Here is a 56,050-nt window from a genome sequence, read left to right on the forward strand (position 1 = left end):
GCGCATCCGAAGCGAAACGCCTCACCATCGCCGCTTTCGCGCCAGAATCGAGCGTCACGGTTTAAGCGCCCGTAAATGGCGGGTCCGGCTCCCCGGGGCCGGTGACCACCACGGGTTGGCATCCCGGCGGCGAAAACCGCTCCGGGTGGGGGAAAGAGCGCGAGAATGCCTGTTACCATTCGTCTTCGCGGCCTTACGGCCCTGGCGGCTCCGCTCGTGGCCGTGCTGGGCCTTGGCCTCGGCGGCTGCGACTTCGATCCCACCGGGATCTTCGCCGAGAAGTACAAGCCCGAGGTCGTGCCGGACGTGCCGGCCGACAAGCTCTACAGCGAGGGCTTGGCGAAGATGGAGGACAGCGACTACGAAGGCGCCGTCAAGAAGTTCGACAGCCTCGACAAGACGTACCAGTACTCGGACTGGTCGCGGAAGGCGCTGTTGATGACGGCCTACGCGAATTACGAGGGCCAGAAGTACGACGACGCGATCAACGCCTCGAAACTGTACTTGCAGCGGCACCCGTCCAGCAAGGACGCGGCCTACGCGCAGTACCTGATCGCCATGTCGAACTACAAGCAGATCCCGGACGTGACCCGCGACCAGGACCGCTCGGAGAAGGCCCTCGTCGCCCTGCAGGAACTCGTCCAGCGCTATCCGACCTCGGAATACGCGGCGGACGCCAAGGCCAAGATCCAGATCACCCGCGACCAGCTCGCCGGCAAGGAGATGGATATCGGCCGCTACTACCTGGAGAAGCGCAACTTCCCGGCGGCGATCAACCGCTTCCGCGACGTGGTCTCCAAGTACCAGACCACCCGCCACGCCGAGGAAGCCCTGGAGCGCCTGACCGAGGCGTATTGGGCGCTGGGCATCCCGCAGGAGGCGCAGAACGCCGCCGCCGTGCTCGGCCACAACTTCCCGGACTCGCCCTGGTACAAGGACGCGCACGCACTCCTCGCCAGCAACGGCCTGGAGCCGCGCGAGGAGAAGTCCTCGTTCCTCTCGAAGGCCTTCCGGTCGATCACCGGGCGCACCGCCTCGGCCGAGTAAGCCGCAGCGCGCAAGCGACATCGCGAAAGCCCGGAGCCGCCGCTCCGGGCTTTCTGCGTTTTGGGCGGCAAGTGCGGGTGCCGCGAAGATTTGGGGTGAATCGCGTCGGCGTCCGGCTTATGTACGCACTCCGTTCCCGGAAGCGTGCTTCCGGTTCCCCTCGGCCCCTGGGATGCCCCGCCGCAGCATGCTCGCGCAGCTCGCGATCCGCGACATCGTACTGATCGATAAGCTCGCGTTGAATTTCCGCGAGGGGCTCAGCGTTCTCACGGGTGAGACCGGCGCGGGCAAGTCGATCCTGCTCGATGCCTTCGCCCTGGCGCTCGGGGGGCGCGGCGACGGGCGCCTCGTGCGCTCCGGCGAATCGCAGGGCGGCGTGACGGCGGTGTTCGACGTGCCCCTCGACCATCCGGCGAGGCGGATCGCCGCCGAGGCCGAGATCGACACCGAGGGCGACCTGATCCTGCGCCGGACCCAGATGGCGGACGGGCGCACCCGCGCCTTCGTCAACGATCAGGCGGTGGGCGTGCAGGTGCTGCGGGCCATCGGCGCCGCCCTGGTGGAGATCCACGGCCAGCACGACGACCGGGCCCTGGCGGACCCCGCCTCGCACCGAGCGATCCTCGACGCGTTCGGCGGGCTCCAGCCGCAGGTCGCCAAGGTCGGCGCCGCCGCCCGCGCCCTGCGCGCCGCCCGCGCCGCCTTCGCCGAGCACAAGGAGAAGGTCGAGACCGCCCGGCGCGAGGCCGACTTCCTGCGCCATGCCGTCGAGGAACTCGGCGACCTGAACCCGCTTCCGGGCGAGGAGGCGAGCCTCGCCGAGCGCCGCACGGTGATGCAGCAATCGGAGAAGATCGCCCGCGAGCTCAACGAGGCGCTGGACGCGACGGGCGGCTCGCATTCGGCCGTCCCGCATCTCTCGGCGGCGATGCGCAAGCTGGAGCGCCGGGCGGCGCTGCTGCCTGCCCTGGTCGAGCCCTGCGTGAACGCCCTCGACGCGGCCTTGGTCGCCCTCGACGAGGCGCGGGCCGCCCTGGAGAACGCGGTGGCGGAATCCGAATTCGACCCGCGCGAGTTGGAGCGCGTCGAGGAACGGCTCTTCGCGCTGCGCGCGGCGGCGCGGAAATACAACGTCGCCGCCGACGACCTCGCCGATCTCGCGGGCCGCTTCGCCTCGGACGTCGCCGCCATCGACGCGGGCGAGGCGGAACTCGCCACCCTCGAAGCCGCGCAGGACAAGGCGGAGGCCGCCTATGCCGCCGCCGCCGAGGCCCTGAGCGCCGGCCGCCGGAAGGCGGCGCGCAAGCTCGACGCGGCGGTGCAGGCCGAGCTGCCGCCCCTGAAGCTCGAACGCGCCCGGTTCATCACCGAGATCGCGACCGACCCCGCCTCCCGCGATGCGGCCGGCATCGACCGGGTGGAGTTCTGGGCACAGACCAACCCCGGGACCAAGCCCGGTCCGATGATGCGCGTCGCCTCGGGGGGCGAGCTGTCCCGCTTCATGCTGGCCCTGAAGGTGGTGCTGGCGGACAAGGGCTCAGCCCCGACTTTGATCTTCGACGAGATCGACACCGGCGTCGGCGGCGCGGTGGCCGACGCGATCGGCCTGCGCCTCTCGCGGCTCGCGGAGACGGTGCAGGTCATCGCCGTCACCCATGCGCCGCAGGTCGCCGCGCGGGCGGCCACGCACCTGCTGATCGCCAAGGCACCGGTGAAGGGGGCGGGGAGGGTGGCCACCCGCGTCTCGACGCTGCCCGTGGAAGATCGCCGCGAAGAAATCGCCCGCATGCTGGCCGGGGCAACGGTGACCGACGAAGCCCGTGCCGCAGCAGCCCGGTTGTTACTGGATGTCTGACATGTACAGGATCGTCGCAGGGTCCTGATTAAGCTTAACGATAGGTTGACGGTAACCCATGGTTAACCAAGTTGGGAGAGGGTAACCGTCACTCGTCCCGTATTCGAGGGCCGAGACGGTTTTCGGTATCGGAGAGGACCATGAGCCGGACTGTCGCCCAGGCAGGAAGACAAGCCGCATTCGAGAAGCCGGCCGGCGGTGTCGATACCGGACATCTCGGACAGAGCCTGCGCAGGATCTACGAAGGCAGCATCGACACGCAGCCGATCCCCGATTCGCAGATCGACCTGCTGCTGCGCCTGCGCCACAAGGAACGTGATCGCCGTCAGGCCGTCTGAGGCCGCCTCACCAGCGACGGGCGCCGGGTTGGCGCCCGTATTCCGCCGCCCTGATCCGGGTGAGCACCCGATCCAGGCTGAGGAGCAGATCCGCCTCCTCGCGCTCGGCATCCCCGGCCTCGGCCGCATCCTTCGCGACCCGCCGCCGCGTCTGGACCAGGGCCAGCGCCCGCTCCAATCCCTCGCGCTCCTCGTGAAGCTCGCGCCAGGCGGCGTCCGGATCGTCGTCCTCCTTCGCCGGCCCTGTCACCACGTCTCAGTCCTTCCGAAGCCCCGTCGCCCGCAGCCTCAGGCGGGCGCGTCGATGCGACATCAACGCAATGGGCCGCCATAGCGTGCCATGGGCTCCGACAGGGGCCGGGCGCGGTGTTTTTCCGGAATGTTTCCAAGCCGGAACGGATCGAAAAATCAGATTCTTACCGCAGCGCGAAAGTACGGACACGGCGGGGTTGTCATAGCCTTGTCATACGACCGTCGTACCGCCCCGAGCGCCGGCCGGACCCTTCCGTGCCCCTTGGATCTGCGCCGTATCGCCCCAGGCCCACGGGCGCAGTCAACCGAGACGGAGACACCCTTGAAACCCTTCGCTTACGCGCTCGCCCTCGGCCTCGCGACGGCCCAGCTCGCTTCCGCGGCCCTCGCCGCCGACATCACCGGTGCGGGAGCCACCTTCCCCTTCCCGGTCTATTCCAAGTGGGCGGAAGCCTACCGCAAGGAGACCGGCACGGGCCTGAACTATCAGTCGATCGGTTCCGGCGGCGGCATCAAGCAGATCCAGGCCAAGACCGTCGATTTCGGCGCCACCGACGCCCCCCTGAAGGGTGAGCAGCTCGCCAAGGACGGCCTCGTCCAGTTCCCGACCGTGATGGGCGGCGTCGTCACCGTGGTGAACATCCCCGGCGTCGAGGCCGGCAAGCTGAAGCTGACCGGCGAACTCATCGCCGACATCTACGCCGGCAAGATCGCCAAGTGGTCCGACCCGCGCATCGCCAAGCTGAACGAGGGCGTGAAGCTCCCCGACGCGAACGTGACCCCGGTCTACCGCTCGGACGCCTCGGGCACGACGAACATCTTCACGACCTACCTCTCGCAGGCCTCCGAGACCTGGAAGAAGGACTTCGGCGCCGCCACCACCATTTCCTGGCCCGTCGGCCAGGGCGGCAAGGGCAACGAGGGCGTGACCGCCACCGTGAAGCAGGTTCCGAACTCGATCGGCTACGTCGAGTCCGCCTACGCCAAGCAGAACAAGCTGGCCTACACGCTGATCCAGAACAAGGACGGCAAGTTCCCCGAGCCGACCGACAAGGCGTTCCAGGCGGCCGCCGCCAGCGCCGACTGGAAGGCCGCTCCGGGCTTCGGCATCTCGCTCACCAACCAGGCGGGCGCCGATTCCTGGCCGATCACCGCCGCGACCTTCATCCTCGTCTACAAGGAGCCGGCCGATCCGGCGAAGGCCGCCGACGTGCTCAAGTTCTTCGACTGGGCGTACAAGAACGGCGACAAGCTCGCCTCGGATCTCGACTACGTTCCGCTGCCGGACAACGTCGTCGGCCTGATCCACGACGAGTGGAAGACCATCAAGGGCAAGGACGGCAAGCCCGTCTTCGGCATGTGATCTCGGAACTTTAGTTCCCGCGCGGGGAGGGGGCTTCAGGCTCCCTCCCTCGCGTCGCGGTTGCCACCGCGTTAGAAGTCCATCCTCTCAGAGAATCGCGGATGCCCGCCTTGACGCAGTCCATCGCCCTCGCCGAGACGCGCTCCGCCCCGCGCAAGGGTCCGAGCCGTGGCCTCGATGCGGTGTTCCGCGCCTGCTCCTACGCCGCCGCCCTGCTCGTGCTGCTGGTGCTCGCCGGAATCCTCGGCTCGATCATCTACGGCGGCTACCCCGCCTTCCGCGAATTCGGCTTCGGCTTCCTCACCTCCAGCGCCTGGAACATCGGCACCGAGCAATACGGCGCCCTGGTCGCGGTGATCGGCACCGTCGCCTCGGCCCTGCTCGCCCTGCTGATCGGCGTGCCGGTCTCCCTCGGCATCGCGATCTTCCTCACGCAGCTCTGCCCCGGCTGGGCGCGCAAGCCCGTCGCCATGACGATCGAGCTGCTCGCCGCCGTGCCGAGCATCATCTACGGCATGTGGGGCCTGTTCATCTTCGCGCCCCTCTTCGCGCGGTTCGTACAGATCCCGGTCTCGAACGTCGTCGAGGGGATGCCTGTGGTCGGCACACTGCTCTACGCCCGGGTCCCTTCGGGGGTCGGCATCTTCACCGCCGGCATCATCCTGGCGATCATGATCGTGCCGTTCATCGCCTCCATCGCCCGCGACATGCTGGACCAGATCCCCACGGTCCTGCGCGAGAGCGCCTACGGCATCGGCTGCACCACCTGGGAGGTGGTGCGCCACGTCCTCGTGCCGCAGGCCGCCGTGTCGATCATCGGCGCGATCATGCTGGGCCTCGGCCGGGCGCTCGGCGAGACGATGGCGGTGACCTTCGTGGTCGGCAACGCCAACCGGCTCTCGGCCTCGATCTTCGATCCGTCCTCGACCATCGCCTCGCGGATCGCCAACGAGTTCAACGAGGCGGACGGGCTCCAGCTGAACGCCCTGATGGCGCTGGGCTGCATCCTGTTCGTCATCACCTTCATCGTGCTGATCGTCGCGCGTCTGCTGACGCGCCGCGTCCGGGCCGCCTGAGGAGCTCATCCCCATGGATGCCACGAACCCCCTCGTGACCAGCGCCCCCCCGCTCCGCGCCAGCCGCGTCCGCCCCGGCCGCCGGATCGCGGACCGGACGCTTCGGGTCTCCTGCCTGCTCGCGACCGTGGTCGGCGCGCTGGTCCTCGGCTCGATCCTGCTGATGCTCATCGTCGAGGGCATCCAGGGCTTCAGCCCCAACCTGTTCACGCAGCCGACCCCCGGCCCCGGCTCGGAAGGCGGCGGCATCGCCAACGCCATCCTCGGCAGCCTCGTGCTCACCACCATCGGCATCGTGGTGGCGACGCCAGTCGGCGTGATGGCGGGCACCTACCTCGCGGAATACGGGCGGGGCTCGAAGCTCGCGGACGTGATCCGCTTCCTGAACGACATCCTGCTCTCGGCACCGTCGATCCTGATCGGCCTGTTCGTCTACACCCTGATGGTGCGGCCGATGGGGACTTATTCCGGCTGGGCCGGCGGCGTGGCGCTGGCGATCATCGCCGTGCCGGTGATCGTGCGCACCACCGAGGACATGCTGCGCCTCGTGCCCGGCACCCTGCGCGAGGCGGGCGCGGCACTCGGCGCCCCGCCCTCCAAGGTCATCACCTCGGTGACGTGGCGCGCCGCCTCGGCGGGCATCGTGACGGGCATCATCCTGGCGCTCGCCCGCATCGCCGGCGAGACCGCGCCGCTGCTCTTCACCGCGCTCAACAACAATTCCTGGTTCTCACCCAACCTGATGGGCGGCGTCGCGAACCTTCCGGTGATGATCTACCAGTTCGCCCTCTCGCCCTATCCGAACTGGCAAGGCCTCGCCTGGGCCGGCGCCCTGCTCATCACCGGGACCATCCTGGCCCTGTCGATCATCGCCCGCCTGGTGATCAAGCCCCAGAACGCCCGCTGAGGGCGTGACGTTCGACCCCATCACGAGGACATGACGATGAACGCCGCCTCCGCGCTGCCGACCGGGGACCTCAGCCGTGGCAACGCCGCCGCCGACCGGGCCATCCGCATCGCCGTCAAGAACCTCAACTTCTATTACGGGTCGTTCCACGGCCTGAAGAACGTCAACCTCAACTTCCACGACCGGAAGGTCACGGCGCTGATCGGCCCCTCGGGCTGCGGGAAGTCGACCCTGCTGCGCTGCTTCAACCGCATCTACAGCCTCTACCCGGAGCAGCGCGCCGAGGGTGAGATCCTCCTCGACGGCAGCAACGTCCTCGATTCCAGCGTCGACCTGAACGAGCTGCGCTCGCGCATCGGCATGGTGTTCCAGAAGCCGACGCCCTTCCCGATGTCGATCTACGACAACGTCGCCTTCGGCCTGCGCCTCTACGAGAAGCTGCCCAATGCCGACCTCGACGTCCGTGTCGAGGAATCGCTGCGCAAGTCCGCCCTGTGGGACGAGGTGAAGGACAAGCTCAAGCAGCCCGGCACCGGCCTCTCCGGCGGCCAGCAGCAGCGCCTCTGCATCGCCCGCACCGTGGCGCAGAAGCCGGAGGTGATCCTGTTCGACGAGCCGACCTCGGCCCTCGACCCGATCTCCACGGGCCGCATCGAGGAGTTGATGGAGCAGCTGCGCGACGAGTTCACCATCGTGATCGTCACGCACAACATGCAGCAGGCCGCCCGCATCTCGCAGTACACGGCGTTCATGTATCTCGGCGAGCTGGTCGAATTCGGCCAGACCGACAAGATCTTCATGAACCCGAACGAGCGTAAGACGCAGGACTACATCACCGGCCGCTTCGGCTGAGCCACCGACCACCAACCGCAGAGGTCTCGCCATGCCCGGCCACATCGTCACGTCCTACGACACGGACCTGGAAGACCTGCGCCGCTCGATCTCGGAGATGGGCGGTGTCGCGGAGAAGATGACCGGCGAGGCGACCCTCGCGCTGGCCCGCCAGGACGAGAACCTCGCCCAGACCGTCATCCTCGCCGACAAGCGCCTCGATACGCTCCAGCGCGAGATCGAGGAGAAGGCCGTCCTGCTCATCGCCCGGCGCCAGCCGCTGGCGGTCGACCTGCGCGAGACCATCTCCGCGATCCGCGTCTCGGGCGATCTGGAGCGCATCGGCGACCTTGCCAAGAACGTCGCCAAGCGCGTCACGGCCATCGCCGACCAGGCGCCCGCGCAGAAGATCGTGCTCGGCGTGCGCCACATGAGCGACCTCGCGGAGGGGCAGCTCAAGGACGTACTCGACGCCTATGCCAGCCGCGACACCAAGGCGGCGCATGACGTGTGGGAGCGCGACGGCGAGATCGACGCCCTCTACAATTCGCTGTTCCGCGAACTCCTGACCTACATGATGGAAGATCCGCGCAACATCTCGTTCTGCACGCATCTGCTGTTCTGCGCGAAGAACGTCGAGCGGATCGGCGACCACACCACCAACATCGCCGAGACGATCCATTACCTCGCCACCGGCGAGATCTTCATGGGCGACCGGCCGAAAAACGACGCCTCGAACTACGCGACCGTCACCCCCGGCGCGTGAACCAACGCCGTCACCGCCCCGGCGGCGGTGACGGTTCGAGCGTAGCAGCGTTGCCCGACCCCTCGGTCGCCTCCGGCCGGGGGGATCGGGCGTGGAATGGACCATCGAGCATGCGTGTCCTGATCGTCGAGGACGAAGAGGCGCTCACCACCCTCCTGCGGTACAACCTTGAGGCGGAAGGCTTCAGCGTCGATGCCGCCGCGCGCGGCGACGACGCCGAACTGCTCCTCGCCGAGCGCACGCCGGACCTCGTCCTTCTGGATTGGATGCTGCCGGGCCTGTCCGGCATCGAACTGTGCCGCCGCATCCGCGCCCGCCGCGAGACCGAGCGCCTGCCGGTCATCATGCTGACCGCCCGGGGCGAGGAGGGGGACCGCGTGCGCGGCCTCGGCACAGGGGCGGACGATTACATCGTCAAGCCGTTCTCCGTGCCCGAACTCCTCGCCCGCGTCAGGGCGCTGCTGCGCCGGGCCAAGCCCGCCCATGTAGCCGACCGGCTGGCGGCGGGGGACATCGAGCTCGACCGCACCGGCCACCGGGTCCGGCGCGGGGGCCACGAATTGCATCTCGGGCCGACCGAGTTCCGCCTGCTGGAATTCCTGATGCTCAGCCCCGGCCGGGTCTTCTCCCGCGAGCAATTGCTCGACGGGGTCTGGGGGCACGACGTCTACATCGACGAGCGCACCGTGGACGTGCATGTCGGCCGCCTGCGCAAGGCGCTGAACGGCCCGCGCCAGACCGACCCCATCCGCACCGTGCGCGGCTCCGGCTACGCCTTCGACGAGACCTTCTCGCTGGAGCCGTAGGGCGTCAGCGCGCCTCGGCCGTGCGGTCGGGGATCGCGGCCAGCGCCTCGAGCACCGTGCCCTCGGTGAGGATCTGCGGCAGGATCGTGGGATCGCCACCGCCCGCGTAGAGCAGGTAGAGCGGCACGCCGCTGCGGCCGTGCCGTTCCAGCAGGCGGGTGATCTCGGGGTTCTGGTTGGTCCAGTCGCCCTTCAGGTAGGTCACGCCCTTCGCCCGCATCGCCGCCTGCACCGACGGCCGCGACAGCGAGGTGGTCTCGTTGACGGCGCAGGTGATGCACCACGCCGCCGTCAGGTTCACGAAGACCGGCCGGCGCGCGTCCCGCAGGGTGTCGAGCCGGGCTTGGCTATAGGGCTCGGTGCCCTCGGCGGCGGCCTGCGCCGCCGGCACCGCCCGCTGCTGGGAGAGCCCGAAGCCGAGCGTCACCACGGCGATGATCGCGAGGCCGGCGAGGCCCTGGAAGATCCGCTCCCCGAGGGCCGTCGTGCCCCGGCTGCGCTCCCAGGCCCAGGCGGCGAAGCCCACCAGCACCACGCCGATCAGGGCCGCGAACAGCCCCCGCGCATCGACCTGCTGCGCCAGCACCCAGATCAGCCACGCCGCCGTCGCGTAGACCGGGAAGGCCAGGGCCTGCTTCAGCGTCTCCATCCACGCGCCCGGGCGCGGCAGCACCCGCACGGCGCCGGGCCACAGGGTGAGGGCCAGGAAGGGCAGGGAGAGGCCGAGCCCCAGGGCGGCGAACACGGCGAGCGCCACGGCCGGCCCCTGCGTCAGGGCGAAACCCACCGCCGCGCCCATGAACGGCGCCGTGCAGGGGGTGGCGACAAGGGTCGCGAGCACGCCGGTGAAGAACGAGCCCGGCAGCCCCGCCCGCCGCGCCAGCCCGTCGCCGAGGCCGGTGAAGCGTCCGCCGAGGCTGAACACCCCCGACAGGCTCAAGCCCACCGCGACGAGGAGATAGGCGAGCCCCGCCACGACCGGCGGCGATTGCAACTGGAAGCCCCAGCCGAGGCTCGCCCCGCCGCCCTTCAGGGCGATCAGCAGGCCGGCGAGGGCGAGGAAGCTCGCGAGCACGCCGGCCGTGTAGGCGAGGCCGTGCAGGCGCACGCGGGTCCGGCTCTCGCCCGATTGGCGCACGAGGCCGAGCACCTTGATCGAGAGCACCGGGAAGACGCAGGGCATCAGGTTGAGGATCAGCCCCCCGAGCAGGGCGAGGCCGATGGCGGCGAGCAGGGTCGGCTGGTCCGCCGCCGGGACGGGCGGGGCGCCGGCCGCCGCCGGAGGGGCGACGGCGGCGGAGGGAACCTGCGCCGGCTCGTCGCCATAGGCGAAGGCGAGGCGGACAAGGCCGTTGCCGGTGTCCTCCTCCACCGTCAGCACGCCGGGCAGGGAGAGGGGGAAGGTCTTGTCGTCGCCCCGTGTCAGGCTGAGGTGCAGGCCCTGGTCGTCGACGCTGAGAGTTTGCTCGGCGGCGTTGTCGAAGGCGGTCTCGCCATAGGGGAAATAGGCGGCGGACTTGATCGAGTCGGCCCGCAGGCCGCTCGTGGCGAAGTCCAGGCGGATGCGGTCGCCCTCGCGGGACAGGCGCATCGGCCAGACGGGGGCGACGGGCAGGGCCGCCCGCGCGCGGGTGAACAGGGCGGCGTTGGCGGGGTCCGGCGTCGGCTTGCCCACGGGGAGGGTCAGGGCGAGGTCGGCCGCGCCCGGCACGCATTCGGTCTCGCAGACGAGATAGGTGAGCTTGCCCGCGATCCGCACCGGCTCGGCCGGGTCGAGGCTCGGCGGCGGCGTGACGGGGACGAGGAGCGTCACCTCGTCCTCGTAGCCGTAGTTCATGAGCGTCGCGATGGGGATGCGGTGCGGCGCCGGCCAGCGGATCGCCCCCGTGCCGAAGCCGGCGGGCAGCGTCCACGTCACCTCCGGCGGCAGGCCGGAATCGCCGGGGTTGCGCCAATAGACGTGCCAGCCACGCTTGAGCTTCATGTGCACGGCGAGGGTGAAGGGCGTTCCCCCCGCCACCGCCGAAGGCTCGGCCACGAGGCTCGCCCGCACGAGGTCCGCCGGCACGCGGAAACCCTGCGCCAAAGCGGGGCCGCAACAGAGGCAGGCGAGGATCAGGAGAAGGCGGGCGATCATGCGGGACTCTTCGCGCCGGGCGGCGGGAGGTTTCTCGGCCTCCGCACCGGCTTAATTGGGGCAGGGGCGGGCCTTACGCCCCGAGGGGTTCCGTCGCGGCCTCCAGCCAGCCCCGCGTCGGCGCATCGAGGAGCGGCGACAGCGCCTCCCGCACGCGGGCGTGGTAGGCGTCGATCCAGGCGCGCTCGCCGGGTTCCAGCAGGGACGCGTCGATGAGGCGCCTGTCGTAGGGCGCGAGGGTCAGGGTCTCGAAGCCGAGGACCGGCCGCTCGCCGCCCGGCACCTCGCGGGGCTCCACGAGGACGAGGTTCTCGATGCGGATGCCGTAGCGCCCGGCGGCGTAATAACCCGGCTCGTTCGAGAGGATCATACCGGGTTCGAGCGCCACGGTGCCGGTCTTGGCGATGCGCTGCGGCCCCTCATGCACCGAGAGGAAGGCGCCGACCCCGTGGCCGGTGCCGTGGTCGAAATCGAGCCCGGCCCGCCACAGGGGCAGGCGGGCGAAGCCATCGATCTGCGCGCCGTTCGTGCCCTTGGGAAACACGGCGCGGGAGATGGCGATGTGGCCCTGCAGCACCCGCGTGTAGCGGTCCCGCATCTCCGCCGTGGGCTCACCGATGGCGAGGGTGCGGGTGATGTCGGTGGTGCCGTCGGCATATTGCGCGCCGGAATCCACGAGGAACAATTCGCCCGGACGCACCGTCCGGTCGGTCTCCCGCGTCACCCGGTAATGGACGATGGCGCCATTGGCGCCGGAGCCGGAGATGGTCGGGAAGGAGACGTCGCGCAGGTCGCCCCCCTCGGCGCGGAAATTTTCCAGCGCCTCGACGGCGGTGATCTCGGTGAGGTCGCCCCGCGCCGCCGCGCCGTCGAGCCACGCCAGGAAGCGCACCACGCTCGCGCCGTCGCGGCGGTGGGCCTCGCGGGTGCCGGCAATCTCCGCCGCGTTCTTCACCGCCTTCATCGCGGTGATCGGGTCCTTCCCGACATCGACCGTGCCGCCGGCCGATTCCACGCGCTCCTTGAGGGCGACGGCGCCCGTGGCCCCGTCGAGGCGGACGCGGGCCCCGGACAGGGCGGCGATGCCCTCGTCGAGGTCGAGGCGCGCGCCGATCTCCGCGATGGGGTCGAGCGCCGCGCGCAACGCCGGGTCGATGTCGCCGGAGACGAGGTAGAGCCGCGCCCGGCCCTCGCGAGGCAGGATGGCGTAGCCGAGAGCGAGAGGCGTGTGGCCGACATCGCCGCCGCGCAGGTTGAACGCCCAGGCGAGGTTGTGCGGGTCCGAGATCACCAGGGCATCGCAGGAATCGGCGACGAGCGCCGCGCGCACCCGGGCGAGCTTGTCGGACGCCGCCTCACCCGCGAGGGATTCGGGCTGCGCCACCACCTGGCCGGAGGGGGGCTTCGGCCGCCCGGCCCAGCAGGAATCGACCGGGTTCTCCGGCAGCGCGCGCAGGGAGCCGCCGGCCTTGGCCACCGCCCGTTCGAGCCGCGCGATCCCGTCCGGCGTGTGCAGCCAGGGATCGTAGCCGAGCACCCTGTCGCGGCCGAGATGCTCGCCGATCCAGGCTTCCGCGCTGGTCTCGGCCAGGGGCACCACGCTCACCACGCCGGTATCGACCTGCGCGGGCGCCTGCAGGGTGTAGCGCCCGTCCACGACGAGGGCGGCGGCGTCGGTGAGGATCACGGCGGTGCCGGCCGAGCCGGTGAAGCCGGTGAGCCAGGCCAGCCGCTCCGCGTCGGCGGGGACGTATTCCGATTGGTGCTCGTCGGCGCGGGGCACCACGAACCCGTCGACGCCCGCCTCGCGCAGCGCGGCGCGCAGGGCCGCGATCCGCTCCGGCCCCTTGCGGTGGCCGGGATCGTCGAAGGTCTGGAAGCGGCGGCGGGACTCGGTCATGCGGGGAGCCTATCGCCCGCGAGGCTCGGCCCGCAACGGGTCACGGCGTCCGCACGGAGTGAGTCCGATGGCGCGGCGCGGCGCCGCCCCGGCGCAGGACGAGGTGGACCCACCCCTCGATCACGCCGCGCTTCGACAGCGCGAAGCCCTGGTGGCGATAGGCCGAGAGGACGCCCGGCACGTCGCGCTCGATCAGGCCCGACAGGACCAGCGTGCCCCCCGGCGCCACGACGCGGGCGAGGCTTGGGGCGAGCAGCCGCAGGGGCCGCGCGAGGATGTTGGCGAAGACGAGATCGAAATGCCGGTCCCGCGCCGCCATGCGGTGGCGGGTGCCGCCGGCATGGTAGAGCTTCAGCCAGGGGCCGAGGCCGTTGAGGCGGGCGTTCTCCCGCGCGGTGGTCACGGCCTCGCCGTCGAGGTCGCCGGCCACGACCGGGCGGCGCAACTCCTTGGCGGCGGCGAAGGCCAGGATGCCCGTGCCGGTGCCGACATCAAGGACATGGCGCGGCCGGCGGCGCTTGCGCTCGGCGACCAGCGCCCGCAGGCAGCCCAACGTCGTGCCGTGATGGCCGGTGCCGAAGGCCAGCGCCGCCTCGATCTCGATGGCGAGGTCGTTCGCCCGCCGCGCGTCCCGGTCGTGGGAGCCGTGGATCAGGAAGCGGCCGGCGCGCACCGGCTTCAGCCCTTCGAGGGCGGAGCGCACCCAATCCTGCTCCGCGATGGTACGGAATTCGGCCTCGTCGGCCTGCGCGCCGATCACCGGCCGGATCAGGCCGCGGACGAACGCCTCGTCGGGCTCGTCGGCGAAATAGGCTTCGAGGCGCCACGTCTTCCCGTCCTCGTCCTCGAAGGCGGCGACCGCCGTCTCGGTGGGGTCGAACATCTCGCCCAGGAGGTCGGTCATCGCCCGCGCCGACTTCTCGTCGGTGTCGAGGCGGAGGACGTGAGTCGGGCGGTGGGGCGGCAGGCCTTCGAGCATGATCGCCCTGTTAGCGCGCCCGCCCGTCGCGGCACAGGGGCTGGCGCGAAATCGTGCCGGTTCGGACACGCTCCCGCGATTCTTTCTCAACCATGCACAGGAATGCGGCATCGTGGCCGGCCGTTGACCACATGAGCCTGGAACCCGCGCAGGGCGACGACGTTTTTGCCGGCTTCGTCACGAAGTCGTTCAAGGGAAGCGTAAGAGTGAAGCGTTCGAGTCGTCCCCTCCCTGGCCAATCCGGCCCGTTCGGGCCGATCGTTCTGGCGCAGTCGGCCAAAGCCCGACGCGACGCCCGTTACGGCGCGCCTCTGCCGGATTCGCCCCTGCCGGGCCGCCTGCTCGTGGCCCTCAGCCGCCTCCACCGCGCCGAGGGCACCCCGTCCCTCGCCGCCGGGCAGACCTCCGACGAGGCCTGACCGCACATCACCCCTTGCCGGATTTCGCTCCGGTCATAAGATCATCGCGATAGCCGGCCGGATATAACGGTCCGGCCGGCGAGGGGTGTCTTCATGCCGATCACACGACGCATCTGGCTCGCGGCGGCGCTGGCGGCGCTGCCGCTGGTGTCGGGTTCGCCCGCACGGGCAGCGGAGCCGGTGGTGGTCTTCGCCGCCGCGAGCCTCAAGAACGCCCTCGACGACGCCACCGCCCTCTGGACGAAGGACACGGGCAAGACGGCGCGGATCTCGTATGCCGGCTCGAACGCGCTGGCCAAGCAGATCGAGGCCGGGGCGCCGGCCGACCTGTTCATCTCGGCCGACGAGGCCTGGATGGACTATGCCGACAAGGCTGGCGCGATCCGGCCCGGCAGCCGGTTCAACTTCCTGCGCAACGCCCTGGTGCTGATCGCCCCGGCGGGGGCCAATGCGGGGTCGGACCCGCAGATCGCCCTGGCGCCGGACCTCGGCACGACGCTGTCCAAGGCGCTAGCCGGCGGCAAGCTCGCCATGGCCAACACCGAGGCGGTGCCGGCGGGCAAGTACGGCAAGGCGGCCCTGGACAAGCTCGGCGGCTGGGATGCGGTGAAGGGGCAGGTGGCGCAGGCCGAGAACGTGCGGGCGGCTCTGCTCCTCGTCGCCCGGGGCGAGGCACCGCTCGGCATCGTCTACGCCACCGATGCCGCCGCCGACCGCAGCGTGCGGGTGGTGGCGACCTTCCCCTCCGACAGCCACCCGCCCATCGTCTACCCGGCGGCCCTGACGAAGGACTCGCGGAACCCGGATGCGGAGGCCCTGCTGGCCTTCCTGAAGAGCGCCCCGGCGCGGGCGGCCTTCGAGCGGCAGGGCTTCACGGTGATCGGTGCGCCCGGCAGCGGGCATTGAGGGAGATCGAGGGGGGCCTTCTATCCGATGGCCTCATCCTGATGGTCGGGCTGGGAAGCCTGAGCGGCCCCATTATCCCGGTCCGTCTTTGCGAGCGTCAGCGAAGCAATCCAGGGCAGCGGGACGTCTCGAGACGTTGGCGATTCCCTGGATTGCTTCGCTGCGCTCGCAATGACGGGGGTGGTCTTCGCCGTTCCGGCCAGAGTCCGAGTGCCGGCGCCAGCGGGCCTCGGGATGAGGAACAGGGTAGGAGAAGCGTGTCGTCGACGGCGGTGAGAAACATCCGATGAATCTCGGCCTAGGCCCCGAGGAGTGGCAGGCCGTCCTGCTCAGCCTTCAGGTGGCGACCTTGGCCACGCTCGTCTCCCTGCCCCTCGGGCTCGGGGTGGCGTGGCTGCTGGCGCGGCGGCGCTTTCCGGGGCGGGCGCTCCTTGACGGGCTCGTCCACCTGCCCCTGATCCTGCCGCCGGTCGTCACCGGCTACCTGCTCCTCCTCGCCTTCGGCCGGAAGGGCGTGTTCGGCGCGCCGCTCGCGGAGTTCGGCATCGTCTTCGCCTTCCGCTGGACCGGGGCGGCGCTCGCCTGCGCGGTGATGGGCTTCCCCCTGATGGTGCGGGCGATGCGCCTGTCCTTGGAGGCGGTCGATGCCCGGCTGGAGGACGCGGCCGGGACGCTCGGGGCTTCGCCCCTCATGGTGTTCCTCACCGTCACCCTACCGCTGAGCCTGCCCGGCTGCCTCGCCGGGGCGGTGCTCGCCTTCGCCAAGGCGATGGGCGAGTTCGGCGCGACCATCACCTTCGTCTCGAACATCCCCGGGCAGACGCAGACCCTGCCCTCGGCGATCTACACCCTCACCCAGGTTCCGGGCGGGGAGGGGCCGGCTCTGCGCCTCACCCTCGTCTCCGTCGCCCTGTCGATCACGGCCCTCCTCGTCTCCGAGGCGCTGGCCGCCCGCGCCGGGCGCCGGCTGGGGGCCAGATGACGGAGCCGGCCCTCGCCGTCGATGTCGCCCTCCGGCGGGGGGCGTTCACGCTGGAGGCGTCCTTCGCCGCCGGGCCGGGGCTCACCGCCCTGTTCGGATGCTCGGGCTCCGGCAAGACCACGCTGATCGACCTGATCGCCGGCCTCGCCCGGCCCGACCGGGGGCGGATCGTGGCCGGCGGCCATGTCCTCGTGGACACGGCGGCCAAGCGCTTCCTGCCGCCGCACCGCCGCCGGGTCGGCGTGGTGTTCCAGGACGCGCGGCTGTTCCCGCATCTCAGCGTCGCGCAGAACCTCGCCTATGGCCGCGTCTTCGCCCGCCTGCCCCACGATCCGGCGGAGTTCGCCGCCATCACCGGGATGCTCGGCATCGAAGGGCTCCTCGCACGGCAGCCAGCGGGCCTGTCGGGGGGCGAACGCCAGCGCGTCGCCCTCGGCCGGGCGCTGCTCGCCAAGCCCCGGCTGCTCCTGATGGACGAACCGCTGGCGGCCCTCGACGAAGCCCGCAAGGCCGAGATCCTGCCTTATATCGAGCGCCTGCGCGACGAGGCGGGCGTGCCCATCGTCTATGTCAGCCATTCCGTCGCGGAGGTGGCGCGGCTCGCCGCCACCCTCGTCGTGCTCGATGCGGGCCGCGTCGCCGCGACCGGCCCCGCCGAAACCCTCCTGCGCCGCGCCGACCTGATCCCCCTGCACGGGGAGCCCGGCGCCCTCCTCGACATGGTGGTGGAGGGCCGCGACCCGCAGACCGGCCTCACCCGCCTCACCGGTCGGGCCGGGACGCTGCTGGTGCCCGACCTCGCCCGGCCGCCGGGCACGGGCGTGCGGGTCCGCATCCCCGCGCGGGACGTGCTGGTGGCCACGGCGATGCCGCCGGGTCTCTCCGCCCGCAACGCCCTGCCGGGCCGGGTGGCCGCCCTGGCCCCGGCGGGCACGGGGGTGCTGGTGGAGATCGATTGCGGCGGCGCCCTCCTCACCGCCCGCCTGACGGAGGCCGCCGTGCGCGACCTCGGCCTCGTTCTGGGCCGGGAGGTGGTGGCGATCATCAAGAGCGCGGCCTTCGACCCCGCCGGCTTCGGGACCGGGCGGCCGACCATCGCGATCTGAGGGGCGACGGGGCAGCGCTTCCGGCAGGACCGGGGGCCATGGCGATGCGGCCGCCGATGGCCCACCCCGTCATTGCGAGGCGGAGCCGAAGCAATCCAGGGCGCGACGGGTCCGGACAAGGCAGTGCCGGCTGGATTGCTTCGCTGTCGCTCGCAATGACGGGGTCGGGTCTGGCCCCGCCCGGATGATGTCAGCCGATCTGCGTCAGCAGGGTGAGGGCGCCGAAGATCAGCACCGCCGCGACGGACACACCGAGCAAGATCAGGCTCGCCCGCGATTCCTGCATGTCGGACGACATCGCGTCTCCCCCCTTTGGTCTTGCGGGCCGGTGCGTGTCCACCGGCCCCTGTTCAGCTTACGCGGCGGTGCGGCGCTCCACCATCCGCGCCAGGAAGGCGCTGCCGATGGGGATGATCGAATCCTCGAAATTGTAGGCGGCGTTGTGCAGCCCCGGCCCCGGCCCGGCCCCGAGCCAGACATAGGCGCCCGGCACCCGCATCGTCATGTCGGCGAAATCCTCGCTGCCCATGCGCGGGGTGGCGTGCGGATCGACGTTGTCGGCGCCGAGCAGTTCGGTGGCGACCTCGGTCGCGGCGGCGGATTGCGCGGGCGCGTTCTCCAGCACCGAGAACACGTCCTGAAGGTCGACCTCGATCTCGGCGCCGTAGGCGGCGGCGAAGCCCCCCGCCAACTCGCGGATGCGGGTGCCGGCGAGCTTGCGCACCTCGGCGTCGAAGGTCCGCACGGTGCCGGCCATATGCGCCGTCTCGGGGATGACGTTGTAGGCCGAGCCCGCGGCGATCCGCGTGATCGAGAGCACGATCGATTTCAGCGGGTCGACGTTGCGCGAGGCGATGGATTGCAGGGCCTGCGCGAGCCCGGTGGCGACGATGATCGGGTCGTTGCCCCGGTGCGGCTGCGCCGCGTGGATGCCGCGCCCGCGGATGCGGATGTCGAAGAAGTCCGCCGCCGCCATGATCGGGCCAGGGCAGAGCTTGATCTGCCCGTGCCGCCCGCCGGGCTGGTTGTGCAGCCCGTAGATCTCGTCGCAGGGAAACTTCTCGAACAGCCCGTCCTTCAGCATGGCGCGGGCGCCGCCGAGGCCCTCCTCGGCCGGCTGGAAGATGAATACCGCCGTGCCGTCGAAGTCGCGGGTCTCGGCGAGGTAGCGGGCCGCGCCGATCAGCATGGTCGTGTGCCCGTCATGCCCGCAGGCGTGCATCTTGCCGGGCACGGTGGAGCGATAGGGGAGGTTGGTCTCCTCCTCGATGGGCAGGGCGTCCATGTCCGCGCGTAGGCCGATCCGGCGGCCGTTGTCGCTGCGGCCCTTCAGGAGCCCGACGACCCCCGTGCCGCCGATGCCGCGATGGACCTCGCAGCCGAATTTTTCCAAGAGGTCGGCGACGATGCCGGAGGTGCGCACCTCCTCGAAGCCGATCTCGGGATGGGCGTGGAGATCGCGCCGCAGGGCGGTGAGTTCGTCGGAAAAGCCTTGGATACGCTCGATCGGGTTCATCATGCCTGCTCGTCGGGGGTGCCGCGCCGGAAGGGGGTGAGGGTGTCGAGGACATCGACCGCCTCGGCCACATGGGCGCGCTCGCGCTGCAAATAGTCGGCCACCGCCTTGCGTAGGGAGGGGTCGGCGATGTCGTGGGCGGAATGCATCAGCACCGGGCGGTAGCCGCGGGCGAGCTTGTGCTCCCCCTGCGCCCCCGCCTCGACCCGCTTGAGGCCGCGCGAAATCGCGAAGTCGATGGCCTGGTAGTAGCAGACCTCGAAATGCAGGAACGGGTGGTCCTCGACGCAGCCCCAGTTGCGCCCGTAGAGGGCGGTGTCGCCGATCATGTTGATGGCGCCCGCGATGTAGCGGCCCTCGCGCTTGGCCATGATGAGCAGCACGCGCTCCGCCATCCGCTCGGTGAGCAGGGAGAAGAACCGGCGGTTCAGGTACGGGCGGCCCCATTTGCGGGCGCCGGTATCCATGTAGAACCCGTAGAACGCATCCCACACCGCCTCGGTCAGGTCGGACCCGGTGAGGTGCTCGATGGTGATGCCGGGCGCCAGCGCGTCGCGGCGTTCGCGCTTGATCGTCTTGCGCTTGCGGGAGGAGAGGGCTTCGAGAAAGCCGTCGAAGCTGGAATAGCCGTCGTTCTCCCAGTGGAATTGCTGGTCGGTGCGCTTGAGGAAGCCGGCGGCCCCGGCGCGCTCCCATTCGGCCTCGCGCATGAAGGTGACGTGGATCGAGGAGGCCTCGACCTCCCCCCGCAGGGCGCGCAGACCCGCGACGAGCCCCGCGGTCGCCTCGTCGGGATCGGTGCCGGGGGCGATGAGGAAGCGCGGCCCGGTCACGGGGGTGAAGGGCACGCTGACCTGCAGCTTCGGATAATAGCTGCCGCCGGCCCGGTCGAAGGCGTCGGCCCATCCGTGGTCGAAGACGTATTCGCCCTGGCTGTGGGATTTCAGGTAGCAGGGCGCGGCGGCCAGCAGCTTGCCCTCGCGCTCCACCACGACATGCACCGGCAGCCAGCCGGTGCGGCGCGAGACGCAGCCCGATTCCTCCAGCGCCGAGAGGAAGGCGTGGGTGACGAAGGGATTGTAGGTCTCGTCCCCCGCCGCCAGGGTCTCGGGGGATAGGGCACAGGCATCCCAGGCCTGCGCACCGATCTCCTTGAGGCCGGGGAGCGCCCTCACCGTGAGGGCGGTGGCGTCCGGCGGCGGCGCGGAGGCTTGCTTCATGCCAGCCAGTCTAACGGCCGCCGGGGACGGGGCAAGCGGCGGATCGATGCAGGCGGGATCAGTCCGCGGGAAACAGGATCGCGTCGATGTCCCGGGCGCCGCTGAGCACACGCAGGACATCGATGCGCGAGGCAGCCTCTTCGATACGATAGAAGATCAGATACTCGCCGAACGGACGTCGCCGGATGCCGTCGGCTTCGTGCCCGGTCAGAAGCGGGTAGCCCCTCGGCATGTCCCCCAGGGTGATGCAGCGTGCCTCCAGTTCGGCCACGAAGCTGGAAGCGCGGGCGGGGTTGTCCCGGCCGATGAAAACACCGATCGCGATGAGGTCGTCGATTGCCCTCTCGGACAGGACGACCTTCACGCGGTCCTATCCTCGTCGGTGATTCGCAGGGCGGCACGGACCCGGGCGAACGCCTCGCCGACCGGTACGAGCCGGCCGGCTTCGGCATCCGCCAAGCCTTCGGCCAGCGCGGCATCGAGCGCCTTCAGCCTGGCGGCCCTGTCGTGCTCCGCCAGATAGCGGGCGCGGACGAGATCCCGGATATACTCGCTCGGCGTGGCGAAGGTGCCTTCCCTCACCTTGTCCCGGACGAATTTCTCCAACTCGTCCGTGAGCGTCACGGTCATCTGTCCGCGCGGCGTGGGCATGGCGGGCCTCCTCGGCCGGTTATGCCACGCAGTGAAAATCACTGTCCATCCGAGATCAATACGGGGCGGATCCTCAAGGCACAAACCCCTCGAACACCATCTGATCCGCATGCGCGGCGGCGTTGGCGCGCTGCTCCGGTGTGCGCACCGTCCAGGCCATGACCGGGAGCCCCGCGAGGAGGCGGCAGAGCGAGGTCGGCCCGCAGGGCAGGTCGTCCACCCGCCAGGAGAGGAAGTCCGGCCGCGTTGCCTCGAAATGCAGGAGGTCGCGCAGGCTGCGGCGGCGGCTCTCGGTCATCGTCGCGTAGACGGGATCGTCCTGCCGGGTCTCCGACACGATCCCGCGCGGGATACGGGCGGGCAGGCCCTCGCGGAGCGCCGCGACAATCTCGGGGTCGAAGGATTTCAGCGCCACCGGGCCGTCATAGGCGGCGGCGATCTCGGCCGTGCGGCGGGCGAGGCGCAGGTCGCCGTCATAGGCCGACTTGATCTCCACGATCACCGGCACGGCGCCCGCCACCGCCGCCAGGAAATCCGGCAGCGTCGGGATGCGCTCGGCCGAGCCCGCCACAGGCAACTGCCCGAGGGCCTGCGCGCTCGTCTCGCAGACACGCTCGCTCGCCCCCGTCAGGCGGCCCAGCGCCGGGTCGTGGAAGACCATCGCCTCGCCGTCGGCGCTCATTTGCACGTCGCATTCGATGGCGAATCCGCCCGCCACCGCCGCGCGGGCGGCGCTGAGGGTGTTCTCCGGCCGGCCCGCCGCCCGGTCGTGCAGGCCGCGATGGGCGATCGGCCGGGCGGTGAGCCAGCCGAGGCCGCTCATCCCTTCACCTCGAACATGCCCTCGACCTCGACGGCGGCGTCGAGGGGCAGTTCCGCGACACCCACCGTCGAGCGGGCATGCCGGCCGCGATCCCCCAGCAGTTCGACCATCAGGTCGGAGGCGCCGTTCATCACCCCGGCCACCGCCGAGAAGCCCGGCACGCCGTTGATGAAGCCGCCGAGGCGGACGCATTGCACGACCGCCCGGTCGAGGTCGCCCACCGCCGCCTCAAGCTGCGACAGCAGGTTGAGGGCGCAGAGCCGCGCGGCCTCCTTGCCGGCCTCGGCCGAGACGGTGCCGCCGATCTTGCCGACATGCTCGGGCGCGATCTTGCCATCGGCACCGAAGCAGAGTTGCCCCGAGATCACGACGAGATTGCCCGTGTGAACGAAGGGCACGTAATTCGCGACGGGGGCCGCCGCCTTGGGCAGCTTGAGCCCCAGGGCCGCCAGACGTTCCTTGATCGTGCTCATGAGCGAATCTCCGCGAAGCTTCACCGAAATTAGGGGTTCTGGAACACGCCGGGGGCAACGGACGCAAGGGGAGGGACCCCGTGGCGGGCAGGCCGGTGCGGCCGTGTACGCACCTGCCGCGCGTGCGGCACAGCCCTTGCGCGATTGACAGCGCCGACTCGATTCATAGTAATCGCGCGCGTGCCGCCCGGTGATCGAGGCGGCACTTTCATTTGGTGCCGCCGACCCCTCGCGCGACGGAGACCGGACCGTGACATCCGCCCTTCTGCCGAACTATGCCCGCGCCCCCCTCTCGTTCGAGCGCGGCGAGGGTGCATGGCTCTTCACGCGAGACGGGCAGCGATACCTCGATTTCGGGGCCGGCGTCGCGGTGAACGCGCTGGGCCACGCGCACCCGCACCTCGTCGCCGCGCTGCAGGAGCAGGCGGCGAAGGTCTGGCACGTCTCGAACCTCTACCAGATCCCGGAGGGCGAGCGGCTCGGCCAGCGCTTCGTGGAGGCGACCTTCGCGGAGGTGGCGTTCTTCTGCAACTCGGGCGCCGAGGCGAACGAGGCCGCGATCAAGATCGCGCGGAAGTACCACGCGGCGGGCGGCCACCCCGAGCGCTACCGGATCGTGACCTTCGAGGGCGCGTTCCACGGGCGGACGCTGGCCACCCTCGCGGCGGGCGGTCAGCAGAAGTACATCGACGGCTTCGGCCCTAAGGTCGAGGGCTTCGACCAGGTTCCGACCGGCGATTTCGCGGCGCTCGAAGCCGCCATCGGTCCCGAGACCGCCGCCCTGATGATCGAGCCGATCCAGGGGGAGGGCGGCGTGCGCGTCATCCCCCCCGCCGACCTGCGCCGCCTGCGCGATCTCTGCGACCGGCACGGCCTGCTCCTCATCATGGACGAGGTGCAGACCGGCATGGGCCGCACCGGCAAGCTCTTTGCCTATGAGTGGTCGGGCATCGCGCCGGACATCCTCAGCGCGGCCAAGGGCATCGGCGGGGGCTTCCCGCTCGGCGCCTGCCTCACCACCAAGGAGGCCGCGCGCGGCATGGTACCCGGTAGCCACGGCTCGACCTTCGGCGGCAACCCGCTCGCCATGGCGGTGGGCAACGCCGTGCTCGACGTGATCCTCTCGGACGGCTTCCTCGACCGCGTCGCCCATACCGGGCTCGTGCTGAAGCAGAAGCTCGCTTCCCTGCGCGACCGGCACCCGCGCGTGATCGAGGACGTGCGCGGGGAGGGGTTGATGATCGGCCTCAAGCTCGGCGTGCCCAACACCGAATTCGCCGCGGCGGCGCGGGAGGCCAACCTCCTCGTGATCCCGGCCGGCGACAACGTCGTGCGGCTCATCCCGCCGCTGATCGTCACCGAGTCGGACGTCGAAGAGGCGGTCCGGCGGCTCGATGCCGCCGCGAACGGTTTCTCGGCGCTGCGCGGGGCGGCTGAATAAGGCGCCGCCGGAAAGTCCCTGACCCATGACAACCAAGACGAACGGCCGGGCAACGGCCGGTCCCGGCGCCGCTGTCCGGCCCCGCCACTTCCTCGACCTCTCGGATTTCTCCGGAGCCGAGATCCGCCGCATGCTGGATTCGAGCGCCGCCATGAAGGCCCTGCGCCGGAAGGGCGAGCGCGCGGCCGAGCGCCCGCTCGTCGGCAAGACCCTGGCGATGGTGTTCGACCGGCCCTCGACCCGCACCCGCGTTTCCTTCGACATGGCGATGCGCGAGCTCGGCGGCGAGACGCTGATGCTCACCGGCTCGGAGATGCAGCTCGGCCGGGGCGAGACCATCGGCGACACGGCGCAGGTGCTCTCGCGCTTCGTGGACGCGATCATGATCCGCATCCTCGACCACGGGCAGATGCTGGAACTGGCCGAATACGCCACGGTGCCGGTGATCAACGCCCTCACCAAGCACTCGCATCCGTGCCAGATCATGGCCGACGTGCTGACCTTCGAGGAGCATCGCGGGCCGATCCAGGGCCGTACCGTCGCGTGGTCGGGGGACGCGAACAACGTGCTCGCGAGTTGGGTCCACGCCGCCGCCCGGCTCGACTTCACCATGAACGTCGCCTGCCCGCCGGAACTGGCGCCGCCCGCCTCGCTGATCGCCTGGGCGAAGCGCGAGGGCGCCAAGCTCAACATCACCACCGATGCCCGCGCGGCGGTGGACGGAGTGGATGCGGTCGTCACCGATTGCTGGGTGTCGATGGGCGACGACGACGAGAGCCACCGGCACAACCTGCTCTCGCCCTACCGGGTCGATGCCAAGCTGATGGCGGCGGCCAAGCCCGACGCGATCTTCATGCATTGCCTGCCCGCGCACAGGGGCGAGGAAGTGACCGCCGAAGTGATGGACGGGCCGCAATCGGTGGTGTTCGACGAGGCCGAAAACCGGCTGCATGCGCAGAAGGGCATCCTGGCCTGGTGCCTTCAGGACGGATAGCGTTTGAGGGGCCCGTCCCCAGGGGCGCCGCCCCTGGACCCCGCCAAAGGACCCGGCCCTTTGGGAACCCCGGACCGGACCACCATATAGGGGGTAGATTCCCGGAGAGACCATGACTGCAGGAACCGAGACCCCCGGCGTCGATGACGCGGTGCTGCCCTTCGCCGTCGAAGCCCTCGACGTGCGCGGACGGGTGGTGCGCCTGGGGCCGTCCATCGATACGATCCTGCGCCGTCACGGCTACCCGGATCCCGTCGCGCGCCTCCTCGGCGAGGCGGCGGCGCTCACCGTGCTGCTCGGCGCGTCCCTGAAATTCGAGGGCCGCTTCCAGCTTCAGACCAAGACCGATGGCCCGGTCGAGATGATCGTGGTGGATTTCGAGGCGCCCGACCGGCTGCGCGCCACCGCCCGCTTCGATGCCGAGCGCGTCGCGGCCCTGGGCAGCGCCCCCGTGCGCGATGCCGACCTGATCGGCAACGGCCATCTCGCCATGACCATCGACCAGGGCAGTACCGCGAGCCGCTACCAGGGCGTAGTGCCGATGGAGGGCCAGAGCCTCGAAGAGGCGGCGCACCAGTATTTCCGGCAATCCGAGCAGATCCCCACCGTGGTCCGCCTCGCGGTCGCCGAATCCCTCGGGGAGGGCGCCGGGCATTGGCGGGCCGGCGGCCTGATCGTGCAGTTCCTGCCCCAATCCATCGACCGGGCGCGCCTCGCCGACCTGCCGCCGGGCGACATCCCCGAGGGCCACGCCCATCTCGGCCCCGATGCGCCGGAGGACGATGCCTGGGTCGAGGCGCGCTCGCTCGCCGCCACCATCGAGGACCACGAGCTCATCGATCCCAACGTGTCGAGCGAGCGGCTGCTCTACCGGCTGTTCCACGAGCGCGGCGTGCGCGTCTTCGACCGCCAGCCGGTGCGCGAGACCTGCCGCTGCTCCCGCGAGCGGGTGATGGGCATGATCCGCTCCTTCAGCCCGGAGGAGCGCCGGGACATGGTGGCCGATGACGGGCGCATCGTGATCACCTGCGAATTCTGCTCGCGCCGCTACGACCTCGACCCCGCCGAGGTCGAGACGGAGATCGCGCAGGGCTCGTAGGGGGTTTCGAAACGGCGGCCCGTCGTGCTCTACCGGCGGGCGACCATGACGCTCGAAGACCGCCTCGCCCACCTGCCCGCCCGCAAGCGCCGCGACCTGACGCACGCGGTGAAGATCCTGTTCGAGGAGTTCGAGGAGGCCCGCAAGGGCAAGCTCTCCGACAGGAAGAAGAGTGGGCGCATCCTCAAGGTCATGCTCTACGGATCGCATGCGCGCGGCGATTGGGTCGAGGACCGGATCTCGGGCTACTTTTCCGACTACGACCTGCTCGTCATCGTGAACCACGACGATCTCGTGGAGGATTTCGACCTGTGGGAGACGATCCGCGACCGGTTCGACCAGATCGAACTGGTGCGGTCGGCCCGTCACTCCGCGGTGAGCTTCATCGTCCACAGCTATCAGGACGTGAACGACCAGCTCGCCCGGGGGCGGCCGTTCTTCGTGGACATCGACCGGGATGCCCTCGTTCTCTACGAGGCGGACGGCTTTCCCCTCGCCAAGCCCGGCCCGCTCACGCCGGAGGTTCGGAACGAGGAAGCGTGGCTGCACTTCGATAAATGGTATGCAAGCTCGATCTTCCGCATCGACCTCGCCCGCTATTCTTCGATGCACGAACAATTAGCCATCGCCGCGTTCGAACTGCATTAAGCCACCGAGGGACTATATCACTGTGTCCTGCTCGTTCTGACGCTCTACAGCCCGAAACTTCACGCCCTGCGGCGGCTTCGCCCGATGGCCGAGGGCATCGACCGCCGGCTGGTGGAGGCATGGCCGCGCAACGATCGCATCAGCCGGCGCCACTTCAATCTCCTGCACGATGCCTACGTGAAGGCGCGCTACTCGCCGCATTACACGATCACGACCGAGGAACTGGACTGGCTCGCCGGGCGCATCGGAATTCTCCAGCGGATCGTCCACGACGTGTGCCACGAGCACCTCGGCCCCCGTCCGGCGACGCCCTGACGCCTCCCGCCTCGCCGTCCGTGCGAGCGGAGCGACGCAATTCAGGGAGAGGCCGCACGGGGCCGGCAAAGACTACGCACAACTCATCGCAAACGGCCAAGCTCTCCGCGCGAAACGCCGAAGTACTCACAAGTGTTGCATCATTTTATGCACCTGAACTATTGAACCGTTTTGGCACCCTCAGCGTTGCGGAACATAATTTTCCAACGTGAGGGAACGCCATGACCCAATTCACGACACGAGTGTCCGTCAGCGTGGCTGCGCTTCTGCTCAGCACCTCCGTCTATGCACAGCAGGGCATGGGCGGCGGCGAGCGGGGCGGCCACGGCCGTCCCGAGGCCGGCATGAAGGGCGAGGGCGGGGGCAAGGGCAACGCGCTGTCCGGCGGCGCCGCGACCGGCGGCGCCTCGGGCAAGGAGATGGGCGGCGCGCGCGCCGACCGCGACGCGGGCGGCAAGATGGGCCAGGACCGCGCGGGCCGCGAGGATCCCAAGGCCGACCGTTCGGCGGCCAGCGGACGGAACGGCGAGCGCGACAACGACCGCACGGCCCGCAACGGCAACGACCGGGGCGAGCGCATGGGTCGCGACCATCGCGACGGCGACCGCACCGAGGCGCGGGGCGAGTTCCGTGGCGGTCGCGGCCATATCGACAACCGCAGCGCGCGCTTCGAGGGCGGCTTCCGCCGCGAGGGGCGTTTCGTCTTCATCGGCGGCCAACGGGTCGTCTATGGATCGCCCGAGTACCGTCGCTTGGTCGTCGAGCATCGCGGCCCGCGTGAGCGCTACGTGGTGATCCGTGGCCAGCGCGTCGTGTACGGCTCGCCGGAGTATCGCCGCCTCGTCAGTGTCCGCGAGGGCGGCACCCGCTACGTGACCATCCGTGGCCAGCGCGTCGTGTACGGCTCGCCCGAGTACCGCCGCCTCGTCAGCATCCGCGAGACCGGCCCGAGCGAGCGGTGGGTGGTGATCCACGGCCAGCGTGTGCGCTACGGCTCGGCCGAGTACCGTCGTCTCTCCGGCGGCGGCGTGGTCGGGGCGAGCTTCCGCAGCGAGACCCGCGCCAGCGTGCGCAACGATCGCGAGCGTGACCGCACGCGTGGCGATGTCCAGGCCAAGGGCGAGAACCGGGGCGACATGAAGCGCGACGCCCGCAACGACATGAAGAACAGCCCGATGAAGAACGACGGCGCCCGTAATGCCGGGATGCGCAGCGAGGGCGACCGCAACACCAATATGCGCAACGTTTCCGGGCAGCCGGGCGGCATGGAGAAGGGCGGCAAGGCCGGCGGCGGCGAGATGCAGCGCGGCGGCAATCGTGGCGGTGCCGAGGGCGCCGGCATGAACGCGGGCGGCGGCATGAAGGCCGGTGGCGGTCAGGCCCGCTAAGCCGAGCCGATCCTGAACCGGACAAGGGGGTCGGGCGAAAGCCCGGCCCCTTCCTACGTCTTGAGCACGGGCTCGTTCGGGTCGCCGCCGCCCCGCGAGGCCAGATAGTCCGGCTGGAACAGGCACATGCGCACCGCATCGCGGTAGCGCCCGTTCACGAAGAACTCGTCCTTCAGCACGCCCTCGGGCCGGAAGCCGCAGCGCTCGTAGATCCGCACCGCCCGCTGGTTCTCGCGATCCACGTGCAGGTAGAGCTTGTGGATGTTGAGCACGCTGAACGCGTAATCCATCACGATCCGCGTCGCCCGCCACGCGTAGCCCCGCCCCTGGAAGGACGGGTGGATCGCGATCTGGAATTCGCAGCGGCGGTGGAGATGGTTGATCTCCACCAGCTCGATCAGCCCCGCCGGCTCGCCGTCCGGTGCGGCGACGATGAAGCGGCGCTCGGTCTGGTTGTGGATGTTGCGCTCATAGAGCTGCTGCAGTTCGGCGAAGGACTCGTAGGCCTCCTCGAACCAGTAGCGCATGATGCTGTCGTTGTTGTTCAGCTGGTGCACGAAGCGCAGATCCTCGCGCTCCAGCGGTCTCAGCTTCACATACTCGTTGGCCCGCACCGGGTTCATGCTGCGCACTCCGCGATCAGACGGCGCAGGAAATCCTCGCCCGCCTTCATCGCATCGAGGGTAATATACTCGTCGGGCTGGTGCGCCTGGGCGATGTCGCCGGGGCCGCAGACCACCGTCGGGATGCCCGCCCCCTGGAAGCGCCCGGCCTCCGTGGCGTAGGGCATCGCCACCGTCCGGTTGCGCCCGGCGATGCGCAGGGCGAGGCGCTCGGCCTCCGAGCCGGGATCCGGCGCGAGGCCGGGGATGTCGACCTCCTCCAGGGTGTCGATCCGCCCGAACTCGCCGTAGCGGTTGAGGCGACGCGCCGTCACCTCGGCCACCGCCGCGCGGAACAGGGTCGGGATCTCGGCCGGGTCGAGATCGGGCAGGCCGCGATACTCCCAATGGAACCGGCATTCCCGCGCCAGGATGTTGCGCGCCGTGCCGCCCTGGATCGTGCCGACATGGATCGTCGTGGCGGGCGGGTCGAACCGGCCCGAGGCGTCGCCGCGCTCGATCATCCGGTCGGCGATGCGGTTGAGGGCGGCAACCAGATCGCAGGCCGCCGAGACCGCGTTGGCCCCGAGCTCCGGCCGGGAGGAATGCGCCTCGCGGCCATGGACCGTCGTGAGGCAGGTGACGATGCTCTTGTGCGCGTCCGCTACGTCGAGCCCGGTCGGCTCGCCGACGATGCAGGCGCCGGGCCGTGGCAGGTCCTCGCCGAAGCGGGCGATGGCATCCATGGAGCCGAGGCAGGTGGTCTCCTCGTCGTAGGACAGGAGAATGTGGATCGGCCGCGCGAGGTCGGCCTCCAGCATCTCCGGCACGAGGGAGAGGGCGGTGGCGCAGAAGCCCTTCATGTCGACGGCGCCGCGCCCATAGGCCCGCCCGCCCGCGACGCGCAGGGTGAAGGGGTCCGAGGTCCAGGGCTGGCCGGCCACCGGCACGACGTCGGTATGGCCCGACAGGACGATCCCGCCGTCGCGCGACGGCCCGAGCGTCGCGAGGATCGCGGCCTTGGTGCCGGTGGCGTCGGGGAAGCGGCGGACGGGCACGCCCCATCCGTCGAGATAGGCGCAGACCGAATCGATCAGCGCGAGGTTGGGCTTGTCGCTCTCGGTGTCGAACGCGACGAGGCGGGCCAGCATCTCGAGCGGGGACACCCGCTCGCCGTTCAAAGCCATGATCCCTCCGGGGCCGCCCGGCTCCCGCGCCCCCGCCGGTGACGAGGCCGCCTTCAGTGCAGGCTGCGGCGGACGTGCGGGCTATCGAGGGAGAAGGCGGGGATCTCGGCCTCGAAGCTCTCGCCGGCCACCGTCGCCATCGTGTAGCTGCCGGCCATCAGCCCGTCGGGAGTCGTGAGCGGGCACCCACTCGTGTAGCAGAAGGACTCGCCGGGCTCCAGAACCGGCTGTTTGCCGACGACCCCGACGCCGCGCACCTCCTGGCAGGAGCCGCGCCCGTCGATGATGCGCCAGTGGCGCGAGCGCAGCTGCACCTGCTCCTCGCCGTTGTTCACGATCTCGACCGTGTAGGCGAAGAAATAGCGACTCTCGTTGGGGGAAGACTCTTCCTCCACGAAGCGCGGCTGTACAGTCACGCTTATTCCGCGCGTCTCGGCCCTGTACATTGCCTTTGATCGCCCCCGAGGACTTCAGCGATTCGACCCGCCCGGCCTAAGCCGTGCCATGAGCCCCGGTGGTAATTCCCGCGTGAATCGGCGTCAATTGCGGCGGATTACGTCGCGCGTCACGCTAGGCCACAAGTCTCGCTGCGCTCAAGTCTCGTGGCATTAAAGCGGCCTTAGGTGCCGGTGGCGGACAACAAGGGGCGTGGTCGATCACCGCGCGAACGGAGCGGACGATGCGGGCGGGTGCGAAGACAAGGGGCGAGGGCATCCTGCCGGCCCAGGCGATCGACGCCCTGACCCGCGCGGGCGGCATCCGTCCGGCCACGCCCTACGCCGCGGACCAGATCCAGCCCGCGAGCCTCGACCTGCGGCTCGGGGAGCGCGCCTTCCGGGTGCGCACGAGCTTCCTGCCGGGGGCGTCGCGCACCGTCGAATCCTGCGTCGAGCGCCTGTCGCTCCACGCCATCGACCTGCGGCCGGGCGCCGTGCTGGAGACGGGCTGCGTCTACATCGCGGAATTGCAGGAAACGCTGGCCCTGCCGCCGGACCTTGCGGCAAGCGCCAACCCGAAGAGCTCCACCGGCCGCATCGACGTGTTCACCCGCGTCATCACCGACCGGGCCGAGGCGTTCGATCAGGTCTCGCCCGGCTATACCGGGCCGCTCTACGCGGAAATCTCGCCCCGCACCTTCCCGGTGCTGGTGCGGACGGGCTCGCGCCTGTCGCAGATCCGCTTCCGCGCCGGCCAGCCCCGCCTCGGGGAGGCGGAACTGGCCGCGCTCCATGCCCGGACGCCGCTGGTGAACGTCCCCTCGCCCTCGCTGCAGGGCGGCGTCGCGGTCTCGGTGGACCTGTCGGGCTTCGACGGACTCATCGGCTACCGGGCGAAGCGCCATACCGGCCTCGTGGACGTGGATGCGCCGGGCCGGCACGGCATCGACGCCTTCTGGGAGCGCCTGCCCTCGGACAGCAGCGCGAGCCTGATCCTCGATCCCGGCCAGTTCTACATCCTCGCCTCGAAGGAATCGGTACAGGTGCCGCCGGACCACGCCGCCGAGATGGTGCCGTTCGATCCGCTGGTGGGCGAGTTCCGGGTGCATTACGCGGGCTTCTTCGATCCCGGCTTCGGCCATGCCGAGGCGGGGGGAACGGGCGCGAGGGCGGTGCTGGAAGTGCGCTCCCGCGACGTGCCGTTCCTGTTGGAGGACGGCCAGATCGTCGGGCGCCTCGTCTACGAGCGCATGAGCGAGGTTCCCGCCACGCTCTACGGCGCCGGGGCGGGCTCGAACTATCAGGCCCAGGGCCTGAAGCTCTCCAAGCACTTCATTTGAAGTCCTTCGACACGGCCCGCTCGAAGGCGCGCACCAGCGTCGCGTCGAGCTTGCCCTCCATGCCATGCAGGATCCGCAGGGCCTCGGCGGCGGGCATCGGCGCGCGGTAGGGGCGGCGCTCCACCAGCGCCGCGTAAATGTCGCAGACCGTGATCAGGCGGACGATGTCGGGGATCGCCTCGCGGGTGAGCCTGTCGGGATAACCGCTGCCGTCGAGCATCTCGTGATGGTGCCGGACCACCGCGAGGATCGAATCGTCGAAGCCGCCCGCCTCCACGAGGATCGCGTGCCCGAGGGCGGCGTGCGTGCGCATGGTGGCGAGTTCGTCGGCATCCAGGGGGCCGGCCTTGTTCAGGATGCCCAGGGGGATGCGCGCCTTGCCGACGTCGTGGACGAGGGCGGCGCGCACGAGATGCTCGCGGTCGCGCAGGCCGAAGCCGAGGTCGATGGCGAAGGTCGCCGCGACGCCCGCCACCAGGAGGCAATGCTGGTAGGTGGCGTCGTCGTAGGCGCGCACCGTGTCGAGCCACGCTCCGAGCCCCGCCTCGCCGACGGCGGCGAGGATCGGATCGAGCCCGTGATCCACGAGCACCGGATCGACGGTGCCGGTCTGCCGCGCGGAATCGAGGAGGCCGGCGAGGACCGCGCCCGCCTCGTCGGCGGCGCGGGCGATGGCGACGGGTCCGCTTCGCTCCGGGGCGGGTATGCGCACCATGCCGGGGAACGGATTCGTGATGTGAGCGCGCATGGCCTCGGCGACGGTCCCGGGCGCCGTATTGTAGGGCAGGCAGAGGCTGGCGCCGAGGCTGCGGGCGGCGGAGAGGCTGCGCTCGCCCATGCTGCGCATCAGGAACAGGCGGGGCAGTTGCGGCGCCTCGGCGATGAGCGCGCGCAGGCCCCGCAGCTGCGTCGGCTGCAACAGGTCGAGATCGGCGACGAAGCCGATGCAATCGCCCACAGGCGCCACGGTGGTGGCATCGCGGACATGGCAGGGCACGAGTTCGTCCAGGGCGCGCACGAGATCCCGGCGCTGAGCGGCCCGATCGGTGAACAGGACGAGCGTGCCCGCGTTCATGGCGCTCCTGGGACGGCCGGTCGGGCCTCACGACGAGGAATCCGACACTATCCCATTTCCCTTGCCAAGGGGTAACGGCTCAGCCTGCCGCCGCCTCGTCGAGGAGCCAGCGCACCTGTTCGCCCCGAACCTGTCCGGCGGGCAGATCCTCCCCCTCCGCGAGGCGGGCCAGCGGCTTGCGCTTGCCCGCGCCCGTGACGAGGAACAGCACGTGCCGCGAGGAGGTCAGCGCCGGCACCGTGAGGCTGATGCGCGGGACGAAGGGCTCCAGCCCCGGCTCCGGCACCGGCACGGCGAGGGCGGTGGTGTCTGCCGCCTCGGGCTTGCCGGGGAAGAGCGAGGCGGTGTGCCCATCCTCCCCGAGCCCGAGCAGCACGAGGTCGAAGAGCGGTCTCCCGGCCTCGAGACTATGCGCGCCGTAGAAGTCGAGCAGGGTCCGCTGGTAGGCCTTGGCGCCGGCCTCGATGCCGTCGTCCGAGGGGATGAAGTGGAGATGCGTCGGGGGAATCGCGCTGCCATGGCCGAAGGCCTCGCGGACCATGCGCACGTTGCTGCGCGCGTCGTCCCACGGCACCGCGCGGTCGTCACCGAAGAACCAGTGGATCCTCGTCCATGGCACCCGCGCGGCGTAGCCGGGGCTCGCCAGAAGGGCGTAGAGGCGCTTGGGCGTCGAGCCGCCGGAGAGGCAGATCGCGATCCGCTCGTCGCCGTCCGCCCTCTGGGCTTCGCCGCAGGCGGCGATCAGCCGCTCGGCGGCCTCGCGGGCCACCGCCTCGGCATCGGGCAGGACCTGCGCGCCCTTCGGCAAGCTCACCATGCGGCCCTCACGACTTCTTCGGTTCCTGGTGCCCGCCGAAGCCCTTGCGCATCGCGGACAGGAGCTTGTCGGCGTAGGAGGCATCCTCCCGCGAGCGGAAGCGACGGTAGAGGGCGGCCGACAGGACGGTGGCCGGCACGGCCTGCTCGACGGCGGCGTTGATGGTCCAGCGGCCCTCGCCGGAATCGTCCACCCAGCCGGAGAAGTCGGTCAGGTCCTCGTCGCCGGCCAGCGCATGGGCGGTGAGGTCGAGGAGCCAGGACGAGACCACGCTGCCCCGCCGCCACACCTCGGCGATGTCGCCGAGATTGAGGTCGAAGCGCCGTTCCTCCGGCAGGTTCTCGGAATTGGCGTGGCGGAGGATGTCGAACCCCTCCGCATAGGCCTGCATCAGCCCGTACTCGATGCCGTTATGGACCATCTTCACGTAATGGCCCGCGCCGGTCGGCCCGGCATGGATGTAGCCGTGCTCGGCGCGGGCGTCGCGGCCCTCGCGGCCGGGGGTGCGGGTCACGTCGCCGATCCCGGGGGCGAGGGTCGCGAAGATCGGATCGAGCCGGTCCACGGCGGATGTGTCGCCGCCGATCATCATGCAATAGCCGCGCTCCAGGCCCCAGACGCCGCCGGACGTGCCGACATCGACGTAGTGGATGCCCTTCGGCTTCAATTCCCCGCCCCGGCGCACGTCGTCGCCGAAGAAGGAATTGCCGCCGTCGATGATGCAATCGTCCGATTGCATCAGCTTGCCTAGCGCCTGGACCGTCTCTTCGGTGATCTTGCCCGCCGGCAGCATCACCCAGGCGGTGCGCGGCACCTCGAGCTTGGAGACGAGATCTTCGAGGCTCGTCGCGCCGACGGCGCCCTCCTTCACGAGGGAGGCGACGGCCTCGGCGTTCTGATCGAACACCACCGCCGTATGCCCACCGCGCAGGAGGCGGCGGACGATGTTGCCGCCCATCCGGCCGAGGCCGATCATGCCGAGTTGCATCGTCTTGGGCTCCGAACTGTTCCCCCTCAAGGGAGATCGTTGCGAAATTGATCCAACTCTTGTCCTCATCCTGAGGTGCCTGCGTCAGCAGGCCTCGAAGGAGGGCTCCAGAAGCCTCCGCGATCCCTGGAGCCCTCCTTCGAGGCGGCATTCGCCGCACCTCAGGATGAGGTGGCAGGCGGGATCGGCCGCCTGCATCCTCCCCCCACCCGTCAGGCGACCGCCGCCTTCAGCGCCGCCGCGACCCGCTTCAGCCCGGCCTCCATCTGCCCGGCCTTGAGGTGGACCCGCAGAGCCCGGCGCCCGCGCTCGGCGAGCACGGCGAAGTCGCCCCGCGCCTGGGCCGCGACCACCGTGCCGAAGCCCAGCGACCGGCCGGGGATCGGTAGGTCCTCGGCGGCGTCGGCCGTGATCTGCAGGAACACGCCGCTGTTCGGCCCGCCCTTGTAGGCCTGCCCCGTCGAGTGCAGGAAGCGCGGCCCGAATTCCAGGCAGGTCGCCACCTTGCGCGCGTCCCGCACCGCGAGCCGCGCTTCCTGCAACACGCCGTGGTGCGCTTCGTTGCGCGGCAGGTAGGCGAGGAGAGCGACATAATCGTCGCTCCTCAGCCGGGCGAGATGCCCCTTGACCGCCGCGTCGAGCCCATCGACCGCCTGCGGCAGGGCCTCGGTGTTCTTCGCATCGGCGTAGAGGGCGAGGGTTTCGTCCTCGAAGAGCGGCGTCTCGTCGGGCAGCGCCCCGGTGCGCTCGGCCTCGGCGAAGAGCTTCTTCGTCTCGATCTTGCTCGCCTCGACGTCGGGCTGGTCGAATGGGTTGATCTCCAGCAACGCGCCGGCGACCGCGGTGGCGATCTCCAGCCGGTAGAATTCCTGCGGCAGCTGCTCGACGCCGTCGAGGCCGATCCGGGCGATCGGGTGCCCGTCCTTCTCAAGGGCCGAGAGGGCGGCGTCCTGGGCCGGGTCGGCCTGGGAATCGAGGCGCAGGTACAGGAAGAACCGGTCGTGCCCGTAGACTGCCGGCACGCCCGCCGGCTCGCCGTCCACCGGGATCAGGCCCTTGCCGACCTTGCCGGTCGACTCGGCGATCAACTGCTCGGCCCAGGCGCCGAAGCTCGCGACGCCGGGGGAGGCAATCACCGTCACCTTGTCCCGACCTTTGAGCGCCGCCGCGCCCATGGCAGTGCCAAGCAGCACGCCGGGATTCACGTGCGGCGGCACGGCGGGACCGCAGGAGCGGACCATGATGCGGGCGCGGTCGAGGACGTCCTTGACGTCGAGGCCCATGGCGGCGGCCGGCACGAGGCCGAAGGCCGAGAGCACCGAGTAGCGCCCGCCGATCTGCTTCACGCCATAGAAGATCTTGGCGAAGTTCTGGGCCTTGGCCGCCTTCTCCATGTCGGAGCCGGGATCGGTGACGGCGACGAAATGCTCGCCGACCTTGTCACCGACACTCTGCTTCACGCGGTCGTAGAAGTAATCGCGAAAAACGTTCGGCTCCAGGGTCGAGCCCGACTTCGAGGAGACGATGAACAGCGTCTTGGCGATGTCGATTGCGGCTTCGACGGCGCGCACCTCGTCAGGGTGGGTGGAGTCGAGGATGCGGAGCGCCGGGAAGCCCGGCCGCTGGCCGTAGGTGAGGCTCAGGACCTCCGGACCGAGGCTCGATCCGCCCATGCCGAGCACCACCGCATGGGTGAAGCCCCGCGCCTTCACCCACTCGGCGAAGGCGGCGTAGTCGGAGGCCTTCTCCAGCTCCTCCTCCACGATGTGGAGCCAGCCGAGCCAACTGGCCTCGTCGGCGCCTGTCCAGACCGTGGCGTCGCGGGCCCAGAGGCGGCGGATCGCGCCGCTCGCCCGCCAGGCTTCGACGGCCTTCTTCGCGTCGGCGGCGAGGGCATCGTCGAGCGCCAGCGCCAGCGGGTCGAGGCGGGCGCCGAGCAGGGCCGCGCGCTTGCCGGCCACCGCGCCGAGCAGGTTGTCGGCAGCGTCGATGAAGAGCTGCACGCCCTCCTCGACCAGTTGCTTCGCCACGGCCTCGATGTCGATGCCGGCGCGGGCGAGGCTCGCCATCACCGCCTCGGCGCCGGGCACGTCCTCCTCGATGGTCGGGCGGACCTCGCCGTGGTCGCGGAAGGCGGCCATGGTGGCGGGGGGCATGGTGTTGACGGTGTTCGGGCCGATCAGCTCCTCGACGTAGAGCACGTCGGAATAGGCCTTGTTCTTGGTGCCGGTGGAGGCCCAGAGCAGGCGCTGCGCCTTGGCGCCCTTCTCCGCGAGCGCCTGCCACGTCGGCTCGGCGAAGATGCGCTTGTAGCGCTGGTAGGCGAGCTTGGCGTTCGCGATGGCGACCTTCCCCTTGAGGGAGGTCAGCGCGATCTTCTCGTCCGGGTCGTTCGCCTGCGCGATCTTCTCGTCGAGCATCTTGTCGACCAGCGCGTCGATGCGGCTGATGAAGAAGCTCGCCACGCTCGCGATGCGCGAGACGTCGTGCCCGGCCTTCGCGCGCTCGTCGAGTCCCTCGACGAAGGCGCGGGCCACCGTTTCGTAAGCCTCCTGCGAGAACAGCAGGGTGACGTTGATCGAGATGCCCTCGGCGGTCAGCTGCTTGATCGCCGGGATGCCCTCCGGGGTGGCGGGTACCTTCACCATCAGGTTGTCGCGGGCGACCGCCTTATGGAGGCGGCGGGCCTCGTCCAGCGTCGCCTGCGTGTCGAGGGCGAGGTAGGGCGAGACTTCGAGGCTCACGTAGCCGTCGGCCCCGTCGCTCGCCTCGTAGACCGGGCGCAGCACGTCGGCGGCGGCCTGGATGTCGGCGATGGCGAGGCCTTCGTAGAGGTCGATGACGCGGCTGTCGCCGGTCTCCTGCACCGCCTTGAGGCTGGCATCGTATTCCTCCGAGTGGCCGATGGCCTTCTCGAAGATCGCCGGGTTGGAGGTGACGCCGCGCAGGCCGTCCTCCTCCACGAGCTTCTTGAGTTCACCCTTCTCGATGAAGCCCCGGGCGACGAAGTCGAGCCAGACGGCCTGATCCTGTTGGTCGTGCAGGGCCTTGAGCGCGTTCATGTCCGAGCCTCGTCAATTCATCGCACGTCCCCGCGAGGAGCCGGTGCGAACTTCCGGTGTTCGTTCCCCTCCCTCCCTCGACCTCATCCTGAGGTGCGGCGTCAGCCGCCTCGAAGGAGGGCTCCAGTCATCGCGGAGCCTTCTGGAGCCCTCCTTCGAGGCCCGCCGAGGCGGGCACCTCAGGATGAGGAGAGAGGGTGGGACGTCTGTCCCGACTCTCCCCTCAGGGGGTGAGGGGGGATGTCCTCAATGCTTGTGCTTGGCCACCTGCGCCTTCGCGGCCTCCAGAACCTTCTCGGGGGTAAACCCGAACTTGGTCAGGAGATCCTTCAAGGGCGCCGAGGCGCCGAAGGTGCTCATGCCGATGATCGCGCCCTCGGAGCCGGCATAGCGGTCCCAGCCGATCACGCTGCCCTGCTCCACGGCGACGCGGGCCTTCACCGCCGGCGGCAGCACAGAGTGGCGGTAGGCTTCGTCCTGCCGCTCGAACAGGTCCCACGACGGCATCGACACGACGCGGGCCTTCACGCCCTCGCCCGTCAGGGCATCGTAGGCGCCGAGGCACAGCTGCACCTCCGAGCCGGAGGCCATCAGGATCACCTGCGGCGTGCCCTCGCAATCGGCCAGCACGTAGCCGCCCTTCGCGGTGCCGGAGGCGGCGCCGTACTTCGACCGGTCGAGGGTCGGCAGCGCCTGCCGCGACAGGGCGAGCACGGCGGGCTGGTTCTTCAGGGAGAAGATCACCCGATAGGCTTCCGCCACCTCGTTCGCGTCCGCCGGACGGATGGTCACGAGGCCGGGGATGCAGCGCAGGGAGAGCAACTGCTCCACCGGCTGGTGGGTCGGCCCGTCCTCGCCCACGCCGATGGAGTCGTGGGTGAAGATGTGGAAGATCGGCAGTTCCATCAGCGCGGCGAGCCGGATCGGCGGGCGCATGTAGTCGGCGAAGACGAGGAAGGTCGCGCCGTAGGCCCGAAGCCCGACGAGGCCGAGGCCGTTCACGATGGAGCCCATCGCGTGCTCGCGCACGCCGAAATGGATGTTGCGCCCGCCAGGATTGAGCGGGGTCAGCGAGCCCGCGCCGTCGAAGGTCAGGTTCGACTTGTTCGATGGGGCGAGGTCGGCCGAGCCGCCGAGCAGGAACGGCACGTGCTGGGCGATGGCGTTCAGCACCTTGCCCGACGATTCGCGGGTGGCGACACCCTTGGCGTCCGCCTCGAAGACGGGGATGTCCTTGTCCCAGCCCTCGGGCAGGCGCCCCTCGAGGAACGCGTCGAGCTGTTCCGCGTGGGCGGCGTCGGATTCCTTCGCCTGGGCGAAGAGTTTCTGCCACGCGTCGTAGAGGGCGGCGCCGCGCTTGCCGATGCCATCGCGAAAATTCTCGTGCACGCCGTCGGGCACGAGGAACTGCGAATCCTCCGGCCAGCCATAGGCGCGCTTGGCGCCCTTCACCTCGTCCTCGCCGAGCGCGTCCGAGTGGGCCTTCGAGGTGCCCTGCTTCTTCGGGGCGCCGAAGCCGATCACCGACTTCACGATGATGAGCGTCGGTCGGTCCTGGCTGGAGACGAAGGTGTCCAGGGCCGCCGTGATGGCGTGGAGGTCGTTGGCGTCCGCGACGCGCAGCACCTGCCAGCCATAGGCGAGGAAGCGGGTGGCGACCTCCTCACCGAAGGCGAGTTCGGTGTGGCCCTCGATGGTGACGGTGTTGTCGTCGTAGATCCAGCAGAGGTTCGCCAGCCGCAGGTGGCCGGCGATGGAGGCGGCCTCCGAGGCGACGCCCTCCATCAGGTCGCCGTCCGAGCACATCGCGTAGACGTTGTAGTCGAACAGGTTCAGCCCCGGCCGGTTGAGGTGCCGGCCCATGAACCGGCCTCCCATCGCCATGCCGACGGAGTTCGCGACACCCTGGCCGAGCGGCCCGGTGGTGGTCTCGACGCCGGTGGTGAAGTGGTATTCCGGGTGGCCCGGGGTTCGGCTGTCGATCTGCCGGAAGCGCTTGATCTCGTCGAGGCTCACGGCCGGGGCGTTGCCGCCGTCCTTCTCCGCGACGTTGGCCAGATGCAGCAGCGCGTAGAGCAGCATCGAGGCGTGGCCGCAGGAGAGCACGAACCGGTCGCGGTTCGGCCAGTGCGGATGAGCCGGGTCGTAACGCAGGTAATGGTTCCACAGGGTGTAGGCGACGGGGGCCAGCGCCATCGGCGCGCCGGGATGGCCCGAATTCGCCTTCTGCACGGCGTCGATCGCCAGCGTGCGGATCGTGTCGATGCTGAGCTTGTCGATGGCGGCAAGCTCGGCGCGGGCGGGGGTATCGGCTCCGCTCATGGTATCACGTCGTCCTGTTCTCTAGCGCGACCGCTGGGCCGCCTGGTGGCGGTGGACCGCGGGCGGCGCCCCATCAGCCTTACCGCCCTGTTTCTCGGCGGGCCCCTCGCCATGGGCATAGCTGAGGAGCGTGTTGACGAGGGCCACGTGGGTGAACGCCTGCGGGTAGTTACCCACAAGACGCTTGGCTTGCACGTCGTACTCCTCGCTCACGAGGCCGAGATCGTTACAGATCCCGATCAGGCGGTCGATCAACGCGCGCGCCTCCTCGCGGCGGCCGAGGCCGATGAGGTTGTCGGCATACCAATAGGTGCAGGGCAGGAAGGCTCCCTCGTTGCCCGACAATCCGTCCGTGGACGACCCTTGGGTCTCGTAGCGGAGAATGAATCCGTCGCGCATCAGCCCCTTGCCGATGGCATCGACGGTGCCGACCACGCGGGGATCGTGCTGCGGCAGGAAGCCGGTATGGGCGATGAGCAGCAGGCTCGCATCCAGCGCCTTCGCCCCGTAATATTGCACGAAGCTGTTGAGGTCGCGGTCGAATCCCTTCTCGCAGACCTCCGCGTGGATCTCGTCGCGGATCGCCCGCCAGCGCTCGGCCTGCTCGTGGGTCGCACCCGATTCGTCGAGTTCGTGCATCCGCAGCGCGCGGTCGAAGGCGACCCAGGCCATCACCTTCGAATGGACGAAGTGGCGCGAGCCGCCGCGCACCTCCCAGATGCCCTCGTCGGGCTGGCGCCACGCCTTCTCCAGGTGTCCGAGGAGGGCGAGGCCGACCCGGCGTCCGTCCTCGCTCACCGGCAGGCCGCGGGCGCGGGCCTGATAGAGCGCGTCGAAGAGTTCGCCGTAGACGTCGAGCTGGAATTGCGCGGCCGCCGCGTTGCCGATGCGCACCGGGCGGGAATTCTCGTAGCCCGGGAGCCAGTCGAGCTCGATCTCCGGCAGGAGTCGCTCGCCCGCGATGCCGTAGAGGATATGCGCCTGCTCGGGGTTGCCGGCCACCGCCCGCAGCAACCAGTTCAGCCAGTTGCGCGCCTCCTCGATGTAGCCGCCGTCCATCAGGGCGATGAGCGTCAGGGTCGAATCGCGCAGCCAGCAGAAGCGGTAATCCCAGTTCCGCTCGCCGCCCAAGCCCTCCGGCAGGGAGGCGGTCGGCGCGGCGACGATGCCGCCGGTCGGGTGGTAGATCAGCGCCTTGAGGGTCAGGAGGGAGCGCTGCAGCAGCCCGTCCCAGGGCGTGCCCTTGGCGCAGCGCTTCGACCAGTCGCGCCACACCCGGTCGGTGTCGGCCAGCATCTGGCACGGCTCGATCGGCGGCGGGTCGGGCTCGTGCGAGGCGCCGTAGCTCAGGACGAAGCGGCGCTGCTCGCCGGCATGGATCGTGAACTCGCCCAGGGTCGTCTGCCGGTCGGTGCCGTGCAGGTCGACGTCGGTGCGCAGGACCACCTTGTGCGGCCCCGCGATGGCCCGCAGGTCGCCGAGTTCCGAATGCGAGACCCAGGGCACCGCCGAACCGTAATCGAACCGCACCGCCATCTCGGAGCGCATGGCGACGCGGCCGTGGATGCCCTTGACGAGGCGCACGAGGTGCGGCCCGTCGCCGGTCGGCATGAAATCGGTGACGAGCACCTCGCCCTGGCGGGTCTTGTGGCGCGTCTCGAGGACGAGGCTGCCCTCGCGGTAGGCCCAGCTCGTCTCGACATGCCCGGCCTCCGGGCGGATCTCCCAGAAGCCGTGCTCCCTGGTGCCGAGGAGGGCGGTGAACAGGGCGGCGGCGTCGAAGCGCGGCCAGCACAGCCAGTCGACGCTGCCCGTGCGGCTCACCAGCGCGGCCGTGCGGCCGTCACCGATGAGCGCGTAATCCTCGATGCGTTCGGCCACAGGCCCATCCTCGATCCGCGATTGAGCGCGAACTAGGTTGGTGCGGCGCGGGATCCAGAGGGAGCCGGCGACGGGGCGTCAGAACAGGCGGTCGGCGAGCACCGAGACGGAGCCCTTCACCACGGCCTGTCCGCCGCGCACGAGATCGCCCGCATTGCCGGAGATCCGCTCGACCCGTGCGCCGACCTCGCGGGCGACGGGCACCACCGCCTCGACCACCGTTTCGGCGAACGGAAGGGCCGCCGGCACCAGCGACGGGGAGGCGGGCTCCTCCGAGGCGGTCCGCGCCGGCTGGAACGGGTTGTCCTGCGCCGGACCCTCGCGGGGGCCGCTCTCCTGGCAGCGCTTGCCGCTGCAGGGGCGGCGGAGGGAGGAGGCGACCTTGCGCGCCGGTCGCGGGGCCTGCGCAGCGGCGGACTGGGACGGGGCGGGAAGGGCGGAGGTGACGCTCGGGTCGACCGTCAACGGGAACACCTGCGCGAAGGCGATCATGGCAGGCGCGCGCAGGGGCGGCTCGGCGACGGGCATGGCCGGCGCCGACATGGCGAGGGTCGCCGCGCCGGAGGGCGGGATCATCCGCACGGCGGCGCTCGGCGCCGGGGCCTCTCCCTTGGGGCAAAGCAGGGAAGCCGCCGCCAGGACGACGACGGTCGCCAGCGTCGGCAGGAACGGCATCGTCACGCGACCGCCGGTATCGGCCATGGCCGGCCGGTCCTGAGGCCGGCAGGGGGTCGCCACCGAAGTACGATCAGGCCCGCGCATCCGCTTCTCGACCCTCTCTGACTCTGCGAGGCCACAGAAGGCCGCGACATTGCGGCGGAAGCTGGACCGAAAGGTTGCGTGTGGGTAACCGGGACAGACGCTCCGCCAAGCTTGACCGAAGGCATGTCCCTTGCGTCCGGCGGCATGGCCCCGCATCCGTGGAGCCCGGGTAAACCCCGCCCCAGAACGGGCCGCGATGACCGAATCGAGTCTCACCGTCGCCGTGATCGATCCGAGCCGGGCCCGTGCGGCGATCCTCGAGGAGGGTCTGCGCGCCGCCGGCATCGGCCGCATCGTCGTCCTGCCCGATACGGCCGACCTTCAGGAGCGGGTCAGCGCCCTGAAGCCCGACGTGGTGGTGATCCATCTGGAGAGCCCGAGCCGGGACATCCTGGAACAGATGTCGGGCGTGTCGCGCCATGCCGGGCGGCCCGTGGCGATGTTCGTGGACCGCTCCGACACCACGATGATGGAGGCCGCCGTCGATGCGGGCATCTCGGCCTACGTGGTCGACGGCCTGCGCCCGGAGCGGATCAAGTCGATCATCGACATCGCGATCCTGCGCTTCAACGCCTTCGCCCGGCTGCAGCGGGAACTCTCCGAGGCGCGGGGCGAGCTCGCCGACCGCAAGCTCATCGAGCGGGCGAAGGGCATCCTGATGAACCTCAAGGGCCTCTCGGAAGACGAGGCCTACCGGCAACTCCGGCGCAAGGCGATGAACGAGAAGCGCAAGATCGCGGACATCGCCCGCGCCATCGTCACCACGGCGGACCTCCTGGGATGAACGTGATCGTGGCAGGCGCGGCCGGGGCAGGCCGCCGGGGAGCGCCGTGATGAGGCTCCAGATCGGCTACGTCCCCCTGTGCGACGCGGCGCCCGTGATCCTGGCGCAGGACCTCGGCTTCGCGCGGGAGGAGGGGCTGGACCTCGACCTCTCGGCCGAGCCCTCCTGGGCGACCCTGCGCGACCGTCTGGCGCTCGGCCATCTCGACGGTGCGCACATGCTCGCCCCGCTGGCGATCGCGAGCGCGCTCGGCCTGTCGGGACCGCCCTCGGACCTGACCATCGGCCTGCCGCTGAGCCTCAACGGCAATGCCATTACCCTGTCGAACGCCCTGAGCGAGGCCATCGCCGGAGAGGACGTCGGGGACGATTGGCGCGGCCTCGCCCGCGCCTTCGCCCGCGTCGCGGCGGAACGGCGGCGGGAGGGCAGGCCGGTGACCCTCGGCACCGTGCATCCCTTCTCCTGCCACGCCTATCAGGTCCGACTCTTCGCTCAGGCGGGCGGGCTCGATCCGGCGGCGATCCGCACCGTGGTCGTGCCGCCGCAGCACGGCGTCGAGGCCCTGTCCCGGGGCCTCGTGGACGGGTTCTGCGCGGGCGCCCCCTGGAACGGGGTCGCCATGGCGGCGGGCGTCGGGCGGGTCGTCGCGCTGGGCGCCGAGATCGCGCCGGACGCGCCGGAGAAGGTGCTGGCCGTCTCGCGCCGCATCGGGGAGGCCGGGGCGCCGCTGGTGCGGGCGGTCGCGCGGGCAGGCCAATGGTGCGCCGACCCCGATCACCGGGACGAACTCGTCCATCGGCTCGGGCGGCGGGCCACCCGCGACCGGGAACTCGGCCTCGTCGCCCGTGCCTTCGAGCGGAAGGAGTCGGACGAAGCCGGCCGGAACCTCGGCCACCTGCGGCTCGGCGACGCAGCGCAGGCGCGGGCGCCGGAGCGGATCGCGTGGCTGATGCGAGAGATGCGGGCCGCCGGCCAGCTCGACGCGGACCCCGCACAAGAGGCGGCGGCGCGGGCGCTCTACCGGGACGATCTGTGAGGCCGGACGTCACCCCGCGCCGGGCGGCGGTCTGGCGCCTTGGCCATGCACGCCGCGCACGGAACAGCCTGCGGTTTGCACCGTTGACGACTTACCATGCCCGGTTGCCGCAAATTCGACGCAGCGTCGCTCCCGCCAACGCCTCCCCAACGGGTGGAGTTGCAGCGTTACGTCCGCACCGGACGTCGCGCGCCCCGCGCCGCCAACGACAACCGCCGCCTCAGCGCACCGAGCGGCTGGTACTGGGCCATCGTCGTCGGCGCGATGCCCACCGTCGGCCTGCTCGTCGCGCTCTCGACGCTCCTCTGACCATCGTTCTCCGGTCGGCGTCCCGCTGATCGTTCGGCAGTCAGCCGCCTGCTTTTTGTGCAGTGCGAAGCGCCTGCTTCGTCCCGTCCCGCTTGAAGCCTGACCGGACCCGCCGAGAGCGGACGGGGCCCTTCGCGCGACGATCCCGGCATGTGGCACGGGTCCTGCAACTCACCTCGCGTCCGTCAACGGCGACGGGCAGCGCCGTCAGCGAGGCCGCTGATCCGGTTCTCCTGGGGCTCCCGACCGGCTGCCCTGGGCGATGATCCGGCAGCGGCTTTTTCGTGGGCGGTCCGCCGACGATCCCTGGATTCGAGGTTCGAGACGCGACCGAACGATGCCGATTGACCATAGGGATTCCGCACTGCCGGGCTCGCGGGCGACGGACGGACAGGGGCGCAAGCGCCTCGTCGTCGTCGGCAACGGCATGGCCTCGCTCCGCTTCCTGGAGCGCCTGACCGAGGGCTGCCCCGGTCTCTACGACGTGGCCTGCGTGGGCGCCGAGCCCCAGGCCGCCTACAACCGCGTGCTCCTGTCCTCGCTGCTCGGCGGCGAGATCGACGAGGCCGCCACCGCCTTCCGCGGACTCGATTGGTACGAGAGCCACGGCATCCGCCTCATCACCGGCGCCCCCGTCACCGCCATCGACCGGGAGACCAACCGGGCGATCGTCGGCGACGCCCATGTCCTGCCCTTCGATACGCTGGTGCTGGCGGTCGGCTCCCTGCCGATCCGCCTGCCGAAGCCCGGCATGGATCTGCCCGGCGTCATCACCTTCCGCGACCTCTCCGACGTGGCGGCGATCCGCAAGGCCGCCGTGGAACATGCCAAGGCCATCGTGATCGGGGGCGGGCTGCTCGGGCTGGAGGCCGCCGCCGGTCTCGCCAAGCGCGGCATCGACACGACGCTGCTCCACGTCATGGACCGGCTGATGGAGCGCCAGCTCGACCACGAGGCCGCCGGCCTCGTCCGCCGGGCCATGGAGGAGCGCAGCGTCCGCGTGATCCTCGGCGCCGACACCGCCGCCGTCGAGGGCGACGGCAGGGTCGAGCGCCTGCGGCTGGCGGACGGCACAATCCTGCCCGCCGACCTCGTGGTGATGTCGGTCGGCGTGCGCCCCTCCCTGGCGCTGGCGCAGAGCGCGGGGCTCGCGACGAACCGGGGCATCCTCGTCGATGACCGGATGGCGACCTCCGACCCGCGCATCTTCGCGCTGGGCGAATGCGCCGAGCACCGGGGCCTCGTCTACGGCCTCGTGGAGCCCTCCTACGAGCAGGCCGACACCCTGGCCCGCCACCTCTCCGGGCAACCTGCCGCCTACGAGGGCACGCACCTCGCCACCAGCCTCAAGATCTCGGGGCTCCCGGTCTTCTCGGCCGGGCTCGTGGACACTCCGGCCGATGCCGAGGCCGTCACCCTCTTCGATCCCGGCGCCGGCCTCTACCGCAAGCTGCTGCTGCGGGAGGGTCGGCTCGTCGGCGCGGTCTTCGTCGGCGACATCGCCGAGCAGGCCTCCTGCAAGGCGCTGATCCGCTCCGGCGAGCCGGTCGGCGACGTGGACGATCTCATGTTCGGGCGCCCGGCGCCCCAATCCCTTGCGGCGTAAGGAGACCGGCATGACGGACGCATTCAACGCCGAGCAGAAGCGCTACCTCGAAGGGTTCGCGGCCGGCATCGGCGCGGCGCGGGTGACCGGCGGCCTCGCGACGGGGCAGGGGGCTGGCGCCCCGGCACCCGAGCCCACCGGCCCGGACGCGATCCACCTGAAGGCGCAGGACGCCACGGTGAAGGCCGGCGGCAAGCTGTGCGAGCAGGAGAAGTGGAAGCGGGCCGAGAGCCCCTTCGACGGCCACAACCGGCTGAAGGCCGAGGCCGCGCAGGGCAAGGCCCCGAAGCCGGAAGACAATTTCCGCTGGCGCTACCACGGGATGTTCTGGGTCGCGCCCAATCAGGTGAGCTACATGTGCCGCCTGCGCATCCCCAACGGGGTGCTGCACCATTGGCAATTCGCGGGCGTCGCCGACCTCGCCGACGCCCATGGCGGCGGCTACGTCCATGTGACGACCCGCGCGAACCTGCAGGTCCGCGAGATCACGCCGGAGCACGCCCAGCCCTTCCTCGACGGGCTCGCCGATATCGGCCTCGGCGCGCAGGGGGCGGGGGCGGACAACATCCGCAACGTCACCGGCTCGCCCACCGCCGGCATCGACGCGCAGGAGATCCTGGACACAAGGCCGCTCGCCAAGTCCTGGAACAACTGGATCATCAACGACCGCTCGCTCTACGGCCTGCCGCGCAAGTTCAACGTCGCCTTCGACGGCGGCGGCGTCATGGCGGTGCTGGAGGAGACGAACGATGTCGGCTTCCAGGCCGTCGAGGTGCTGGAGGGCGCCTCGGTCGCGCCGGGCATCTGGATGCGCCTCGTGCTGGGCGGCATCTCCGGCCACAAGGACCTCGCCCGCGATACCGGCGTGGTGCTCAAGCCGGAGGAGTGCAATCAGGTCGCCGACGCGATCATTCGCGTCTTCATCGAGAACGGCGACCGGACCAACCGCAACAAGGCGCGGATGAAGTACGTCCTCGACGCCTGGGGCTTCGACAAGTACCTCGCCGCCGTCGAGGAGAAGCTCGGGCGCAAGCTGGAGCGGGTCGATCCCGCCCACATCGCCCCCCGCACGCCCACGAACCGCTACGCGCATGTCGGCGTGCACAAGCAGCGGCAGGAGGGCCTGAACTGGGTCGGCGTCGTGCTCCCCGTCGGCAAGATGCTGAGCGACGAGGTGCGGGCGCTCGCCAAGATCGCCCAGGAGTGCGGCGACGGGCAGATCCGCCTCACCGTCTGGCAGAACTTCGTCTTCTCCGGCGTGCCGGATGCGAAGCTCGCCGAGGTGGAGGAGCGCGTCGCGGCGCTCGGCCTGTCGATCAAGGCCGAGGGCATCCGGGCGGGCCTCGTCGCCTGCACCGGGGCGCGGGGCTGCAAGTTCGCCGCCTCGGACACCAAGGGCCACGCCATGCTCATCGCCGAGCATGTCGAGCGCACGGTGAAGGAGCTGGACGTGCCGGTGAATGTCCATCTCACCGGCTGCCACCATAGCTGCGCCCAGCACTACATCGGCGACATTGGCCTGATCGGCGCCAAGGTCGTCGTCTCGGAGGAGGGCGACACCGTCGAGGGCTACGACATCGTGGTCGGCGGCGGCTTCGCCGAGACCCCGAAGATCGGCACCGAGATCTGGAAGGCCGTGAAGGCCGAGGAGGCGCCGCTGCGCGTCGAGGCGCTGCTGCGCACCTACCTCGACGGCCGCCAGGGCCCGGACGAGACCTTCCAGCAATTCACCGCCCGCACCGGACCGGAGGCCCTGCGCGACGCCGCCGAATCCGTTCCCGCCCTGAGGGAAGCCGCATGACCCAGCATGTCTCGCCCCCGCTCGTCCTGATCCCCGAGACCGCCCCGTTCGACCCCGACCAGCGGGCATGGCTCTCGGGCTATTTCGCCGCCCTGCTCGGCCCGGCCGTCGAGGGGGCGACCGCGCTCGCCCCCGGCGAGGCGCCGGCCTCCGGCCCCAAGCTCGCCGACAACGACGACGCGCCCTGGCACGACCCGTCGATGCCGCTGCCCGACCGCATGAACCTCGCCAAGGAGCGGCCCGAGCCCCAGAAGCTGATGGCCGCGATGGCGCAGCAGGATTGCGGCCAGTGCGGCTACAATTGCGCGGACTATGCCAACGCGATCTTCCTGAAGAACGAGGCGCGACTGAACCTCTGCCAGCCCGGCGGCAAGGAGACGTTGCGGATGCTCAAGAAGCTGGACGAGGAGTTCGGCGCGGCCGGCGGCTCCGCACCGGCTTCCGCCAACGCGCCCGCCGCCGAGGCGAAGGCGCCGGAGATCGGCCCCCTCGGGCTCTGCCGCGAGAACCCGGTCGAGGCCCTGTTCCTCTCCCGCCGCCGCCTCAACGATCCGGGGGGCGAGAAGGAGACGTGGCACATCGAGATCGGCCTCGACGGCACGCCGATCCAGTACGAGGTCGGCGATTCCCTCGGGCTGTTTCCGGCCAACGCCCCGGCGCTGGTCGATGCGGTGATCGCCGAACTCGGCGCCCGGCCGGAGCGGATGATCGGCGAGCGGACCCTGCGGGACCACCTGCTCATCAACTATGCGCTCGGCGCCGCGCCGGACAACCTCTACCAGTTGCTCTCGCTCCTCACCTCCGGCGAGGCGCGCAAGAAGGCGCAGGCGCTCGCTTCCGGCGAGGACCCGGACGGCGACGCCGCCTATCTCGACGTGCTCGGCGCCCTGCACAAGTTCCGGGGCGCGCGGCCCGACGCGGAGGTCTTCCTCGAGGCGCTCGACGAGTTGCAGCCCCGGCTCTACTCGATCTCGTCCTCGCCGAAGATGGATGCCGGCCGGGTGTCGCTGACCGTCGATGCGGTGCGCTACAACCACCGCTCCCGGCTGCGGCTCGGCGTGGCCTCGACCCATCTCGGCGAGCGCCTGCCGGAGCAGACCAAGGTCAAGATCTACCTCCAGAAGGCCCACGGCTTCGGCCTGCCGGCGGACCTGTCGAAGGACGTGATCATGTGCGGCCCCGGCACCGGGATCGCGCCGTTCCGGGCCTTCCTGCGCGAGCGCGCGGCCACGCAGGCCCCCGGCCGGAACTGGCTGTTCTACGGCCACCAGCGGCAGGCGTCGGACTTCTTCTACAAGGACGAATTGACCAAGCTGAAGGACGAAAAGGTGCTGACCCGCCTGTCGCTCGCGTGGTCCCGCGACGGGTCGGAGAAGACCTACGTCCAGGACCGGATGCGCGAGAACGGCGCCGACCTGTGGAAGTGGCTCGAAGGCGGGGCGCATTTCTACGTCTGCGGCGATGCCAAGCGCATGGCCAAGGACGTGGAGCGCGCGATCATCGACGTCGCCGCCACCCACGGCGGCAAGAGCCCCGAGGACGCGGTGGCCTATCTCGGCGCGCTGAAGAAGGCCGGACGGTATCAGGCGGACGTGTACTGAGCCGCCGCCCGTCCCATCCTTCCCCCTCATCCTGAGGTGCGGCAAAGCCGCCTCGAAGGAGGGCTCCAGAAGTCTCCGCGATCCCTGGAGCCCTCCTTCGAGGCCCGCTGGCGCGGGCGCCTCAGGATGAGGGGGGAGGATGGGAAGCGCACGGGCCCGGCCCGCCTCTTGCCTCATCCGACGAGACCGACACCCGAGGAACCCGCCATGACCGCTGAGGTCCGCACCACCTGCCCGTATTGCGGCGTCGGCTGCGGCGTCCTGGCGACGCCGGACGGGCAGGGGGGCGCGGCCATCGCGGGCGACCCGGAGCATCCGGCCAATCTCGGCCGGCTCTGCTCCAAGGGCTCGGCGCTGGGGGAAACACTGTCGCTGGAGAACCGGCTGCTCCACCCGCATCTCAACGGGGCGCGGGTCTCCTGGGACGCCGCGCTCGGCACCGTCGCGTCGGAGATGGCGCGGATCGCCGAGGCCCACGGGCCGGAGGCCATCGCCTTTTACCTCTCCGGCCAGTTGCTCACCGAGGATTACTACGTCGCCAACAAGCTCGCGAAGGGCTTCGTCGGCACGCCGCATGTCGAGACCAATTCGCGCCTGTGCATGTCGAGCGCGGTGGCGGCCCACCGCCGGGCCTTCGGCTCGGACACGGTGCCCGGCTGCTACGAGGACCTCGACGAGGCCGACCTCATCGTGCTGGTCGGCTCGAACACCGCGTGGTGCCACCCCGTCCTCTTCCGCCGCATGGCCGAGGCTAAGGCCAAGCGCGGCACGAAGTTCGTGGTGATCGACCCCCGCCGCACCCAGACGGCGCAGGAATCCGACCTGTTCCTCGGCCTGCAGCCGGGCAGCGACGTGGCGCTGTTCTCCGGCCTCCTCGTCCACCTCGCCGACAACGGCTTCAGCGACCGCGCCTTCGTGGACGAGCACACGGCGGGCCTCGACGGCGCCCTCGACCGCGCCCGCCAAATCGCCCCCGACCTCGCCGCAATCGCCGCCGCAACGGGCCTCGCGGAGGCCGACATCACCGCCTTCTACGATCTCTTCGCCCGGACGCGGCGGGTCGTCACCGCCTTCTCCATGGGCGTGAACCAGTCGGTGCAGGGCACCGACAAGGGCAACGCGATCATCAATTGCCACCTCGTCACCGGCCGGATCGGCGGGGTGGGGCAGGGACCGTTCTCCCTCACCGGCCAGCCGAACGCCATGGGCGGGCGCGAGGTCGGCGGCCTGTCGAACATGCTCGCCGCGCACATGCATTTCGCGCCCGAGGAGGTCGACCGGGTGCGCCGCTACTGGGCCGCGCCGCGCATCGTCACCGGCGAGGGCATGAAGGCGGTCGCCCTGTTCGAGGCGGTGCGCAGCGGCAAGATCAAGGCCCTGTGGGTGATGGGCACGAACCCGTTCGTGTCGATGCCCCGGGCGAACCATGTTCGCGCGGCGATGGAAGGCCTCGACCTCCTGATCGTCTCCGACATCATGGCCGACGCCGACACGGCCAAGGCCAGGGCCCGCACCACGGTGCTGCTGCCGGCGCAGGGCTGGGGCGAGAAGGACGGCACCGTCACGAATTCCGAGCGGCGGATCTCGCGCCAGCGCCGCTTCCTGCCGAGCCCCGGCGAGGCGCGGCCGGATTGGGCGGTGCTGGCGGAGGTCGGGCGGCGGCTCGGGCACGGCAAGGCCTTCGCCTTCGAGAGCGCCGCCGCCGTGTTCCGCGAGCATGCCGGCCTCTCGGCCTTCGAGAACAACGGCACCCGCGACTTCGACATCGGTGCGCTCACCGACATCGCGGATCCGGCCTACGCCGCGGCCCCCCCGGTGCAATGGCCCCTGCCTCGGAAGGGTGGGCGGCAGGGCAAGCCGCGCTTCTTCGCGGACGGGCGGTTCTACACCTTCGACCGCCGCGCCCGCTTCGTGGCGGTGCAGCCCCCGGGCCTCGCCGAGGCGGCGGGCGGCGAGCACCCCTTCGTGCTCAACACCGGCCGGGTGCGCGACCACTGGCACACCATGACCCGGACGGGGAAAAGCCAGCGCCTCTCGGCCCACCGGGCGGTGCCCTTCGTGGAGATCCACCCGGACGACGCACAAAGGTTCGGACTGACCGAGGGCGGGATCGCCCGCGTCGCCACCGCGCACGGCCACGCCGAGCTTGAGGTGACGGTCACGGATGCGGTGTCGCCGGGCCAGTTGTTCATGCCGATGCACTGGAACGCCGCCTACGCCTCGGCGGCGCGGGTCGGGGCGCTGGTGCGAGGCGTGCCGGACCCGGTTTCCGGCCAGCCGGAACTGAAGGCGACGCCCGCCGCCATCGCGGCCGTGTCCTACCGGGCGCGGGGCTTCGTGCTCTCGCGCGAGGCGGTGCCGATGCCCGAGGGCTGGTGGTGGGCGAAGGCCGCGATCCCCGGCGGATGGGGCGTGCAATTCGCGACCCAGGACGGTTCCCGCGAGGTGGCGCTCGCCCTGCGCGGGCTGGTCCAGGGAGCCGGCTATCAGGTGGCCGAATATGCCGACCACGCGCGCGGGCGCTACCGCTGCGCCGTCTATGACGGGGCGCGGCTCGTCGCGAGCATCGCGGTGGGACCCTATGAGACGCGGCCCGACTGGGAGGCGGCCAAGGCCCTCTTCGCCGGGACGGAGCCAGAGGTGGCCGAGCGCCGGGCGCTGCTCTCGGGCCGGGCGGCCACGGAAGGCGCGGGTCCGGTGGTCTGCGCCTGCCACGGGGTCGGCCTCGACGTCATCGCCGCCACGATCCGCGCAGGGGCGGGCAGCGTGGAGGCGGTGGGCGCCGCCTGCAAGGCCGGGACGAATTGCGGCTCGTGCATCCCAGAGATCCGCAAGCTGCTGACCGTCGAGACCCCAAAAGCGGCGTGATTGGTGGTAGACTGCCGAATGATCCCTCCCCCCTCTGCGGGGGAGGGTGGCCCCCGGAGGGGGTCGGGAGAGGGGAGCGCCGTAGCCGGAAGGGGCGACGCGCTCGTTTCACCCTAAACCGTCGCGCTGCCCCTCTCCCGACCCCCTCCGGGGGCCACCCTCTCCCGCAGAGGGGAGAGGGAGGGTCGGTGCCTGTACGATCCGAGTTGAAGCGACCATGGCCGACCCGACCACCCCCCGCCCCACCCGTGCCCCCCGCGAGACCCGGTCCGCCGGGCTCGAACCGCTGGCGGTGCTGCCGGTCTTCGTGCCGCTACGCGGCAAGCGCGTGGTGCTGGCGGGCTCCTCCGGGGGGGCGCCGTGGAAGGTGAAGGTGCTGGCCGCCGCCGGCGCCCATGTCGACGTCTACGCCCCCGAGCCCTCGGACGAGTTGCGCGGCGTGCCCGCCGAGATCGTCGACGGCACCGTCACCCTGCACGAGCGCCATTGGACCGCCGACGACCTCTGGGGCGCGGCCTTCTGCGTCGGCGCCATGGAGGACGAGGTGGACGCGGTGGCCTTCGTCGCCGCCGCCCGCGCCACGGGCGCCATCGTCAACGCCGTCGACCGCCCGCATCTCTGCGACGTGAAGTTCGGCGCCATCGTCAACCGCTCGCCGCTGGTGGTGGGCATCTCGACGGAGGGCGCCGCCCCGGTCTTCGGGCAGACCGTGCGCGCCCGGATCGAGGCGATGCTGCCGCGCGGATTCAGTCGCTGGATGGCCGCCGCGCGGGACTGGCGGGAGCAGGTCACGGGCCGCTTCCCCGGCTTCGCCGACCGGCGCTTCTTCTGGGAGCGCTTCACCGAGCGCGCCTTCGCCGAGCCCGACCGCACGCCGGAGGCCGACGATCTCGCCGAACTCCTCGGGGAGACCGAGGCCGCGCCGAAGGGCGGGGCCGTGACCCTCGTCGGCGCCGGGCCGGGCGATGCCGAACTGCTGACGCTGAAGGCACTGCGGGCGCTGCGCAACGCCGACGTGATCCTCTACGACGACCTCGTCGCCCCGGCGATCCTCGACTACGCGCGGCGCGAGGCGCGGACCATGCTCGTCGGCAAGACCGGGCACGGCCCCTCCTGCCGCCAGGACGACATCAACGCGCTGATGGTGCAGCTCGCGAAATCGGGCAAGCAGGTGGTGCGGCTGAAATCGGGCGATCCGCTGGTCTTCGGCCGGGCGGGCGAGGAGATCGAGGCCTGCCGGCAGGCCGGCATCCCCGTCACGGTGGTGCCCGGCGTCTCGGCGGCGCAGGGGGCTGCCGCCTCGCTCGGCCTGTCCCTCACCCATCGCGACGCGGCGCGGCGGCTGCAATACGTCACCGGCCACGACCGCAAGGGCGGCCTGCCGGAGGATCTGAACTGGAGCGCGCTGGGCGATTCCAGCGTCACCACCGTGGTCTACATGCCCAAGCGCACCCTCGGCGCCCTGCTCGCCCGCGCGGTGGAGGAGGGGCTGGCCCCCGGGACGCCCGCGCTCCTCGTCTTCAACGCCACGCGGCCGAACCAGGCGGTGGTGCGCGGCACCGCCGCCGATCTCGCGGACAGGGTGGAGGCGGCCGGTCTCGAAGGCCCCGCCCTGCTCATGGTCGGGCGGGCGCTCGCCGAGGCCGAGGAGGGCCGGGTGGCCGCCGGGGACGAACGGCTCGCGGTGTAGGCGGCTACTCCGCCGCCGCCTCGCGCGCCGCCTGCCTCGGCCGCTCCCCGAGGGGGCGTTCCTCCAGCAGCGCGAGGAAGACGAAGGCGAGGATCAGGCACAGGCAGGCCGCCAGGAAGACGTGGCGGAACGTGGCCGCCAGCAGCGCCGGGTCGGCGCCGCGCAGCAGGCTTTCCACGTCGGCGGTCGCGCCGCCCGCCGCCGCGCCGAGCACGATGGTGCCGAACACCGCCACGATCAGCGCGCCGCCGAGCGAGCGGAAGAAGTTCATGGCCGCCGTCGCGATGCCGAGCTGGTGCGGCGCCACCGCGTTCTGGATGGTGATGGTCGAGAGCGGCAGGATCGTCCCGAGACCGATCGAGAGGAAGGCCAGGGCCACCTCCATCAGCCAGAACGGCAGGCCGGCGCCGTAGAGGGCGAGGGTCAGGCAGGCGGCGAAGCTGACGCCCATCATTACCAGGGGCACGCGCTTGTAGTGCCGGAAATACAGCATGGACCGGCCCGACAGGGTCGCGCCCGTCACCGTGCCGACCATGAGCGGCACCAGGGCGAGGCCCGATTGGCTGGCGCTGAGGCCGACCACGCCTTCGAGGAAGATCGGCACGTAGATCGTCAGCCCGATGAAGGTGCCCATGGCGAAGCAGGCGGCCAGCGTCGCGCAGGCGACGACCCGGTCGGCCAGCACCGCCGCCGGGATCAGCGGCTCGGCCGCCGTCGCGAGGCGGTAGACGAACCCCCCGCTGAAGACGAACGAGGCCGCGAGCAGGCCAAGCACGAGGGGCGAGGTCCACGGCTCGTGGACGCCGCCCCGGCTGAGGGCGAGGAGCAGGGCGGTGGAGCCCAGCACGAGGAGCACCGCGCCGGGATAATCGAGCCGGTGGCTGCGCTCGTTGCGCGGCAGCAGCTTCAGCTTGTCGTTGGTGAGCCAGAAGGCCAGGAAGCCGATGGGCAGGTTGATCCAGAAGATCAGCGACCAATGGAAATGCTGGGCCAGCACGCCGCCGAGGAGCGGCCCGGCCACCGAGGCGGCGGCGAAGACACCCGCGATGTAGACCTGATACCCGGCCCGCTCGCGCGGGGTCATGATGTCGGCGAGGATCGTCTGCGACAGGGCGATCAGCCCGCCCCCGCCGATCCCCTGGAGGGCGCGGGCCAGTGCCAGGGCGATCATCGTCGGGGCGAGGGCGCAGGCCAGCGAGCCGAGGCTGAACACCACGATGGCGATGAGCAGCATCACCCGCCGCCCGTGGATGTCGCTGAGCTTGCCGTAGAGGGGCGTCACCGCCGTCGAGGCGAGGAGATAGGCCGTGACGATCCAGGGCAGGTTGACGGCATCGCCGAGGTCGAGGCCGATGGTCGGCATCGCGGTCGCGACGATGGTCTGGTCGAGGGCGGCGAGCAGCATCGCCGCCATCAGGCCGGCGACGATCGCCCGGATTTCGTGCCGTGCGAGTCTGCCGGCCGCGTTCGTCCCCGTCGTCTGGCCCGCCATCTGATCCTTACGAGGCTTCCCTGGAGACGGCGCGATAGCCGATGTCCCGGCGGCAGAAGCCCTCCGGCCAGTCGATCCGCGCGACGGCGGCGTAGGCCCGGGCCTGGGCCTCGGTGACGCTGTCGCCCAACGCCGTCACGGCCAGAACGCGC

Annotated in this window: 50 protein-coding genes (1 of these 50 cut by a window edge); 28 read left to right on the forward strand and 22 right to left on the reverse strand. The window is 70.6% G+C overall.

What is annotated here, in order from left to right; all coding sequences use genetic code 11:
* Nucleotides 1–165 precede the first annotated feature (165 nt).
* The 3 genes from ACS5Q7_RS11520 to ACS5Q7_RS11530 all read left to right on the forward strand — a co-directional run bounded on the left by ACS5Q7_RS11520 (nt 166) and on the right by ACS5Q7_RS11530 (nt 3,240).
* Nucleotides 166–1,047, forward strand: coding sequence for an outer membrane protein assembly factor BamD (locus ACS5Q7_RS11520; protein WP_478339452.1), 882 nt, complete (start codon nt 166–168; stop codon nt 1,045–1,047).
* 187 nt (nt 1,048–1,234) lie between these two features.
* Nucleotides 1,235–2,902 carry a DNA repair protein RecN gene (recN, locus tag ACS5Q7_RS11525; protein WP_478339748.1) on the forward strand — a complete coding sequence of 556 codons (1,668 nt, stop codon included), beginning with the start codon at nt 1,235–1,237 and terminating at the stop codon, nt 2,900–2,902.
* 140 nt (nt 2,903–3,042) lie between these two features.
* Nucleotides 3,043–3,240: a hypothetical protein gene (locus ACS5Q7_RS11530; RefSeq protein ID WP_478339453.1), complete on the forward strand. Its 198-nt coding sequence runs from the start codon at nt 3,043–3,045 to the stop codon at nt 3,238–3,240.
* A 7-nt stretch (nt 3,241–3,247) separates the two neighbouring features.
* Here the strand turns inward: ACS5Q7_RS11530 and ACS5Q7_RS11535 are convergent, their stop codons facing one another.
* On the reverse strand, nt 3,248–3,493 hold the full coding sequence (locus ACS5Q7_RS11535; RefSeq protein ID WP_478339454.1) for a hypothetical protein: 246 nt from the start codon (nt 3,491–3,493) through the stop codon (nt 3,248–3,250).
* A 321-nt stretch (nt 3,494–3,814) separates the two neighbouring features.
* On the opposite strand from ACS5Q7_RS11535, the gene pstS reads away from it, so the two are divergent.
* The 6 genes from pstS to phoB all read left to right on the forward strand — a co-directional run bounded on the left by pstS (nt 3,815) and on the right by phoB (nt 9,241).
* Entirely contained in the window at nt 3,815–4,855 is a 1,041-nt protein-coding gene (pstS, locus tag ACS5Q7_RS11540) for a phosphate ABC transporter substrate-binding protein PstS (RefSeq protein ID WP_478339455.1), read from the forward strand.
* Between the two features lie 101 nt (nt 4,856–4,956).
* Entirely contained in the window at nt 4,957–5,931 is a 975-nt protein-coding gene (gene pstC / locus ACS5Q7_RS11545; RefSeq protein ID WP_478339456.1) for a phosphate ABC transporter permease subunit PstC, read from the forward strand.
* Between the two features lie 13 nt (nt 5,932–5,944).
* Complete coding sequence (gene pstA, locus ACS5Q7_RS11550; RefSeq protein WP_478339457.1) at nt 5,945–6,838, forward strand: phosphate ABC transporter permease PstA; 894 nt, start codon at nt 5,945–5,947, stop codon at nt 6,836–6,838.
* A 36-nt stretch (nt 6,839–6,874) separates the two neighbouring features.
* On the forward strand, nt 6,875–7,690 hold the full coding sequence (pstB, locus tag ACS5Q7_RS11555) for a phosphate ABC transporter ATP-binding protein PstB (protein ID WP_478339458.1): 816 nt from the start codon (nt 6,875–6,877) through the stop codon (nt 7,688–7,690).
* Nucleotides 7,691–7,721: 31 nt separating this feature from the next.
* The gene (phoU, locus tag ACS5Q7_RS11560; protein ID WP_478339459.1) at nt 7,722–8,435 is read left to right on the forward strand and encodes a phosphate signaling complex protein PhoU; all 714 of its coding nucleotides are present in this window, start codon (nt 7,722–7,724) and stop codon (nt 8,433–8,435) included.
* 110 nt (nt 8,436–8,545) lie between these two features.
* Nucleotides 8,546–9,241 (forward strand): phosphate regulon transcriptional regulator PhoB, encoded by a 696-nt coding sequence (phoB, locus tag ACS5Q7_RS11565; RefSeq protein WP_478339460.1) that lies wholly within the window; start codon nt 8,546–8,548, stop codon nt 9,239–9,241.
* Between the two features lie 4 nt (nt 9,242–9,245).
* On the opposite strand, the gene ACS5Q7_RS11570 is transcribed toward phoB, so the two are convergent.
* The 3 genes from ACS5Q7_RS11570 to ACS5Q7_RS11580 all read right to left on the reverse strand — a co-directional run bounded on the left by ACS5Q7_RS11570 (nt 9,246) and on the right by ACS5Q7_RS11580 (nt 14,257).
* On the reverse strand, nt 9,246–11,378 hold the full coding sequence (locus ACS5Q7_RS11570; protein WP_478339461.1) for a protein-disulfide reductase DsbD family protein: 2,133 nt from the start codon (nt 11,376–11,378) through the stop codon (nt 9,246–9,248).
* A gap of 73 nt (nt 11,379–11,451) precedes the next feature.
* Nucleotides 11,452–13,278 (reverse strand): M24 family metallopeptidase, encoded by a 1,827-nt coding sequence (locus ACS5Q7_RS11575; protein ID WP_478339462.1) that lies wholly within the window; start codon nt 13,276–13,278, stop codon nt 11,452–11,454.
* A 40-nt stretch (nt 13,279–13,318) separates the two neighbouring features.
* Complete coding sequence (locus tag ACS5Q7_RS11580) at nt 13,319–14,257, reverse strand: 50S ribosomal protein L11 methyltransferase (protein WP_478339463.1); 939 nt, start codon at nt 14,255–14,257, stop codon at nt 13,319–13,321.
* A gap of 131 nt (nt 14,258–14,388) precedes the next feature.
* On the opposite strand from ACS5Q7_RS11580, the gene ACS5Q7_RS11585 reads away from it, so the two are divergent.
* The 4 genes from ACS5Q7_RS11585 to modC all read left to right on the forward strand — a co-directional run bounded on the left by ACS5Q7_RS11585 (nt 14,389) and on the right by modC (nt 17,670).
* Nucleotides 14,389–14,676, forward strand: a complete 288-nt coding sequence (locus tag ACS5Q7_RS11585; protein ID WP_243956884.1) for a hypothetical protein — start codon at nt 14,389–14,391, stop codon at nt 14,674–14,676.
* A gap of 93 nt (nt 14,677–14,769) precedes the next feature.
* A complete protein-coding gene (gene modA / locus ACS5Q7_RS11590; protein ID WP_478339464.1) occupies nt 14,770–15,582 on the forward strand; it encodes a molybdate ABC transporter substrate-binding protein in 813 nt (270 codons plus the stop codon).
* 286 nt (nt 15,583–15,868) lie between these two features.
* Entirely contained in the window at nt 15,869–16,564 is a 696-nt protein-coding gene (gene modB, locus ACS5Q7_RS11595) for a molybdate ABC transporter permease subunit (RefSeq protein WP_478339465.1), read from the forward strand.
* Nucleotides 16,561–17,670, forward strand: coding sequence for a molybdenum ABC transporter ATP-binding protein (gene modC / locus ACS5Q7_RS11600; protein ID WP_478339466.1), 1,110 nt, complete (start codon nt 16,561–16,563; stop codon nt 17,668–17,670). Before modB ends, modC begins: the two co-directional genes overlap by 4 nt.
* A 355-nt stretch (nt 17,671–18,025) precedes the next feature.
* Here modC and ACS5Q7_RS11605 read toward each other — a convergent pair whose 3' ends face one another.
* From ACS5Q7_RS11605 to ACS5Q7_RS11630, 6 genes are all read right to left on the reverse strand, one after another.
* Nucleotides 18,026–19,186 carry a M20 aminoacylase family protein gene (locus ACS5Q7_RS11605; RefSeq protein WP_478339749.1) on the reverse strand — a complete coding sequence of 387 codons (1,161 nt, stop codon included), beginning with the start codon at nt 19,184–19,186 and terminating at the stop codon, nt 18,026–18,028.
* Nucleotides 19,186–20,406: a GNAT family N-acetyltransferase gene (locus tag ACS5Q7_RS11610; RefSeq protein WP_478339467.1), complete on the reverse strand. Its 1,221-nt coding sequence runs from the start codon at nt 20,404–20,406 to the stop codon at nt 19,186–19,188. Before ACS5Q7_RS11610 ends, ACS5Q7_RS11605 begins: the two co-directional genes overlap by 1 nt.
* A gap of 58 nt (nt 20,407–20,464) precedes the next feature.
* Complete coding sequence (locus tag ACS5Q7_RS11615) at nt 20,465–20,770, reverse strand: type II toxin-antitoxin system RelE/ParE family toxin (protein ID WP_478339468.1); 306 nt, start codon at nt 20,768–20,770, stop codon at nt 20,465–20,467.
* Complete coding sequence (locus tag ACS5Q7_RS11620) at nt 20,767–21,057, reverse strand: type II toxin-antitoxin system ParD family antitoxin (protein ID WP_478339469.1); 291 nt, start codon at nt 21,055–21,057, stop codon at nt 20,767–20,769. The genes ACS5Q7_RS11615 and ACS5Q7_RS11620 overlap by 4 nt, the downstream gene beginning before the upstream one ends.
* Before the next feature lie 73 nt (nt 21,058–21,130).
* A complete protein-coding gene (locus ACS5Q7_RS11625; protein ID WP_478339470.1) occupies nt 21,131–21,880 on the reverse strand; it encodes a glycerophosphodiester phosphodiesterase in 750 nt (249 codons plus the stop codon).
* The gene (locus ACS5Q7_RS11630; RefSeq protein ID WP_478339471.1) at nt 21,877–22,353 is read right to left on the reverse strand and encodes a RidA family protein; all 477 of its coding nucleotides are present in this window, start codon (nt 22,351–22,353) and stop codon (nt 21,877–21,879) included. Before ACS5Q7_RS11630 ends, ACS5Q7_RS11625 begins: the two co-directional genes overlap by 4 nt.
* 250 nt (nt 22,354–22,603) lie before the next feature.
* Here ACS5Q7_RS11630 and ACS5Q7_RS11635 point away from each other — a divergent pair, with 250 nt between their 5' ends.
* The 6 genes from ACS5Q7_RS11635 to ACS5Q7_RS11660 all read left to right on the forward strand — a co-directional run bounded on the left by ACS5Q7_RS11635 (nt 22,604) and on the right by ACS5Q7_RS11660 (nt 28,238).
* Complete coding sequence (locus ACS5Q7_RS11635) at nt 22,604–23,794, forward strand: acetylornithine transaminase (RefSeq protein ID WP_478339472.1); 1,191 nt, start codon at nt 22,604–22,606, stop codon at nt 23,792–23,794.
* 25 nt (nt 23,795–23,819) lie between these two features.
* Entirely contained in the window at nt 23,820–24,788 is a 969-nt protein-coding gene (argF, locus tag ACS5Q7_RS11640) for an ornithine carbamoyltransferase (protein ID WP_478339473.1), read from the forward strand.
* A 112-nt stretch (nt 24,789–24,900) separates the two neighbouring features.
* Nucleotides 24,901–25,887 (forward strand): Hsp33 family molecular chaperone, encoded by a 987-nt coding sequence (locus ACS5Q7_RS11645; protein ID WP_478339474.1) that lies wholly within the window; start codon nt 24,901–24,903, stop codon nt 25,885–25,887.
* A gap of 45 nt (nt 25,888–25,932) precedes the next feature.
* On the forward strand, nt 25,933–26,535 hold the full coding sequence (locus ACS5Q7_RS11650; protein WP_478339475.1) for a nucleotidyltransferase domain-containing protein: 603 nt from the start codon (nt 25,933–25,935) through the stop codon (nt 26,533–26,535).
* Between the two features lie 84 nt (nt 26,536–26,619).
* Nucleotides 26,620–26,850 carry a hypothetical protein gene (locus tag ACS5Q7_RS11655; protein WP_478339476.1) on the forward strand — a complete coding sequence of 77 codons (231 nt, stop codon included), beginning with the start codon at nt 26,620–26,622 and terminating at the stop codon, nt 26,848–26,850.
* Nucleotides 26,851–27,104: 254 nt separating this feature from the next.
* A complete protein-coding gene (locus ACS5Q7_RS11660) occupies nt 27,105–28,238 on the forward strand; it encodes a hypothetical protein (RefSeq protein WP_478339477.1) in 1,134 nt (377 codons plus the stop codon).
* A 53-nt stretch (nt 28,239–28,291) separates the two neighbouring features.
* Here the strand turns inward: ACS5Q7_RS11660 and speG are convergent, their stop codons facing one another.
* The 3 genes from speG to apaG are packed head-to-tail and all read right to left on the reverse strand — an operon-like array spanning nt 28,292 to nt 30,473.
* The gene (gene speG, locus ACS5Q7_RS11665; RefSeq protein ID WP_478339478.1) at nt 28,292–28,861 is read right to left on the reverse strand and encodes a spermidine N1-acetyltransferase; all 570 of its coding nucleotides are present in this window, start codon (nt 28,859–28,861) and stop codon (nt 28,292–28,294) included.
* Entirely contained in the window at nt 28,858–30,027 is a 1,170-nt protein-coding gene (gene argE / locus ACS5Q7_RS11670) for an acetylornithine deacetylase (protein ID WP_478339479.1), read from the reverse strand. Before argE ends, speG begins: the two co-directional genes overlap by 4 nt.
* Nucleotides 30,028–30,080: 53 nt before the next feature.
* Nucleotides 30,081–30,473 (reverse strand): Co2+/Mg2+ efflux protein ApaG, encoded by a 393-nt coding sequence (gene apaG, locus ACS5Q7_RS11675; protein WP_243956838.1) that lies wholly within the window; start codon nt 30,471–30,473, stop codon nt 30,081–30,083.
* A 233-nt stretch (nt 30,474–30,706) separates the two neighbouring features.
* Between apaG and ACS5Q7_RS11680 the strand changes: the two genes are divergently transcribed.
* On the forward strand, nt 30,707–31,804 hold the full coding sequence (locus ACS5Q7_RS11680) for a 2'-deoxycytidine 5'-triphosphate deaminase (RefSeq protein ID WP_478339480.1): 1,098 nt from the start codon (nt 30,707–30,709) through the stop codon (nt 31,802–31,804).
* Here the strand turns inward: ACS5Q7_RS11680 and ACS5Q7_RS11685 are convergent.
* The 7 genes from ACS5Q7_RS11685 to ACS5Q7_RS11715 form a co-directional block, all read right to left on the reverse strand.
* Nucleotides 31,797–32,879 carry an HD-GYP domain-containing protein gene (locus ACS5Q7_RS11685; protein WP_478339481.1) on the reverse strand — a complete coding sequence of 361 codons (1,083 nt, stop codon included), beginning with the start codon at nt 32,877–32,879 and terminating at the stop codon, nt 31,797–31,799. The genes ACS5Q7_RS11680 and ACS5Q7_RS11685 overlap by 8 nt on opposite strands.
* 79 nt (nt 32,880–32,958) lie before the next feature.
* Nucleotides 32,959–33,696, reverse strand: coding sequence for a 6-phosphogluconolactonase (gene pgl, locus ACS5Q7_RS11690; protein WP_478339482.1), 738 nt, complete (start codon nt 33,694–33,696; stop codon nt 32,959–32,961).
* A 7-nt stretch (nt 33,697–33,703) separates the two neighbouring features.
* Nucleotides 33,704–34,684 (reverse strand): phosphogluconate dehydrogenase (NAD(+)-dependent, decarboxylating), encoded by a 981-nt coding sequence (gnd, locus tag ACS5Q7_RS11695; protein ID WP_478339483.1) that lies wholly within the window; start codon nt 34,682–34,684, stop codon nt 33,704–33,706.
* A gap of 212 nt (nt 34,685–34,896) precedes the next feature.
* Nucleotides 34,897–37,746, reverse strand: coding sequence for a bifunctional transaldolase/phosoglucose isomerase (locus tag ACS5Q7_RS11700; RefSeq protein ID WP_478339484.1), 2,850 nt, complete (start codon nt 37,744–37,746; stop codon nt 34,897–34,899).
* 246 nt (nt 37,747–37,992) lie between these two features.
* The gene (gene tkt, locus ACS5Q7_RS11705; protein ID WP_478339485.1) at nt 37,993–40,068 is read right to left on the reverse strand and encodes a transketolase; all 2,076 of its coding nucleotides are present in this window, start codon (nt 40,066–40,068) and stop codon (nt 37,993–37,995) included.
* A 21-nt stretch (nt 40,069–40,089) separates the two neighbouring features.
* Nucleotides 40,090–41,949: a glycoside hydrolase family 15 protein gene (locus ACS5Q7_RS11710; RefSeq protein ID WP_478339486.1), complete on the reverse strand. Its 1,860-nt coding sequence runs from the start codon at nt 41,947–41,949 to the stop codon at nt 40,090–40,092.
* 78 nt (nt 41,950–42,027) lie between these two features.
* Nucleotides 42,028–42,651, reverse strand: a complete 624-nt coding sequence (locus ACS5Q7_RS11715; protein WP_478339487.1) for a hypothetical protein — start codon at nt 42,649–42,651, stop codon at nt 42,028–42,030.
* 256 nt (nt 42,652–42,907) lie between these two features.
* On the opposite strand from ACS5Q7_RS11715, the gene ACS5Q7_RS11720 reads away from it, so the two are divergent.
* The 8 genes from ACS5Q7_RS11720 (at nt 42,908) to cysG (ending at nt 54,406) form a co-directional block, all read left to right on the forward strand.
* Nucleotides 42,908–43,495: an ANTAR domain-containing response regulator gene (locus ACS5Q7_RS11720; RefSeq protein ID WP_478339488.1), complete on the forward strand. Its 588-nt coding sequence runs from the start codon at nt 42,908–42,910 to the stop codon at nt 43,493–43,495.
* A gap of 49 nt (nt 43,496–43,544) precedes the next feature.
* Nucleotides 43,545–44,531, forward strand: coding sequence for a CmpA/NrtA family ABC transporter substrate-binding protein (locus tag ACS5Q7_RS11725; protein WP_478339489.1), 987 nt, complete (start codon nt 43,545–43,547; stop codon nt 44,529–44,531).
* A 159-nt stretch (nt 44,532–44,690) separates the two neighbouring features.
* Entirely contained in the window at nt 44,691–44,840 is a 150-nt protein-coding gene (locus tag ACS5Q7_RS11730; protein WP_243956807.1) for a hypothetical protein, read from the forward strand.
* 337 nt (nt 44,841–45,177) lie between these two features.
* Nucleotides 45,178–46,446 (forward strand): NAD(P)/FAD-dependent oxidoreductase, encoded by a 1,269-nt coding sequence (locus ACS5Q7_RS11735; protein WP_478339490.1) that lies wholly within the window; start codon nt 45,178–45,180, stop codon nt 46,444–46,446.
* A gap of 10 nt (nt 46,447–46,456) precedes the next feature.
* Nucleotides 46,457–48,247: a NirA family protein gene (locus ACS5Q7_RS11740; RefSeq protein ID WP_478339491.1), complete on the forward strand. Its 1,791-nt coding sequence runs from the start codon at nt 46,457–46,459 to the stop codon at nt 48,245–48,247.
* Nucleotides 48,244–49,848 carry a sulfite reductase subunit alpha gene (locus ACS5Q7_RS11745; protein ID WP_478339492.1) on the forward strand — a complete coding sequence of 535 codons (1,605 nt, stop codon included), beginning with the start codon at nt 48,244–48,246 and terminating at the stop codon, nt 49,846–49,848. Before ACS5Q7_RS11740 ends, ACS5Q7_RS11745 begins: the two co-directional genes overlap by 4 nt.
* Nucleotides 49,849–50,055: 207 nt before the next feature.
* A complete protein-coding gene (locus ACS5Q7_RS11750; protein ID WP_478339493.1) occupies nt 50,056–52,716 on the forward strand; it encodes a nitrate reductase in 2,661 nt (886 codons plus the stop codon).
* A 217-nt stretch (nt 52,717–52,933) separates the two neighbouring features.
* The gene (gene cysG, locus ACS5Q7_RS11755; protein ID WP_478339494.1) at nt 52,934–54,406 is read left to right on the forward strand and encodes a siroheme synthase CysG; all 1,473 of its coding nucleotides are present in this window, start codon (nt 52,934–52,936) and stop codon (nt 54,404–54,406) included.
* 4 nt (nt 54,407–54,410) lie between these two features.
* Here the strand turns inward: cysG and ACS5Q7_RS11760 are convergent, their stop codons facing one another.
* Nucleotides 54,411–55,898, reverse strand: coding sequence for an MDR family MFS transporter (locus ACS5Q7_RS11760; RefSeq protein ID WP_478339495.1), 1,488 nt, complete (start codon nt 55,896–55,898; stop codon nt 54,411–54,413).
* Nucleotides 55,899–55,905: 7 nt separating this feature from the next.
* A protein-coding gene (gene purD / locus ACS5Q7_RS11765; RefSeq protein ID WP_478339496.1) for a phosphoribosylamine--glycine ligase crosses the window boundary here: on the reverse strand, nt 55,906–56,050 show its 3' portion. It continues 1,124 nt past the right edge of the window; the window shows 145 of its 1,269 coding nt (coding positions 1,125–1,269); its start codon lies off the right edge, out of view; it ends in the stop codon at nt 55,906–55,908.

The sequence above is a fragment of the Methylobacterium sp. Gmos3 genome, from assembly GCF_056430985.1.

What these genes read in the sequence shown, in the direction of transcription:
- ACS5Q7_RS11520 (WP_478339452.1), top strand. Translation starts at nt 166, where the DNA reads ATGCCTGTTACCATTCGTCTTCGCGGCCTTACGGCCCTGGCGGCTCCG.
- recN (WP_478339748.1), top strand. Translation starts at nt 1,235, where the DNA reads ATGCTCGCGCAGCTCGCGATCCGCGACATCGTACTGATCGATAAGCTC.
- ACS5Q7_RS11530 (WP_478339453.1), top strand. Translation starts at nt 3,043, where the DNA reads ATGAGCCGGACTGTCGCCCAGGCAGGAAGACAAGCCGCATTCGAGAAG.
- pstC (WP_478339456.1), top strand. Translation starts at nt 4,957, where the DNA reads ATGCCCGCCTTGACGCAGTCCATCGCCCTCGCCGAGACGCGCTCCGCC.
- pstA (WP_478339457.1), top strand. Translation starts at nt 5,945, where the DNA reads ATGGATGCCACGAACCCCCTCGTGACCAGCGCCCCCCCGCTCCGCGCC.
- pstB (WP_478339458.1), top strand. Translation starts at nt 6,875, where the DNA reads ATGAACGCCGCCTCCGCGCTGCCGACCGGGGACCTCAGCCGTGGCAAC.
- phoU (WP_478339459.1), top strand. Translation starts at nt 7,722, where the DNA reads ATGCCCGGCCACATCGTCACGTCCTACGACACGGACCTGGAAGACCTG.
- phoB (WP_478339460.1), top strand. Translation starts at nt 8,546, where the DNA reads ATGCGTGTCCTGATCGTCGAGGACGAAGAGGCGCTCACCACCCTCCTG.
- ACS5Q7_RS11570 (WP_478339461.1), bottom strand. Translation starts at nt 11,378, where the DNA reads ATGATCGCCCGCCTTCTCCTGATCCTCGCCTGCCTCTGTTGCGGCCCC.
- ACS5Q7_RS11575 (WP_478339462.1), bottom strand. Translation starts at nt 13,278, where the DNA reads ATGACCGAGTCCCGCCGCCGCTTCCAGACCTTCGACGATCCCGGCCAC.
- ACS5Q7_RS11580 (WP_478339463.1), bottom strand. Translation starts at nt 14,257, where the DNA reads ATGCTCGAAGGCCTGCCGCCCCACCGCCCGACTCACGTCCTCCGCCTC.
- ACS5Q7_RS11585 (WP_243956884.1), top strand. Translation starts at nt 14,389, where the DNA reads ATGAGCCTGGAACCCGCGCAGGGCGACGACGTTTTTGCCGGCTTCGTC.
- modA (WP_478339464.1), top strand. Translation starts at nt 14,770, where the DNA reads ATGCCGATCACACGACGCATCTGGCTCGCGGCGGCGCTGGCGGCGCTG.
- modB (WP_478339465.1), top strand. Translation starts at nt 15,869, where the DNA reads ATGAATCTCGGCCTAGGCCCCGAGGAGTGGCAGGCCGTCCTGCTCAGC.
- modC (WP_478339466.1), top strand. Translation starts at nt 16,561, where the DNA reads ATGACGGAGCCGGCCCTCGCCGTCGATGTCGCCCTCCGGCGGGGGGCG.
- ACS5Q7_RS11605 (WP_478339749.1), bottom strand. Translation starts at nt 19,186, where the DNA reads ATGAACCCGATCGAGCGTATCCAAGGCTTTTCCGACGAACTCACCGCC.
- ACS5Q7_RS11610 (WP_478339467.1), bottom strand. Translation starts at nt 20,406, where the DNA reads ATGAAGCAAGCCTCCGCGCCGCCGCCGGACGCCACCGCCCTCACGGTG.
- ACS5Q7_RS11620 (WP_478339469.1), bottom strand. Translation starts at nt 21,057, where the DNA reads ATGCCCACGCCGCGCGGACAGATGACCGTGACGCTCACGGACGAGTTG.
- ACS5Q7_RS11625 (WP_478339470.1), bottom strand. Translation starts at nt 21,880, where the DNA reads ATGAGCGGCCTCGGCTGGCTCACCGCCCGGCCGATCGCCCATCGCGGC.
- ACS5Q7_RS11630 (WP_478339471.1), bottom strand. Translation starts at nt 22,353, where the DNA reads ATGAGCACGATCAAGGAACGTCTGGCGGCCCTGGGGCTCAAGCTGCCC.
- argF (WP_478339473.1), top strand. Translation starts at nt 23,820, where the DNA reads ATGACAACCAAGACGAACGGCCGGGCAACGGCCGGTCCCGGCGCCGCT.
- ACS5Q7_RS11645 (WP_478339474.1), top strand. Translation starts at nt 24,901, where the DNA reads ATGACTGCAGGAACCGAGACCCCCGGCGTCGATGACGCGGTGCTGCCC.
- ACS5Q7_RS11650 (WP_478339475.1), top strand. Translation starts at nt 25,933, where the DNA reads ATGACGCTCGAAGACCGCCTCGCCCACCTGCCCGCCCGCAAGCGCCGC.
- ACS5Q7_RS11655 (WP_478339476.1), top strand. Translation starts at nt 26,620, where the DNA reads ATGGCCGAGGGCATCGACCGCCGGCTGGTGGAGGCATGGCCGCGCAAC.
- speG (WP_478339478.1), bottom strand. Translation starts at nt 28,861, where the DNA reads ATGAACCCGGTGCGGGCCAACGAGTATGTGAAGCTGAGACCGCTGGAG.
- argE (WP_478339479.1), bottom strand. Translation starts at nt 30,027, where the DNA reads ATGGCTTTGAACGGCGAGCGGGTGTCCCCGCTCGAGATGCTGGCCCGC.
- apaG (WP_243956838.1), bottom strand. Translation starts at nt 30,473, where the DNA reads ATGTACAGGGCCGAGACGCGCGGAATAAGCGTGACTGTACAGCCGCGC.
- ACS5Q7_RS11680 (WP_478339480.1), top strand. Translation starts at nt 30,707, where the DNA reads ATGCGGGCGGGTGCGAAGACAAGGGGCGAGGGCATCCTGCCGGCCCAG.
- ACS5Q7_RS11685 (WP_478339481.1), bottom strand. Translation starts at nt 32,879, where the DNA reads ATGAACGCGGGCACGCTCGTCCTGTTCACCGATCGGGCCGCTCAGCGC.
- pgl (WP_478339482.1), bottom strand. Translation starts at nt 33,696, where the DNA reads ATGGTGAGCTTGCCGAAGGGCGCGCAGGTCCTGCCCGATGCCGAGGCG.
- gnd (WP_478339483.1), bottom strand. Translation starts at nt 34,684, where the DNA reads ATGCAACTCGGCATGATCGGCCTCGGCCGGATGGGCGGCAACATCGTC.
- ACS5Q7_RS11700 (WP_478339484.1), bottom strand. Translation starts at nt 37,746, where the DNA reads ATGAACGCGCTCAAGGCCCTGCACGACCAACAGGATCAGGCCGTCTGG.
- tkt (WP_478339485.1), bottom strand. Translation starts at nt 40,068, where the DNA reads ATGAGCGGAGCCGATACCCCCGCCCGCGCCGAGCTTGCCGCCATCGAC.
- ACS5Q7_RS11715 (WP_478339487.1), bottom strand. Translation starts at nt 42,651, where the DNA reads ATGGCCGATACCGGCGGTCGCGTGACGATGCCGTTCCTGCCGACGCTG.
- ACS5Q7_RS11720 (WP_478339488.1), top strand. Translation starts at nt 42,908, where the DNA reads ATGACCGAATCGAGTCTCACCGTCGCCGTGATCGATCCGAGCCGGGCC.
- ACS5Q7_RS11725 (WP_478339489.1), top strand. Translation starts at nt 43,545, where the DNA reads ATGAGGCTCCAGATCGGCTACGTCCCCCTGTGCGACGCGGCGCCCGTG.
- ACS5Q7_RS11735 (WP_478339490.1), top strand. Translation starts at nt 45,178, where the DNA reads ATGCCGATTGACCATAGGGATTCCGCACTGCCGGGCTCGCGGGCGACG.
- ACS5Q7_RS11740 (WP_478339491.1), top strand. Translation starts at nt 46,457, where the DNA reads ATGACGGACGCATTCAACGCCGAGCAGAAGCGCTACCTCGAAGGGTTC.
- ACS5Q7_RS11745 (WP_478339492.1), top strand. Translation starts at nt 48,244, where the DNA reads ATGACCCAGCATGTCTCGCCCCCGCTCGTCCTGATCCCCGAGACCGCC.
- ACS5Q7_RS11750 (WP_478339493.1), top strand. Translation starts at nt 50,056, where the DNA reads ATGACCGCTGAGGTCCGCACCACCTGCCCGTATTGCGGCGTCGGCTGC.
- cysG (WP_478339494.1), top strand. Translation starts at nt 52,934, where the DNA reads ATGGCCGACCCGACCACCCCCCGCCCCACCCGTGCCCCCCGCGAGACC.
- ACS5Q7_RS11760 (WP_478339495.1), bottom strand. Translation starts at nt 55,898, where the DNA reads ATGGCGGGCCAGACGACGGGGACGAACGCGGCCGGCAGACTCGCACGG.